Source organism: Fibrisoma montanum, assembly GCF_003583365.1.
Lineage (GTDB): Bacteria > Bacteroidota > Bacteroidia > Cytophagales > Spirosomataceae > Fibrisoma > Fibrisoma montanum.
In genome coordinates, this window is the sequence record NZ_QXED01000011.1 from 57,672 (window position 1) to 115,342 (window position 57,671).

The window sequence follows — 57,671 nt, forward strand, 5'->3', positions numbered from 1 at the left end:
CCTCACCGAGTTTGAGTACGCGACCCTGCCCTGGATCGATAAGAAAGATGCTGATATCGATTCATTCGTGAAGCGGTATCAGCGTGGTCAGAACTTTCCCTACGATCTGGCCGACAAGCTGCGCTTCTGGCAGCAGAACGGCTACGTTATTCTGGAAAAAGCTATCCAGGAGGAGTGGGTCGATCAATTATGGAATGAGGTCGAGGAATTGATTGCCCACCATGAGCGGTATCGGACCAACGTCCGGATCGACCGGCCCGAGTACGCGGCTCAGCCAGTTAAGGAAGCTAAAGACGTACCGACGGAGGTGCTCGACGGCCCCTACATCAAGATCATGGACTTCCATGATAACTCGGTAATGGGCAAGAAGATCATGCTGCACAACAGCATCGTGACGTTCCTGGAAGCGGTGTTCAGCGACCGGGTCGTGGCCATGCAGAGCCTGCTGTTCAAATACGGTAGCCAGCAGGCAACCCATCAGGATTTTGCCTACGTAGTATCGGAGAACCCCAGCCACCTGGCAGCCGCCTGGATTGCGCTGGAAGACGTACACATCGACTCGGGTCCGCTATTTTATTTCCCCGGTTCGCATAAGCTCCGGAAGTTTGACTTCGGCAACACCGGTATGTTCTACAGTGGCGAATCAAAACACAATCCGACTGATTTTGCCCGGTATCTGGAAAAGGTTTGCCAGGAGGCCGGGCTGAAACGCGAAACGCTGCTGATCAAAAAAGGGGACGTGCTGCTCTGGCATGCATCGCTGGCCCACGGGGGCGACGCCATCCGCAATCCGGCCCTGACGCGGAAGTCATACGTGTGTCATTACTCGTCGCTGAAGGCGTATCAGCATCATCGGCAGGCCCCGACGAGCGAACCGATACGTCGGTCGATGAACGGCGCTGATGTATTTGCCAATCCGCAGATGCCCGATCAGGAGGATATTTTCAAATAAGCTGTTTGGTCTGAAAAAGGGATCAACCGTCGCTGGTTGATCCCTTTTTTTATTCCCGTACCCAGACGATGAAGTCCGTAACGGGAGCATCGGGGAGCATCTGCCGAACAAGCTGCACGACCTGTCCGCGGTGGTAGGCGGAGTGGTGCGACATGTGCGTCAGGATATCCAGCACGGTATTCTGGAACGGCTGGTCTTTTGAGGTTACGTAATCGATGGGGGCCAGCAGTTCTGTTTCGGCCAGATTGGTGATGTGGTTCACCAGCTTACGGTGCTGACGATCGGCCATTTCGGCCATCCAGGCAATCGGAATATCCTCCCAGATGGCTACAAAGGTCGGTTCTTTCGTTACGCGGCCAATCCAGATTTGCTGCGCGGACAGGATGTGTCCCATAACCTGCACCGCCCGGGCCGGTGGCGCGTCCAGCGTTTCGAGCGCCTGGATGACGCGTTTGTTGGCCCAGGCTTCATAGTTTAGCAAGTGAATGAGATAGTTTTTCATAACTGCGGACGGACAAGCGCTTCAAGGGGCTGTAGGCATACCACGCTGAATTGCCTGATAAAGGGCCTCTGCGACGTTTGTTCGGGTATTCAACTCGCTAATCTTATTATTGTTCCGGGTCGGATACACCCGATTCGACAGAAATACGTACGACAGGTTGAACGCCGGATCAACCCACGTAAAGGTTCCCGTGAAACCGGAGTGCCCGAAACTGGCCGGACTTGCGGAGCGGGGCGCGTTGCCGGTGAATTTAAACGAAGGCTTTTCGAAACCCAGCCCCCGCCGGTTACCGAACCTGGGGAACTGGTAGCTCGTGAATAGTCTCAGGGTTTGCGGTGTAATAAACATCTGACCGCCGTAGCTCCCGTTCTGCCGGTACATTTCTACCAGTTTCATCAGGTCGTTGGCCGTACCGAACAGTCCCGCGTGGCCCGACAAACCGCCCAGCATAGCCGCGCCCTCGTCATGAACACGGCCCCAGATGAGGGTTTCGCGGAACAGAGAATCATATTCGGTCGGTACGATCCGGTCGAGCGCATAGAACCGGCGCGGATTGTACGTAAGCGTGGTGGCACCCAGCGGCCGGTAGAATGTCTTTTTCAGATACTCCTCAAATTCGACTCCGGTCAGCCGCTTCACAATCTGCGGGTAGAGGTAAAACGAGAGGTCGCTGTAGACATACTCGGGTACACCCGGGGTTTTGGTCTGGTTCAGGGGCGACTCCCGGATTTGATCGAAGATTTGTTTAGGATAGCCACGGTATTCAAACAGGCTGTCAGTCACTTCAATCGGGAAACGTCGGGACCGCTCTTTCTCGAACGTGCGGGGTTTGTACGTACCGTCGGGGTTTTTGGTGTCGCGCCAGAACGGAATCCAGGCTTTGAGCCCGGCCTGGTGAGTCAGTACGTTGCGCCACGTCAGATTCGCTTTGTTCGAGTTTTTGTAGTCGGGCAGGTAGTCGACCATCTTCCCATCCACGTTGAATTTCTTTTCATCTACCAACCGCATCAGGGCGGGTGTCGATGTGCTGATCTTCGTGACGGATGCCATGTCGTACAGATCGTCGACCCGGGTAGGACGGGGCGCAACGCCCAGCGACGCGTCGTACACCTGCGAGCCGTAGGCCTTCCGGAAAATTACCTTGCCGTCTTTGGCCATCTCCACGACGCAACCCGGAATGGCTTTCTGCCCGATAGCCACCGAAACCAGCGAATCGACCTGACTGGTCAGGAACCGGCTGTCGATCCCGACTTCTTCCGGGATGGTGTACTTCAAACGACCCAGCGGCCGGACGGCGACGCCATCGCCCGAGCGGTACGTCGAATCGACGGTAACGGGGAGCTTGCCGTCGGCGCCAATGGCCCCAAAAATCAACTGGGCCGATAGCTCTTCGGTATATTTGGTGAGCTGGTACGGCATCACAATAGCCCGCGCTTTATCCAGGCCCGGCAGTTTACCCAGGGCGTACACGTTGCCGAATACCGTCACCACGGCCTTGCCGGTGGCGCTCAGGTCGTTGACAAAACCGGCCGTTTTGGGCTGCATACCGTAGCGGGCACCCGGCCGGATGTTATTCAGATGTACATCAACCAGAATCAGATTATAGGTTTGCAGCGTATCCCGAACCCGGGCGATGGATGCCGCATCCATTTTCGAGGTAAGGAAAAAGTGGTCGACCTGGGTGTAGTTACCCAGCATCTGCTGAAAGTCCGTCGGTACGTCCGATTCAACGGCTACCGACGCAATCCGGAGGGTGTCCAGTTGCTGCAGCGGCAGGAGGTTCATGTCGTTTCTGACCACGGTCAGGCTGGCTTCGGTAAGCTGCCGGTTGAGCAGGTCGTCCTGCACCCGGTTCAGGTCGCGCACCAGATTATCGAGCACGATCGGCTTGTACCTGTTCAACCCGGCCCAGGCTTTAGCCCGCAGGACCTTCAGGCACCGGGCATCCAGTGACGCCTGGGAGAGCCGGCCTTCGCCAACCGCCTGTTTGATCTGCGCAATGGCTTTCGGTACGTCCTCCGTAAACTCCAGTACGTCCATACCGGCTTCGAGCCCCAGCCTGTCGGCCTGACCCGACGGGAAATACTTGGTCACGCCCTTCATGTTCATCGCGTCCGAAAAGATCAGGCCCTGAAAGCCAAGCTGGTCGCGGAGCAGATCGGATACGATGGCGGGCGAAAGCGTCGATGGGCGGTTGCGCGTTGTGTCGAGGGCCGGAATGCTGAGGTGAGCAACCATCACCCCCGACGCGCCCGAATTGATGAGCTGCCGAAAAGGGTAGAGTTCCAGGCTGTCGAGTTCTTTCCGGCTTTTTGTGATAACGGGCAGGTCGTAGTGCGAGTCGGTGCCGGTATCGCCATGCCCCGGGAAGTGCTTGATGCTGGTCAGCAGGCCGTTGTCTTCCATACCGCGGAGGTAGGCCAGGGCCTTCCGTGTGACAGCAAATTTATCTTCGCCGAACGACCGGAAGTTGATGACGGGGTTGTTCGGGTTGTTGTTGACATCGACCGACGGGGCAAAATTGACGTGAACGCCCAGCCGGTGGCACTGCCGGGCCAGGTTAGCGCCCATTTTATAAAGCAAGTCGTCGTGGCCCTGCATGGCGCCGAGCGTCATCTGATAAGGATAGCGCACGGTGCTGTCCAGCCGCATGGCCAGGCCCCATTCTGCGTCCATGGCTACCAGCAGGGGTACCTGCGAGAGGGCCTGCAGCCGGTTCGTTAGCTTGGCCTGCCGAATCGGTCCGCCCTGAAAGAAAACGACCCCGCCCAGTTTATAGGTCCGAACCAGCGTCACCAGTGAGTCCTCGTAGGCCTGGTTACGGTTCGAATAAGCCGCGACCATGATCAGCTGCGCAATGCGCTCATCGGGCGTCAAGTCGGCAAATACCGAATCGGCCCAGCGGCTGGCCTGATCGGATAGTCGCAGAAACGTAGGAGGAGTGGGAGAAAGCTCACCGGAATCCGGGTCGCCGGCTGGAGAAGAAACAGTCTGCGAATAACTTACGATGGAGAAAAGTAGGCCGAAAAAAGCAAATAATATCGATCGGCACCAGGCCATATTCAGAGCAATTTGTAGTGAACGACAAAAGTACAAAAGTCCAGCCTGCTGACGACGACCGTTTATACAGAAAAACAGCAGGTCATATGTGGCCTGCTGTTTTGCTAATGGGTATCAGAACGTTATGGAAGGAGCTGCGGTTGCCGGATCAGCTTCTGCGAATGAACCGGCCGAACGCCATCCAGAATCTGAAGAATGTAAAACGCTTCGGCCGACTGCCCAATTTTAACGTGCAGCTGGCCGGCTTCCAGGCGCAGATCGCTGCCGGTGATTTCAGTACGTAGTCCGTTCAGCTGGGTCAGTACAACGCGCAGCCGGCTGGTGGTTAGATTGGCCGGTACGCTGACGGTCACCTCATCGACGAATGGATTGGGCCATACCCGCCAGTTGCCTTCGGTTGCCACGGGTTGTCTGGCCAGTTCGACGGCGGCTGTACGGGCCGAGGGCGAGTAAACCGGAAAGACGCCGTTCTGCAGAGTTACCTCTGATATGATGCCCTCGCCTGAATCGCCCTGCCTGCGCACCGACAGCCGGTAGCGGCCGGGTTCCACACCGCCTACGCCGAGGCCGCTGGGATAAACGGCCAGTGGCGCGTAGTACCGGTACTGATTGTAGCCGCTGTAGTCATTGCCGTTGGTGGCAGACCCCCAGTTCGTTTCGCTGAATGGCCCATCGAGCCGTTCGAGCCGCATCTCAACCGGAACAGTCGCATCGGCCAGCAGTTGAAAGCCGTGGGTGGGCATATCGTATTTGTAGCCGACCGAGCGGATGGTCCAATCCGGTGCCGGATTGGACGTGACCGGCGGCTGAACGGGTGGGGCTGGCGGTGCCGGCTGCTGGGTTGGTGGCTGTACGGGCGATGTCGGCTGCTGCGTACCACTGATCACGGCGGCTTCGTGCACACCATCCTGGAGCGTAACTTCGGCCGATACACCAGTGCCGCTGTCGCCCTGCGACCGTACGGACAACCGGTAGCGACCTGCCTCAACCCCGCCAAATCCAATCACAGGTGGCATGTAAAAGCGGTAATAGGTGTAGCCGCTATACTCCGTACTGGCCGTAGCGGGACCCCAGTTCGTTTCGTTGAATTGGCCATCCAGTCGTTCCAGCCGCATTTCAACCGCGCCGGATGCGTCGGCCAGCAGTTGGAAGCCGTGCGAGATAGCGTCGTATTTGTAGCCGATCCGCCGAATCCGGCCGTCGGTGGGCGCAGGGTTGGTAACTACGGGCGGGGTTGGGGGTTGCGGGGTTGTAGGCTGCGGGGGCGTTGGCTGTACCGGAGCGGGTGCAGGCGCGGGTGGCGTAGGAGCCGGGGCGGGACCTGGCTGGACGTTATCACCGGCTGTGTAGGTAGTGAACTTACCATTCAGCAGCGTTACGTCGCTCCAGACGCCCTCGCCGGCATCGCCCTGCCGACGTACCGACAGCCGATAGCGACCGGGTTCGACACCGCCTACACCTGCCGCGATGGGTGGGTAGAAACGGTAGTGGGTAAATCCGGCAAAATCAGCACTGGCCATTGGAGCACCCCAGTTGGTTTCTCCGCCGAACGAACCACCATCGATCCGTTGCAGACGAACCTCGACTGGGCCGGTTGCGTTGACCAGCAACTGAAACCCGTGCGAAACAGCGTCGTACTTGTAGCCAATCATGCGAATCGCTTCGGTAGGTGTACCGCCGTTCTCGCTTGGCTGTGTGGGCTGCGTCGGGTTGGAGGGTGTCTGTACCGGACCGTTGCCGACGTGAAAGAGATCGCTGGGCGTGCCCGTGAAAGCCGGCTGGGTCGAGGTGACGCGAACGCGGTAGTTGCCGGGAGCGAGCGAACCCGGCAGCGTTACCTGGAGTGGATTGCCCGTTCCGGTGCCGAGTTCGCTGACAACCCCGCCGTCGCTGTTCAGGACCTGCACCCTGAACTGGTTACCGCCTTCAAACGGCCCATTCTTCACGTAAGGTACGTAAATCACCTGGCCGGCATTGACGCTGGCGGGCAGCACATAACCGGTCGTGATAGCGGGTCGGTCGCCCGATGGACTGAGCGGCTGCGAACGGCTGAAAAAATCACCGTTGAGGCTCTGGTCCCACAAATCGGTCAGGCGGGGCAGACCGGCACCCATGAAGTGTACGTCGTCGGGACGGTTGTCGGCACCCGTCAGTTGGTCCGTGCTGGGACCGGCAAATACGTTAGGCACTTCATTGGACAGGCGATTCTGGGCGTTGATGATGTTGCCGTCCGTGCGTCCCTGCACGTAGGTGGCCCGGGATACGACCCAGGCCAGTGAACCGTAGTTGGTTTGCTGGCGGCTTTTATTGATGAGGAACAGAATGTTGTCGAAGTACCGCTGCGGGTCGTTGCCTACGTCGCCTTCGCCCTGGTGCCACAGAACCGACCGCAGACCGGTCCGGCTGGCGTAGTGCAGCAGAGCCGCGCCCAATCGGCGATAGGGAAACAGGTTCTGCGCGTATTCGGGTGCGTTTTCGGCCGACCGGCGCCACTGCTCGCTGGACGTACCGGGCTGGGCAGCGCCGAGAAAGAGGATGGGTACGTTCAGCCGGCCGGCGAGCTTATCGCCCAGCATACCCCAGATATGCATAGGATTCGACGGGCCAATGCTGCGGCCACCGTCGGCATGGCTGAAGGCCACCGGTAGGAGTTGTTCGTTAAGATTATCGTCTTTGAAATCGAGGCAGGAAACGCGGTCGTCGAAGGCCCCGGTCGTGTTGTCGTTGCCAAACGCGTTCGATTGCCCCGACACAATGAAAACCTCGCCAATGCCAACCCGACTGACGCCGGCGCTGGCCAGTACGTTGTTGTCGGCTAAGGCCCGTACTTCGAGCTGGTACCACCCGCCCCGGCCGGGGATGGTGCCGCTGAACGCTTTGTTGGGAGAGATTAGGTTGATGGCGGTCCAGTCGGTGGGACTGCCCTGGCCGGCGGTGATGGGAACGAGCCGGGCTTCGATGCGGGAGGTACCGGCGGGGGCCTGACCGGCAACCCAGACGGTGCCCTGGTTGGCCTGGTTTCGCTGGTAAACGATGCGTGATTGAGGAGAGGAGAGAGTAAGCTGAGCCAACGCAAAGCCAGTGCTGATTCCCCATAAAAGGAAAGTCCAGATGAGAAGTTTTCTCATAAATCAGGTAGTATAGTTGAAAAAAGCACGGTAAACCCACCCGAACTGTTTGCACAATTCGCTACAACCAGGCGGTATGTTAGCATGGTAGATTCAGCCTGCGTGGGCTGAACCAAGTGTGGGAGTTACTACGAATTGCTGAACATAATAAACACAAAACCCAGCCCGCGGAACCAACTTTATGAACACCAGAAAGCAATTCGTTGACAAATATAGGCGCAAAACCAGAAAGGCAAATTTTATTTTGATTAAATTGATATTATTAAAAAATATTTTGCCGAATGAAGTTTAGTCAATATTTAATTTTAAATCCTATAATGTTTATATGGATAAAAGACAACTAATTGAGGCATGATTTGTACATAATCCGTTGATTAAGCGGTAAAAAATAGCCGGCTCTGCCAGAGCCGGCTAAGGGGCTTTCATGAGAAAAGTACAATTAATTTTATGTGGACAAGCGTATGGTTAGTCCACTGGATTACGTGGCGAATTGAACTATCCATACACAGGTGTAAGCCTGAAACTGTTATAATGGAACGCCATCGAGGGCTTGGTTCAGATCCGCCAGCAGCACGTCCGGATCCTCCAGGCCGATGTAGAGCCGAACCAGATTGAAGTCAGAGCGGGTTGGCGGATTGGGCTCCTGCGAGGCTTCGTCGGATAAGGCGAACCCGACACTGGCCGGAAACACCAGTGATTCGTGACCACCCCACGAAACCCCCAGAATAAAACGCCTGAGTGAGTCGGCAAACGTATCTACCGCTTTGATCTGGTCGGTGTTGAGCGAGAAGGTCAGTAAGCCCCCGCAGCCGCTCATCTGCCGACGCGCCAGTGCATGCTGTGGATGCGTCTCGGAGAAAGGGTAGTACACCCGCCGGACCGCCGGATGGCTTTCCAATAAGGCAACGATCTGCCGGGCGCTCTGGCTGCTTCGTTCGAGACGCAGCGGCAGGGTACGTAACCCACGGATCATCAGCCAGGCGTTCTGCGGAGAGATGATACCGCCGAGCGTCATGTATTCACCGTAAAAAATCTTGTTGATCATCGCCTTCGACCCGCAGAGGACCCCGGCTACTAGGTCGGAATGCCCCCCGATGTACTTCGACGCCGAGTGGAGGGAAATGTCGATGCCCAGCTCAATGGGGCGCTGGTACAAAGGGGTACTGTAACTGTTGTCGATCATCGTCACGATGCCCCGCAACCGGGCGATCTGCGCCACGGCCGCGATATCCTGCAGTTCGAACGTAAAGGAATTGGGCGATTCGAGGTAGATGACTTTGGTGTTGGTCTGGATGGCCCGCTCAAAGTTGGCGGGGTCGGTGCCGTCAACGAACGTAGTGGTGACGCCGAAGCGGGGCAGGTAATCACGCATGAGCCGTTCAGTCCAACTGTACGGTTTGGCAACGGAAACGATGTGATCGCCCTGCGCTACGTTGGCCAGCACCGCCGACCCGATCGCGGCACTACCGCTGGCCAGCACCAGCGCGTCTTCGGCTCCTTCAAGAGCGGCCAGTTTCTGGCGTAAAATCTTGACGGTTGGGTTGTTGCCACGCGTGTAAAAATGCCGGTCGTGTTCATACTGAAGGTCGGCTCGCATGGCCGCTACGTTCGGAAACGTGAAATTACTCGTCTGGATGATGGGCGGGGCAACGGCGTTGAAATACTGGTCGCGGTCTTCGCCCAGCTCGTTCAGAATGTAGGATACGTCCATTGTTACGTGTTAGGGTTCACCGGGGCATTCCGGTTAAACCAAGCGTTTTAAAAGGTAATACAGTGGCCAGCCGCTCAGAAACAATCCCCAGCCAATGGCCGCCGGACCGGGGTCATTCAGAACGACGTTGATGGAAACAATGATCAGGAAGCCGATGAAGAGCAGGGGCAGCCACGGATACGCCCAGACCCGGTAACCCGTGAACGGATCATTGCCTTTTACCCGACGGCGAAAGACAAACAACGTAGCGGCTGCACTGGCCAGCGCAATCGTGTCGATCGACATGACGTAGCTGACAATCTTTTCGAACGTGCCGAGGAAGAACAACGACAGCAGCATGATAACCACCAGGAAGGTCAGCGCAAACTCCTGCGTCTGGGTACGGGTGTTGACCCGCTTGAAGATGGGTGGCAGCACACCGTCGTCGGCCATGGCGTAATAAACCCGGGGTAGGGAAAGCAGGCTCGCATTCAGGTAGCCCAGCACGGAAATGAAAATGGCGATCGAGAACAGCACAAAACCCCAGTCGCCGAACAGCGCCCGGGCCAGATCAGCCGCGATCAGCGTCGATCCCGCCAGCCCGTCGAACCCCAGCTGCCGGAAGTACGCATAATTCAGGCTCAGGTACAGGGCCATGATCAGCACCATGCCGCCGATAACACCCCGGGGGGCGTTGCGGGTTGGCTGTTTGATGTCGGCCCCAAAATTCAGCACCTGCTGATAACCGCCGTAGGTGTAAAAGACGGCGATGAGGCTTACAAAAAAGGCCGTGCCAACGCTCGAAGGCGTAGTGAGGGTTGAAGACGTAGGGCCGGAAAGCAGCGTCGGCGTTATGAACACGCCCGCGCAGAGAATCAGCATCAGCACCACCTTCAGGCCGCTCAGCAGGTTCTGAGTACGTGCCCCCGACCGAATCCCGAGCAGGTTAATGACGTAGAAAAGCAGGACGGTGGCAATGGCGGTGCCGCGAATACCAACGGGACCATGGAGCGTATCGGGCAGGAGCGGGTTGATGTATTCGGCGCCGATCAGAGCCACGCCAATGTTGCCGGCCCCGTAGGTCAGCACGATGACCCAGTTCAGCATGAACGCAAAAACCGGATGGAAGGCCTCGGAAATGAGTTTGTAGAACCCACCCGCTACGGGGTACCGCGAACCGATCTCGGCATACGTGAGCGCTCCGCAGAGGCTGACCAGTCCGCCCGCGATCCAGGCCGCGAAAAAAACGCCGGGGCTCTGAGCCGACTGCGCGACCAGGGTGGGGGTGCGAAAAATACCAATACCGATGACCAGGCTAACGACAATCATCGTCAGGTCGAAGGCCGAAAGTTTCGGTTGGATGGTAACCCCGGCTTCCTTACTTTTCTCCCCGGTTGATTGCCCACGTTCATGACTGCTTACATTCATCGGATAAGTCGTTTAGATGCTCACCATCGGTTGCTGATTGCGCTGGGCGTTATGCTGCTGGTACTGGCGTTTCTGCCCGACACGTTGAACTGGCCCGACCGCATTACCATCCTGTGGGTGTCGTATGCCAGCACGGTACTCAGCCTGATGTGGACATCCATCCTGAATGCGCATCCCCGCGAATTACCGAAATTATCCCGGATTCAGGATTCGAGTCGCACCTTCATTTTTCTTTTTATTGTTTTTGCCGCCGTAGCGAGCTTATCAGCGGTGGTTGCGTTACTGAACGCGATGAACGATCGGCACCGGGGAGAGCATAGTCTGCTGGCGTTACTGGCCGTGGTTTGTTCCTGGAGTCTGGTGCATACTGTGTTCACCCTCCGGTATGCCCACCTGTACTATGGCGACAGTCCTCATCTGGCCAAACCCGTCGGTGGGCTGGATTTTCCGCGGGAGCCGGAACCCGACTATCTGGACTTCGCGTATTTCGCCTTTGTCATCGGCATGACCAGCCAGGTATCCGACGTACAGATTACCTCCCGCCCGATGCGTCGTACGGCCCTGCTGCACGGGGTACTGTCGTTTGGTTTCAATACCGTGATTATAGCTTTGAGTATCAACGCTCTGGCCGGGGTTCTTTGACCAGAAAGGTACTAGCGCCGGCCCGACCGGCCTTTTTCGGTATTGGCTTTGGCCTGCTGTTCCTTCTCATACTCGTCGCGCTGGCGCTTGTCGGCCAGCAGATTCCGGTACAGTCCGTTAAGTACGTAAAGGTCGTCCACTTCGTCGATCAGGCGGTGGAGTTGTTCGCGAACCTGGTTAATATTCATGGCTGGGGTGCGTCTTTAGTTGTCTGGATACAATTTGTCGTCCAACCGGATTGTTTGGAAAACGACCGGCTGAGTTAGTGAAAGAACAGGTAACCCAGGGCAATGCCCGCCACTACGCCGATCAGGTCGGCGAACAGGCCATACGGGATGGCGTAGCGGGTGTTTTTGATGCCGACCGAGCCGAAATACAGCGCCACGATGTAGAACGTTGTGTCGGCCGACCCCTGAAAAATGCAGACGAGCCGCCCTACAAACGAGTCGGGACCAAACTGTTTCATGGCGTCGATCATGAGCGCCCGGGCACCCGAACCGCTGAGGGGTTTCATCAGCGCAACGGGCAGAGCATCCGTAAAATCGGTGTTAACGCCCGTCAGGCCGATCACGTACTTCATGCCGTCGACAAGGTAATCCATCGCGCCGGCGTTCCGGAAGGCGCTGATGGCGACCAGCATCCCCACCAGGTACGGTATGATTCGGACAGACGTGTCGAACCCGCCCTTCGCGCCTTCGATGAACGTACTGAAGATGTCTACTTTTCGGAGCAGCGCCCCGGCCAGAAACGAAACAATGATCGAAAACAGCAGTACGTTACCGACCACTTTCGAAACGGCTTCGACCTCTTCCTTAGGTCGGCCGCTCAGGGCCCAGAGCGCCAGGACAATCAGGGCGGTAATGCCCCCCAGCCAGCCGATTACAGTTCCGTTCAGCAGGTTGATGCGTTGCCGAATGGCCACCGTGATCATCGACACTACGGTTGTCACGTACGTACCGATGACGCAGGGAATAAAGATGTCAGCGGGGTTCTGCGCCCCCAGAATCGCCCGCTGCGCCATGATGCTGAGTGGGATGATCGTCAGGCCGGAGGTGTGCAGAACCAGAAACATGATCTGCGCGTTTGAGGCCGAGTCTTTGTTGGGGTTCAGGCTTTGCAGACTTTCCATTGCCCGCAGGCCAAAGGGCGTAGCGGCATTGTCGAGGCCGAGCATATTGGCCGAGAAGTTCATGATCATCTGGCCGTTGGCAGGGTGGTCCTTAGGAACCTCGGGAAACAGCTTGTTGAAAAAAGGACCGATGATCCGGGCAATGAAGTTGATGGCTCCGGCTTTCTCGCCAATGTTGAGCAGGCCCAGAAAGAACGTCATCACGCCCGCCAGCGGCAGCGCAATGTCGATGACGGCCACTTTTGCCGAATCGAACAGACCCTCAACAATGGTTTTGAAGATTTCGGTGTCGCCGAAGACGATGAGTTTAATGAGCGCAACAACGAAGGCAACAAGGAAGAAAGCAACCCAGATGTAGTTTAAGGCCATTAAAAGGAGGGAGAGTGAATGAGCGAAAGAGCTCTTCTCTTCGCTTGTTCATCCTGTATGTTTAGTTATAAATGCCGTAAGTTTACACCATTGTTCAGCATAAATCAACATACACTATTACCCTCTGGTCCATGAAGCGCTGCGTTTCTGTCTTAGTCGCTCGTTCAATATTTGTTGCGTCGCTTATTCTCTTTTCCGCTTATGCCCTCCATGCCCAGTCGCTCGAACAGGCGATGATTAGCCAGAAGCTCGTTGACGTTCAGCAGGTAGACCCGAGTATTCTGGTGGAACTGAAATATTCAACGACCGATAATTTTGTAGGGAAGGACGTCTACGGCGAACTAACGCGGGCCTACATGCAGCCAATGGCGGCCCAGAAGCTGGCGAAGGCGAGTCGGTCTCTTCAGGCGAAGCATCCCGATCTGCGGCTGCTGGTATACGACGCGGCCCGGCCCCGTGCGGCCCAGTGGAAACTCTGGAACGCCCTGCCCGACCTGCCCGAGCGGGAGCGGCAGAAATACGTAGCCGATCCGCGCAAAGGCTCAATCCACAACTACGGCTGCGCAGTTGACCTGACCGTGGCTACCAAAGACGGGAAGGCGCTGGACATGGGTACGAAATACGATTTCTTCGGCGAACTGGCTTACCCGTCCAGAGAAGAAGAATTACTGAAAGCCGGTAAACTAACGAAGCAGCAGGTCGAGAATCGCCGAATCCTGCGCGACGCCATGCGGGCCGGTGGCTTCAGTCCCATCGAGTTTGAATGGTGGCATTTCAACGCGCTCTCGCGGGAAAAAGCTAAAATGGTGTTCCGGATTGTGGAGTAAGTATCGATTCAGCATCATACGCAATAGCCTTTCGTTAAAAGGCGTTGCCATCATATGAGACTACTTCTTTTCTGCTTATTGCCTGCTTTGGCGTTTGCTCAACCTGCCGCCGACACGCTACGTTTACCCAAATTGACTCCCGTCGCAATAGCGGAGCGGCAGTTCCAGGCCGAGTTTGGTGTTACGTATGTTACACTGGCAAATGGCCTTCAGGTAGCCCTTCGCCCGGTAACGGGTAACACAACCAATCCGGCTGATTCCAGTGTGTACATCAAACTGGAACGGCTGTATCAGCCAACTGCTTATTCCGGCAGGGATCTAACAACTCTACGTATTGCGAGCTACCTGGTTCGTAAGTCGGGCGTCGCTAACCTGAACGCGAGGCAACTGGAGAGCTACCTGAAAAGTCGCCGGATGTACATGACACCAACGGGAAACCGGTTATCTACGGGAGTCGATTTGCAAACCGGCAAAAGCCAGTTAGAAGCAGCATTCCAGGTTTTACACGCATTTGTTACCCAGCCTTCAGCCGATACATCAGCGTATCGGGCGGCTCTGACAGGCTTAATTGCGGGATATCGTCGCCCGGCGACGAATGTGACGATTCGCCGGGCCAGAGAGCCAAGTCTGGAAGAAATCGTATCGGATACGTTACGTCATGTGCTGAATTGCCCGGCGGACCAATTAACCGCCGATAATCTTGCCGACATAAGCCCGGGCCGGGCTTATGCGCTGTTCAGGGAGGCCTACGGAAACGCTAACCAGATCAGATGCACCATTGCCGGCAATTTTGAGCTGGAGGCCGTCATTCGGCTGCTACAGCAATACCCGGGTAATTGGCCTTCATCGACTAAAAAGACTCGTCTGAAACTACGGGATGATTGTAGTTTTCCGGTTTCGCGCCTACAAAAAGTTAGCTATCTACCCAAGGCTGGCTCGGCGGTTGTCAGCGAGGTGCTTCTGACTACGTACAGGACAGTGGTGCCGGGTGAAACCAATCTGGTGGATGTATTCGCCCGCGTTTTCCAGAAACGCCTGAGTGAGCGTCTGAAGCAAGGTGGCCTGAGCAATCAGGTGCTGGTTGCCAGACAGCCCGGCGGTATTGTGAATGGTGTCAGCCGGCAGAATCGCCGGGTTGGTGTATTAGTGAAGGTGACCTGTCAGCCGGAACAGGTAAATGGCGTTAAAGCCGTGCTTGGTACGGAGCTGAAGCGATTGCTTCAGGAGCCGATTACGGATGCAGAAGCCGAACCCTATAAGGCGAGGGCTGCGCAGAATGAAGCATATGCCAACCAAAGCGGCTATTTCTGGAATCTGCTTTTGTGGACTTCGATTTACGCCGGTGACTGGCCGATGCAGTCCAACACAGGCGCGAAAGTCGCTACGGCCAAACACCTGCAGGATACGGCCCGTCGGTTCGCCACAACCAGGGACGTAATTTCGTTGACCTTTCTGCCAGAGTCGCGCCGGTAAGTAGTCATGATCAATACGTTCCGAGTCATTCTATTCCTGATGTACGTAGGGGCAATCACCCGGAGCGTTGCCCAGACCGATGTGTCGCCGGTTACTGTTTCGGGTGGCCTGCTCAGAAAACACGTTTATTTTTTAGCCTCCGATAGTTTACGGGGCCGCGAAACGGGTACCGATGGGCAGGTAAAGGCGGCTAATTACTGTATTCGAACATTCAGGCAGAGTCACCTGATCGCTCCGTTCAGAATCGATTCGGTCAGTGCCACGTATCGACAATTCTACGCGTTCACAACTACCGAAGTGGCTCCCTTTGGGCGGACCGGTGTTTACGACACAAAGGAGCGGTACAAACTGCGTGAGTTGGCCCCACTGCCCAGTACGGCCGAGGACAGCAGCCGCGTTCAGACGGCCATTAACGTAGGAGGGCTGCTGATTGGCACCGATCTCAAAAAGGAAATACTCGTTCTGTCCGCGCATTACGATCACCTCGGCTGCCAGGGAACGCGTATCTTCCACGGTGCCGACGACAATGCGTCTGGAACAGCCGTGGTGATGGGCGTAGCGGCTGCTTTTGATAGTCTGGCCCAGCTCGGCATAAGACCCCGCCGGAGCGTGCTATTCCTGCTTTTTTCGGGCGAGGAAGACGGCTTGCTGGGGTCCCGTTTTTTTGTGTACAACAGCCCGGTTCAGTTGCAGCAGATTAAAGGCGTACTGAACGTAGATATGGTTGGCCGGATCGATTTCCAGCATAAACGAATACCCGACTATTGCTATCTGATCGGTAATGAGCAGGCCAATTCGTTTAAAAAGCTGGCTGACCGGGCCAATCGACAATCCGTTGGGTTATCGCTGAACCGGGAAGGCTATGATACCAAAAACGATCCTGAATTTCACTTTAAACGTTCTGACCAGTATAGCTTTGCCGCGTTCGGGATACCGGCTGTGCTCTTCACGAGCGGGTCGCACATCGACTACCACCGCCCAACCGACACCGCCGACCGAATTGAATACAATGTGCTGCAAAAGCGGGCTACGTTAATTTTCCAGACAGTTTGGGCGATCGCCAACGAGGGACGTGAATAAACTTTATCAGACGTTAAAACACCACATTGTCAATCAACCGTACGTTTCCTAAATGGGCCGCGATGCAGACCGCCGTTTGTCCGGGGGCCAGCACTTCGGCTACCGGTTGCAGCGTATCGGCATTGGCTACCTCGATGTACTCCAGTTGAAAACCGGGACGTGTAGCGAAATACCCCGTAACGGCCGCTTTGGCCTGGGCAGGGCTCTGGCCTTCGGCAAGCAGGTCGTGGGCGAGCGTCAGGGCCTGATACAGGGCCGGAGCCAGTTCGCGTTCTTCGGGGGTAAGGTTGCGGTTGCGCGACGACATGGCCAGACCGTCGGCTTCGCGGATCGTTGGGCAACGGATCAGTTCGACGGGAAAACTCAGGTCGCGGATCAGCCGCCGAACAACGGCCACCTGCTGTAAATCCTTCTGTCCGAAAAAGGCGCGGTCGGGCTGCACGATGTTGAACAGCTTGGCCACCACAATACCAACGCCGTTGAAGTGTCCCGGCCGGAAGGCCCCCTCCATGACCGTTTCCAGTTCGCCGAAGTGCAGCCGCAGGAGAGGTGGTTCAGCATACATTTCGTCGACTGACGGCGCAAACACGACGTCGCAGCCGGCTGCTTCAAGGGCCTCAAGATCGGCTTCGAGCGTGCGGGGATAGCGGGCGAGGTCGTCGGGGTTATTGAACTGGACCGGATTGACAAAGATGCTGGTCACTACCAGGTCCGACTGGTGTCGGGCCGCTTCAACCAAGGTCAGGTGCCCGTCGTGCAGGGCACCCATGGTAGGCACAAGACCAAGTTGGTGCGTAGTGCGGCTGGTGTGAAAGAAACTTCGGAGGGCAGCGATGGTATCGAAATAATGCATGAGGGCAGAACGGGCGGAAACAGGAATGCAGGGCTAAAAACGAAGCGGGAATCTTCCGGATTACGCCCGGAATAGTTTACCCGAATGGCCTACTTTATGTTCCTGTTCCTTCGCTTTTTTTGCGCAAAGCTTATTGAAATACGGGAAAAAATTGTATAATTTTGCAAGTTTTTTAGGTAAACTCGATCATCATATCCCGTCCGTACTATATGAGCAAATTACGTATCCTCTACGTTGCCAGCGAAATCAACCCTTTCCTGAAAACATCTGATGTTGCTGATTTTGTCCGCAAATTGCCACAGGCCATGCAGGAGCGGGGCATGGAAATTCGTATTCTCGTGCCGCGTTTTGGGTTGATCAATGAGCGCAAGAACCGGCTGCATGAGGTGGTACGGCTGTCGGGTATCAATATCGCGGTAGGCGATGAGGAAAAGCCGTTGATAATCAAGGTCGCTTCCATTCCAACGGCTAAATTACAGGTTTATTTTATTGATAATGAAGACTATTTCCAGCGGAAGTACGTTTTTCATGACAAAGAGAACCGCTTCTACGCTGACAACGACGAACGGGCGATTTTCTTCTGCAAGGGGGTACTGGAAACGGTGAAGAAGCTGGGCTGGGCACCGGACATCGTGCACTGCAACGACTGGATGACGGCTCTGATTCCGCTTTACCTCAAAACGACCTACAAGAATGACCCCATGTTCAAGGACACCAAGTCGGTCTTTACGGTTTATAACAATGCGTTTGAGCACCGCTTCAATGGCGATATCATCGAGAAGGCCCGCATGATGGATATCGACGATTCCATGCTGGAAGCGTTGAAGTCGGCGGATTTCCAGGGCTTTATCCGGATTGGTTCTACCTACGCGGATGCGGTGGTGCGGGCCGACGAAGAGTCGAGCGAGAGCCTGAACGCCATTTTGAATGAACTACCAGAACATAAATTTGAATTCACCGAAGATGAAGATGTCGCGGACCGCTATTACAACCTGTACACGCAACTGGCTGGCTAAATTTGGTCGTACGAGACCAATCCTCGTACGATTGATGCTGCTGACCGGTGCGATAGCGGGGGTAATTGCCTGCGAAGAACCGAAAGAAATTGGTCTTCCGCCCACCACGCCGGTGGACGTCTTGTATACAGATACGATCAGCGTACAGCGGTCGACCATCCTGCTGGATTCGACCCGGTCGTACCTGAGTCGGAGTTTTCTGGTAGGGCGCTATTCGGACCCGACCTTTGGTAAAGTACAGGCAACCGCTTTTACGCAACTGACACTTGGGGGAACTACGTTTGAGCCGAAAGACGGAAGCACGGTTGTCCCGGCGGAGCAGTTGGTTTACGACTCAACGCGGTTGTATGTGACAACATCATACGTATACGGCGATACGCTTCAGTCACAGGAACTTCGGATACATCGCCTGACGCAGCCACTCAGCGCAACAGTCAATTACGACATCAACAGCAGCATACCGTACGAAAGCGAGCCGATTGCCCGGCGCACCATTACGCCCCGGCCCAATACGACTCGTCAGGTAAGCTTTACGGTGTCGGATGCGTTTGGACGGGATCTGCTGTCGATCGCGAACAAGGATGCCGCTAAAACGAATGCCGCCTTCCAGGAGCAGTTCAGGGGATTGGCCATTACGTCGCAGTCGGCTACGAACGCGGCCCTGCTGGGATTTGACGCAATTGATGCGAACAGTGTAGCGTTTGTCCGGCTATTTTATCACAGAGCGGGTGCCACGACCAGTTCTACTCAGGATTTTCTGCTGAGTGGAGCGCGGTTCAACCAGATTAAAGCCGACCGGTCTGGAACACCACTGGCCAATCTGGGGCCGCAGCAGGCCCTCCGGGCGTCGGCCGTGGGTGGGCGGACGTTCATTCAGGCAGCAACCGGTGTAACGACCAAGTTGCAGTTTCCGGGCCTGGACAACCTGAAGCAGCAGGGCCGGATTGCGATTAACCGCGCCGATCTGATCATTACGCCCAAGGCTCCGCCGAGTGGGTTGTATTATCAGCCGCCTTTCCTGGCGTTGGGTGAAGTTAATGCACAGAACCGCCTGTTACGTACGTCGCCCAACCAGTTTCTGCAGCTGGTTCAGGCACCGCAGGTCCTGTTCGATCGAATCGAAAGCTCATGGACTGCTCCGCAGGTGGCGCGGTACGATAGTCGGACGAATTCATATACACTTCAGCTAAGTGGTTACTTTCAGTCAATCATTGCGGGGCTGACACCGAACGATGGATTGGCGATTATAACGCCGGGCCTCAATTCGTTGTCGCCTGTAAACAGTCAGGGTGGTTTATCCTTCGCCCAGTTTTATTACGTCAACGATCAGGTAACACAGGCTGTGCTGGATGGCGACGCGAGTGCCAGACTGGTCGTGTTCTATACCGTTTCCCGCTAGGAAACAGTGAACCCATTAGTATCATTTATCTACGGATATACGCGTAGGTGATACTAATGGGCTTTTTTATTTTATAATTCGATTAAATCGGTTACGTGAGTATTCGGTATTGCGGTATTTCGCCGTATCTTGGCGTCTTCTGCACCACCACCCGTAGACCGATCAACCGAAAACAAATAACTGATTATGTGCGGCATTGTAGCATACATTGGACACCGGGAAGCGTGTCCGCTGGTAATCAAAGGGCTAAAGCGGCTTGAGTACCGTGGCTACGACAGCGCGGGTGTAGCGCTGCTGAACGGCGATGGCCTGAAGGTGTATAAAAAAAAGGGAAAGGTGTCGGCGCTGGAGCAGGAGCTCAATGGACGCAACCTGCCCGCAAAAATCGGGATGGGGCACACCCGCTGGGCTACCCACGGTGAACCGAACGACGTAAACGCGCACCCGCACTACTCGTTTCACCGGAAGCTCGCGATCATCCACAATGGTATTATCGAGAACTACGCAACCATCAAGGAGAACCTGATTCGGAAAGGCCATACGTTTGCCAGTGAAACTGATACAGAGGTGCTGGGGCAGTTCATTGAGGATATCTGGGAAAACCAGGGTGGAACCCTTGAAGAGGCCGTTCGGCTGGCGCTGCAGGAGGTGGTCGGGGCGTATGCCATCGTGATCATGACCGAAGACGATCCCAACCAGTTGATCGCGGCCCGCAAAGGTAGCCCGTTGGTGATTGGTATCGGCGAGGGCGAGTTTTTCTGCGCATCCGATGCGACGCCTATCATTGAGTATACAAAAGACGTAGTGTACCTGAATGATTACGAAATCGCGGTGATCAAAGACGGTTCGCTGCGGATCATTACCCTCGACAACACGACCACGACCCCTTACGTCCACAAGGTAGAACTGGAACTGGAAGCCATCGAGAAAGGCGGCTTTGATCACTTCATGCTGAAGGAGATCTTCGAACAGCCGCGCTCCATAGCCGACAGTATGCGGGGGCGGGTGAACGCCGATACCGGTCTGCTCCTGCTTGGTGGCCTGCGCGACTATCTGGATAAACTGGCAGCTTCCAAGCGAATCGTTATCGTTGGCTGCGGTACGTCCTGGCACGCCGGGCTGGTGGCCGAATACATCTTCGAGGAACTGGCCCGGATTCCGGTTGAGGTCGAATACGCATCGGAGTTTCGCTATCGCAACCCGATTATCAGCGAAGGGGATATTGTCATTGCCATCTCGCAGTCGGGCGAAACCGCCGATACCCTGGCGGCTATCGAACTGGCCAAGTCGAAAGGGGCTACCATTTTCGGGGTCTGCAACGTAGTGGGCTCGTCGATTGCGCGGGCAACCCACGCGGGGGCGTATACCCACGCCGGACCGGAAATCGGGGTGGCCAGTACGAAGGCGTTCACGGCGCAGGTAACCGTACTGACGCTGATGGCCCTGGCCGCGGCTCAACGAAAAGGAGTTATTGCCGATAGCCTGTTCCGGCAGTTGCTGGTCGAACTGGAAAGTATTCCGGCGAAAGTGGAAAAGGTGCTGCAGGCTGCCGAGAAGATCAAGGAGATTGCCTATATTTTCACCTACGCCCGTAACTTCATCTACCTCGGTCGCGGTCTGAACTTCCCCGTAGCGCTGGAAGGAGCGCTCAAACTGAAAGAAATCAGCTACATCCACGCCGAGGGTTACCCGGCTGCCGAGATGAAGCACGGCCCCATTGCGCTGATCGACGAAGACATGCCGGTGGTGGTCATTGCGACTAAAGATAGCTCTTACGAGAAAGTTGTATCCAACATTCAGGAGGTAAAAGCCCGCAAGGGCCGCGTCATTGCCATCACGACCGAGGGCGATACGCAGCTACCGGGCATGGTTGACTTCACCATCGAGATTCCGAAGGTTCACGAGGTGCTGATGCCGCTGGTGTCGGTAGTGCCTCTGCAATTGCTGGCCTACGACGTAGCCGTGATGCGCGGCCGGAACGTAGACCAGCCCCGAAACCTGGCCAAGTCGGTAACTGTGGAATAAGGCCAGACACAACCGGTACTGAAGCGCAACGGGTAGAGACTCGCTGCGCTTTTTTTGTGTCAGCCGATGCGCGGGGCCAGCCGAAAGTGGTGTTATAACGAGCTGCCGACGGAATGCCATGGGGTAAATCTTGGGCTGATACGGTCTGTTCGGCCGTAAACTGTTTATCCCGGAATTCGTCGTTTTCAGTACGCATATTCGCCGGTTCAGTGAGGGTGGTTTGTCAGAAGGGGTAGGGGTATAAGACCTTTGAGGTGTCACACAACAAATACTTTAATTCGTATGAAACGACAACCTCTTTTTTTCCACCTGGCCGTACTGGCCCTGTTCGCCCTGTTTTTTGTATCCTGCGAGGATTCGGGTCCGTATGAAGAAACTACTCAAACTTATTCGGTGTCTGGTTTCGACCGGCTCGATATGGGCAGTGCCTTCCGCATCACCGTACGGCCGGGCACTACCTTTGCCGTTGAAGCGCGGGGTAACCGAAGCGACGTCAATGACCTCGTTGTAGCCGTCCGCAACGGAACCCTGACAGCGCAGTACGACAACTACCGGCGCAACCGACGTCATGATATGTTCATCACGATAACGATGCCGACGCTGCGGGCGGTTAGCTTCTCGGGGGCGTCGCGGTCAACGATCAGCGGTTTTCCCAACGTGAACAGTCTTGATATCAACTTGACCGGCGCATCAAAAGCCGACGTAGCCGTTACGGCCACCCGCCTGACCACATCGTTATCCGGTGCATCGGCGCTCACGGTCAATGGCAGCAGCGGTGTTCTGATCGGCGACGTATCGGGAGCCAGCAAGCTCAATGCGTACGACCTGCTGACCGACGCGGCTGAGCTGGAGGTCTCGGGAGCCAGCAACGCCCAGATCCGGGTGAAGGAAGCCCTGACCGTTACGGCCTCCGGAGCCAGCAAAGTTCGTTACCGTGGTACCCCCCGCGTGAACTCGAAGGTTTCGGGAGCCAGCTCAGTTGAGCAGGAATAAGGAGTAACCAGTCTTCGTTTGCAGGTGCCGGTGGTTTGTCAACAAGCCACCGGCACTTTTTTTATACATTCAGGCAACGCATTCTGCGAAACCCGCATTTATGCAGATGTCAACTCGCACCGGCCAAGAAATGGATCAGCAACTTATTGAACAATGCAAACGAGGCAATGCCTTTGCGCAGAAGCGGTTGTTTGATCAGTATGCGAATCGGCTCTTTCGGGTGAGCCTGCGTTACGTTCGCAATGAGTCAGATGCTGAAGAGGTGCTGATGAATGGCTTTATGAAGGTGTTTCGGAGCATTAGCAATTTTGCTTACCGTGATGATAACGGACTGGAAGCCTGGCTGCGACGTATCATTGTCAACGAGGCTTTGCAGTACCTGCGGGCGAACCGGAGCCTGCCACTGTTTCAGTCGGAGGAAACGGCCGGCATCCAGCCCGATTCGAATCCATTACCCGATATGGGATTGGATGCAGAACGAATTTATGCGCTCATTCGGGAGCTTCCGACTGGCTACCGCACGGTTTTCAATCTGTACGCCATCGAAGGCTACACGCATCGCGAAATTGCTGAACAATTAAGCATCAGCGAAAACACATCAAAATCACAGCTAAGCAAGGCGCGGGCCTTATTACAGCAATGGTTAACGAACTACGGTTATGAAGCAACCCGACGAACCTCTTGACCAGTGGGTGCGGCAGGCGCTCAACGATCTGCCTGATACACCACCACCCGGCTCTGCATTCAACGCTGATCAGGTATGGAGACAGATGCATCCCAGCTTGCCGGGGGCAGCTCCGCAACGCCGTGTTGGTACCGTCTGGTGGCTGGCCGCAGCCTGCGCAGCAGTCCTGCTGATAAGCTGGCTTTATTTGGAGCTGGAGCCTGCTGAAAAGGTTGCGTCGGTTACAAATCGGCCGCCGGCTGCATCGACACCAACCAACAGACCGGTCGGACCGTTGGCTCTTCGGCAACAAACCGCGGTTCGTGATCCGTCGGCAAAAGCAGTTCGGGAGCGGACTGTCCGACGGGTGAACGTACCTGAAAGCAACCTGGTCGAACAGACAGAGCTGACTGAGGCCATTACAGCGATGCCCGCTGAAACCCTGCGCATTGCCGCTAAAACAATACCTTCAACGCCGGAAGTCCCAAAAGCGTTGGCTACGGTTCCTAAACGCCAATTCCGGGTAGTACACGCGAACGAACTACAGGCTGAGGATGAAAAACGCCCGAAGCTCTACCAGACCGAAAACTTCGTGCGTCTGGGTGATGAGGGGGAGTTGCGGCCTGACGAAGGTGAAATAGCAAAGCCACTTATTCTCCGCTTAACTAATAAACCAAACCAGTAAGTATGCGAATTCTTGTCTTGTTTACCGCGCTCATGCTGAGCCTGGTTGGGACTGTTATGGCCCAACCAGTTCAGGGACGATTAACGGCGTCCGGCTCCAACCGTACAAACGATTGGATGAGTCATATTGAGATTGATCTGGGTCAACGGAATACGCTCCTCCTTGGGTTTACCCGCTACGCCGGGATTCAGGCTCGCCGGAACGTAGACTCGGTACTGCGCCTGTTCGTTGCCGATTACCGGGTCGTTCGGGATAGTGCCCAGCCTCCAACCGTGGCAACGCATGCCTTATTCCGACTGTCGCCAACTGATCGGGCGCTTGACTTGCGAACAACCCCGCAGCGGACCACATCATTTCGGTTCCGCGACGATGACGAGCCGGTTCAGGTAAAGACCGCACAGGATACGTTGATGATCGTCTGGGGACAGACCGGTAGTCAGCTGCCGTATTACGACGTTTCTATTCAGCTGTTTGTGAATAATCTGGAGGGTATTGAACCGCTCTTGAAAAATGGTGGATTGAACGCCAGACTGAATCAGGCATTTGAATCGGTAGAACAGTATAAAGGCCATGATCTGACAAGTTCCAAAATGTCGTTTGATCTCATTCAGGAAGCGGGTAAAGCGCCCCGGTTTGTCAATCCCGGCCTGGCACGAAGTCCATTTATCCGATTTTCGCCCGGAATAAGCGTAGGCCTGATTCGTAGTCAGTGGGTGCCTTCGTTTAACCTGGACGCGCAGTTTGTCCCAGGTCGCCACTACAACGTTGGTTACACAATTGGCTATACGTCTTCTTTTTTCTTTCGGGAGACAGGTGATGGACGCTTCCGGACCTTCAGGAATGACTTTCTGAACGTTGGTTTTACCTTTTATCGCTTCAACAAGAACGGGCTTACGTCGGCTTCCAGTCGTACACTGCTTGGACTGTACGTCGGTGTGCCGGTTCATCGCAGGGGAAATTACTTTGACCCGAACACGTTTCGCGTGAGCAGCACGGTGTATCATTATGGGCTGTTTAAAGTCCAGCCGGAATTCTATTTTACCGGCTTAGTCAAAAACGTATACCCTGGCCTGCGTTTAACCGTAGGGTTGTGATCGATTCATTACCCAATCCGGCGACCCGGAGCCACCGGATAAAGAGGAAAACAGCAGCCTAACTTTCTTTTGCTGAACACTTTGCCATCTGCGCCCAATTGCGTATATTTACCGTCCTGTCTCAATCGGACAACCGTACTAATGGACGCCGGGACAACGCCTGGCGGAACGCGCAATGGCACGAACTAAAAACAATCCAAACCAGCTTCAAATAGATTTTCTGGCGGCTTTTCGCCGGATGCTCATCAGCCTCGGTGGCCCCGAAAACCTGGCCGTCAACGAAAGCCTTTTTCTGCGGATGACCGACCAGTGGGAAAGCACCCAGGTTATACCTGCCAACTTATTGTTTCAGAAAAGTCCGGTCGAAGCCGTTGTTTACCGGCTCCAGAAAGCCGACCGCGACAGTGGCGCCGACCAGCTCCGGTTCCCGGCCGAAATGATTGCCGGTGATATTCGGGGTGAGCAGGGCCTTACCGGCTTCTCCGGGATTTTCCGAAACCAGGGCTGGGTCATTCTGCCCGCCGAACTGTCGGGGATGTACAAAAACCTGTTTCTGAACGTCCTGACGGCGTCAATCGGTCTCGATCACCAATATCCGTCGCGGACCGACCTGCTGGTCGAAGCCGAACGCGTGGCCCTGGCGGCTCTGCTGCCCGAGGCCGAGGTTCGTAAGTTTTTCGGCCTGCGGCTGTCGAAATTCCCCGACAGCTTCCGCAGTGAAGTCTCGAACTACTTCAACTTACCGTTCGATTACGTACTGAAGCGGGCCAACCACATCGGGGCCGTGTCGGAGCAAACCGTTGAGGAAGCCCGCACACCGCTGCGTAACGTGAACCTGCGTCGGCCGCAGAGCAACCGGGCCGCCTAGTCTGCCATACGTTTTACGAAAAAGCCGCCTGATTATCTCAGGCGGCTTTTTCGTATTTATGGCGCTGGCTGTTGCGGCCTGAAATCAAGGGTATGAAACAGGAACAGCCGCAGCGTATGATTATTGGCAAAAGCATTGCCGGCAGGTAACTGCTGGAAGAGATTCATATACCCCGCCTGAAGCAGCAGTTGCTTGTTGAACGGATATGATAACCCCACGAAGAAGCGGTTCTGATCGAAATAGTTGTAGGTGATCTGTTTCCCGGCGTTAATGAAGACTTCGTCCTGAAGAACGAAGTTAGGCACGCCCGGCTGAATGGTCTGGCCTTTGAAAGGCACTTGAAGCAGGAAGTTATACCGGAATCGCCAGTTGAACCCAAACCCGTCGGCTAACTGATCGCCCTGGATACGGCGGTTGAAGCGCTGTTCCGTCCGAATCCATTGCACCACATTGAGCGGACCGGTGCGCCCGGACCACCAGACCTGCTGCCAGGGGCGGTGTTCGGGCCGAACCACACCACTCGGCGACAGATACGATCCAACAAAGGCATAGCCCGCCATAAACCGGACATTGTCCGTCAGGTAATACGTTAACGCTCCTCGGAAAAGATTCTGGTTAGGCCGGTCCAGAAAATCGATACGTCGATGATGAAGGTCGAGCCAAAAACCCAGATGCCTGGTTAGCCGGGTCTGATTGAAATAACCAAACCAGACTTGTTCCTGCGGCAGTACCAGTTTACGATTCTGACTTGCCGTCTGACCGTAGGAAGTTAAGTGAATGAAACAGATGAAAAGAAGTAGTGTAAATCTTCGCATAAACAGGCAGGTAGTGAATAATTACATATTTCCACGAAAGGCTGTTTCAAAAGTAAGAATCAATCGAAAGAGATCTGATTTTTGACGCCTTCATTTGGAAGTGGGCGCAATATATCTTTTTCTTTGCAAACTCTATAATTCCAATAGATTATAAGTACTAATAGTCTATCTATAACCGGGAGTATAGGGATAATTAGTCAACAACCACAGACGTGCCCAGCCGGAAACAGCGGACGGCACCGGACTACACACAACATACAACCAAGGATGAAACAGGTTTTAACGTCGATTTTCTTACTGGGTGTGATTTTTTCGCCTTTTTTCGCATCGGCCCAGAACACTCCGGTTATCAATGCGACGGTATCAGGTAAAGTCATTGATGCCCGCACCAAAGAATCGCTGATTGGCGCCACCGTCACCATTAAAGGAACAACCAACGGCAGCACAACCGACCCGAACGGGCAGTTCAATTTGCTCACAGGCCAGAAACTGCCCTTCACGGTCACCGTTTCGTTCGTTGGCTACCAGACCAAAGAAATCGTTATCAGCGACAACAACGTAGAAATCCAGCTGCAGGAAGGGGCCAGTCTGCTTTCTGATGTAACGATTACGTCGCGTCGTCGTCAGGAGTCGGCGCAGGATGTTCCCATTCCAATCTCAATCGTAAGCGGTAATCGCGCCGAAGATGCCGGTGCGTTCAACGTAAACCGGTTGAAAGAGTTGGTGCCAACCGTTCAGCTCTATGCCTCCAATGCCAGAAATACAACCCTCAACATCCGTGGTCTGGGCTCTACGTACGGCTTGACAAACGATGGTATCGACCCAGGCGTGGGCTTTTATGTGGACGGCGTTTACTACGCCCGCCCGGCGGCTACGGCGCTTGATTTTATTGACATTGAACAGGTTGAAGTGTTACGGGGGCCTCAGGGTACGTTGTTCGGTAAAAACACTACGGCGGGGGCCTTCAACATCTCGACGCGTCCCGCCGGTTTTACGCCGGGAGGTACGTTTGAACTGAGCTACGGTAACTACGGCTACCTCCAGGCTAAAGGGTCACTCACGGGGCCATTGAGCAGGAAGCTGGCTGCGCGGGTGTCATTTACCGGTACGCAGCGAAACGGCCTATTTTATAATGTACGTACCCAGCAGTCCATCAACGACATTAATAACATTGGCGCAAGGGTTCAACTTTTATACACGCCAACCGACAACGTAAAGCTTACCCTGATCGGGGACGTATCTGATCAGAAGCCAAATGGCTATGGATGGCCGGTGGCCGGGGTTGTTCCGACCAGACGGGCTGCCTACCGGCAATTCAATGCCATCATTGCCGATTTGAACTACAAACTACCTTACTCAAGCGCTTTTGAGCGAATCGTTGACCTGGACACGCCCTCAAAAGCGGATAATCAGCTCGGTGGCGTATCGCTGAATGCCGATGTGAAATTAGGCGGTGGTACGCTGACATCGACAACGGCCTGGCGGTACTGGAAATGGACCCCGCTGAATGACCGTGATTACATCGGCTTGCCCGTGTTCACTGTTTCGGCCGGAAACTCCGTGCACGACCAATGGTCGCAGGAGATACGGTACTCCGGTAAAATTTCTTCGCGCCTGAGTGGTGTCGTGGGGGTATTCGGTCTTTGGCAGGATTTACAGTCTGACCCGGTACAGACCGAAGAAGCCGGTTCGGCGCAATGGCGGTTTGCGCAAAGCTCGACCAGTGCCCTCTGGAAAACCCCGGGGCTGTTCGATAACTTCGGGATTCGCACCACCAACCGAATCCGCAGCACAAGCTTGGCGGCTTTCGGCCAGCTCGACTGGGCCGTTACAGACCAGATTCACGTGCTGCCCGGTATCCGGTATAATTACGACAAGAAAGTAGCCAACTACAAACGGGAAACCTACGGAGGTCTGCAAACGACGGATCCGGCGTTACTGGCGTTGAAAAATGGCGTTTACACGAATCAGGCGTTTGATACGGACGTAACAGAAGACAATTTTTCGGGTCAGCTTACCCTGCAATACAGAGCGAGTAAGGCTTTTAATGCCTTCGGTACGTATTCGATTAGCTATAAACCCGTTGGGGTTAACATCGGCGGATTGCCAACGGCAAACGGGCGGGTGTTGCTTGATCTGGCCCGCGTGAAACCGGAGTTCGTAACCCACTACGAATTTGGGGTAAAAACGAAACCGTCTCCCAATTCGGTCCTGAACGTTGTGTTCCATAACACGGAGATCAAAGATTTTCAAACCCAGGTACAAACCCCTGAGCCGGGCGTGAACCGGGGCTATCTGGCCAATGCCGAGAAGGTTCGGGTCATGGGGGTTGAAGTAGATGGAAACATTCGGGTGGCCAGTTTCCTGACCCTGAACGGCGCCATTGCCTACACGGACGGCAAGTACGTAACGTTTAAGAATGCGCCGGTGCCCCTCGAAGAAACGGGTGGCGAACAGGCTTTCAAAGACATTTCGGGGGGTGTGTTGCCGGGAATTTCAAAATGGTCGGGGTCCGTTGGGGGCGAAGCAACCGCCCGGGGAAAGTTCATCAGCCTGAAAGGCAACTATTTTCTTGGAATTGATGGGTTCAATCGCTCCTCGTTTTCGTCGAGTCCATCGCCTTCTCAGTACCTGAACATCGACGGGTATTCGTTGATAAACGGCCGGGTTGGGTTTAGGGCATCGACCGGCATTACCGTTTTCGTCTGGGGGAGAAACCTGTTCAATACCAATTACTACGAGCAGTTGCTGGCGGCTCCGGGCAGTGCGGGGCATTATGCCGGAATCCTGGGCGACCCGCGTACGTATGGGGTTACCCTGCGCTATGCATTCTAACCGGATGGCCGTTTTGGGCGGTACGTCAGGAGATGAGCAAACTTGCATTTTTCGACGAAAAGGCGTAGGCGCAGGGTCATCCGGCTCTGCGCCTGATCTATTATCAGAGGTTAGAATTTTTCTCTGATAGTAAAGTTCGTAATCTTTGCACTCATCGCTTACTAACTATTAATTTTTTGATAATCTGTCTATGAGACAAGTCTCTATAATTCTGTTAGTTATCCTGTGTGGTGTTGGCTTTGCCAGTGCCCAGACCAACATAGTCGGTACGGTCACCGACGCGAAGAAACAACCGCTGACGGGCGTGACCGTAACGGTGCGGGGTACGACCACCGGCACCATCACAAACGAAAATGGTCGCTTTGAACTAAAGACCGACCGCGAACTTCCGCTGACGCTGCAAATATCGTTTGTCGGCTATGCCACTCAGACCGTGTCCGTACGCGGCAATAATTTCCGTAACGTAACGGTGGAACTGGCCGAACAGGCCATCATTGCCGATGAGGTGATCGTGTCGGCCAGCCGCGTAGAAGAGAGCATTGCAAAGGCCGCCGTGACGGTTGAGAAGCTGGGGCCTAGGCAGTTTGCCAACTCGCCGGCCGCTACCCCGTTTGATGCGCTTCAGAACGTGAAGGGCGTGGACCTGCTGACGCAGAGCCTGACGTTCCGGTCGGTGAATGTGCGGGGGTTCGGGGCCAATAACAACAACCGCTTCGTGCAGCTCACCGACTACATGGACAATCGGTCGCCGGGACTGGGTTTCGGTTTCGGCACCGTGGCCGGTATCTCGGACCTCGACGTTGAAAGCATCGAACTGATTCCGGGAGCGTCGTCGGCCCTGTACGGACCGGACGCACTGCAGGGCCTGATGCTCACGACCAGCAAGAACCCATTTACGTACCAGGGCCTGAGCGCTCAGGTAAAACTGGGAGCCAATAACTTCGGGAAAGCGGATTTTGGTCCCAAGCCGTATCTGGACGTAGCCGTTCGGTACGCCAGACAAATCGGTACGCGGTTTGCTTTCAAGGTCAATTTTCAACGGCTGACTGGTACGGACTTCATCGCCGACGACTACAGCGATCGGTCGACCAGTGCCCGTCCCGGATTCTTTACGACCGATGCCGGGCGGGGCGGAGTTGCTACGGGTATCGGCTACGTTCCGAACGACGACCCGAACACCAACTTCCAGTACGACGGAGTAAACATTTACGGCGACGATATCAACGTAGCGGGGGGCTCGTTCCGGTTTCCGGCCGACTACCCGCGTCAGGAGCTGCGCAACGTACTCGTTACGCGGACCGGCTACAGAGAGATCGATGTAATTGGCAACGAAGGCAAGGTGTTCAGCAACCGGGCAAACGTAGCGCTGCACTACAAACTGACCAACAATATCGAAGCCTCGCTGGGCTGGTACTACGGAAACGGCAATTTTATCCGGACCGCCGGTTTCCGCGAATATTTTCCTGATTACAACCGCCACCAGTTCAAGGCCGAAGTGCGGGGAGATAACTTCTTTGTGCGGGCCTACACCACGCAACAGAAAGCAGTGGGTTGGAACATTGGCCAGACGGCCGTGGCCATCAATAATTCCTGGAAGTCGATCAATCAATGGGCTTCGGAGTTTGGTCAATCGTACATCGATACCAAAACGACCGTGGGCGATGCCCGCCGGACAGCCGACCGGGGGCGATATTTGCCGGGTTCCGACGAGTTCAACCGCATACGGGATGCCGTCAGTAGTACGTACAATACGGATTTTGTGCCGGGCCTGAACAACGTACGGGGCACCCGGTTTCGGGATAATTCGCAGCTGTGGCATTACGAAGGCATGTACAATTTCTCTAAGCTGCTGCGGGTAGCCGATCTGCTGGTTGGTGGCAATTACCGGCACTATACGCTGGAGTCAGGAGGGACCGCGTTCCCCCGCAGACCGGATGGCTCGGAATACACCATCGACGAGTACGGGGCTTATGCGCAACTCTCCAAAGAGTTTTCGATCCTCACCGGGCTGACGTTTAAACCGACGGTGGCGATTCGCTACGACAAAAACCAGTACCTCAAAGGTGGCTTTACGCCCCGGGCTTCCGGCGTAATCAGCTACGGTGTGCATAACCTGCGCGGTTCGTGGCAGTCGGCGTTCCGCAACCCGTCGCCGGGGCAGTTGTTTGCCATCCCGGCCGCCCGGCAGAATGGAGAAGTTGGTGGGCTGGAGTTGGCGTACAACGGGGCCGGGCTGAACACAAACCCGGGCTACCTGCAGGTGGAAACGACACCGTATCAGGCTAACCCGAATGCGACGGCAGCCCCTCAGCCGTTTATCATTGATCCTACGCAATACACGACCGAGAAGATCCGGACGTGGGAGGTGGGGTACAAAACCGTTGTGGGCAGCAAGCTCTACCTGGATGCCTACTATTTCGGCAGCCGGTACTCGGATTTTATTGCCGCCCAGAGCGTGTTTCAATTGCTGACGCCGGGCGGGGGAGCCGGTGCCCTGCTGACACCGTCGAACTACCGGACGTTACAGGTCAACTTCAACAACACCAACGAGATCTTTGTGCGGGGAGCCGGCATTGGCCTTGAGTATGGCCTGGGCAGTGGCTATACCCTGAGCGGGAATTATGCGTATCAGATTGGCCAGATTACACTGCGCGACGCCCGGGGCAACATCCGCAACGACCGGGCGGGTAATCCCGTTGTGAAGCGGAAAATGAGCAATCCGGAGGTAGCTCAGCTTGGCCGCAACTTCTTTATCTCGCCCGAAAATCGCTACAACATCAGCCTGAGCAATCCGCGGCTGACTGACCGGATCGGGGCCACCCTTACGTACCGCTGGACCGACCGGACCTGGGTGGAGCAGGGCACGACACAGGGCGATGTGTGGCTGCCGTCGTGGGATAGTTTCGATGCGCAGGTGTCGTACCGGGTGCCCAGCTTCAAGTCAGTTGTCAAGCTGGGTGGTACCAACCTCCTGAATCAGTATTATTCGCAGAGCTATGGCTTAGCCCGGATCGGCGCGTTGTATTACGTATCGATCACGTTCGATGAGTTGATGCGGTAGACAGACTACAAAACGCAGAGGGGCAGAGTTAGCGCAGAGTACGCCGGAAATAATTATCTCCGTTAACTCTGCGGTACCCTCTGCTCCTCTGCGTTTAAAGCCTGGAGCCAGTGCAATTTAGTTAGTACAAAGACCAGGTCGATGTAATCTGGTAACCGTATGCCTGATTTCAAACAAGCCATTATCTACCAGATCTACCCCCGGAGCTTCAATGACGCAGACGGCGACGGTGTGGGTGATCTGACGGGGATTAATCAGAAGCTCGATTACCTCCACGAGCTGGGTGTCGACATCCTTTGGCTGAGTCCCATCTTCAAGTCCCCTAACGCCGACAACGGCTACGACATTTCCGACTACCAGGCCATCCAGCCCGCGTTTGGTACGATGGATGATTTTGACGAACTGCTGGCAGGTGTTCACCAGCGGGGCATGAAGCTGATTCTGGATTTGGTGGTCAACCACAGTTCCGACGAACACCCGTGGTTTCAGGAATCGCGGAAGAGCAAGGATAATCCGTACCGGGATTATTACATCTGGCGAGCGCCCAAAGATGGCAGGGAGCCCAACAACTGGCTGTCTTTCTTCTCGGGTCCGGCCTGGAAATTCGACGAGCAGACGGGTGAATACTACCTGCACCTCTTTGCTGAAAAACAACCCGACCTCAACTGGGAGAACCCCAAACTCCGGCATGAGATTTACCGGATGATGCGTTTCTGGCTCGACAAGGGTGTCGACGGCTTTCGGATGGATGTTATTCCGTTCTTATCCAAAGACACGACGTTTCCCGACTATCCCGAAGGCCGCTACGGTGATCTGACGATCTACGCCAATGGTCCGCGTATTCATGAGTTTCTGCAGGAAATGAACCGCGAGGTATTGAGCCAGTATGACTGTGTTACGGTCGGGGAGGGCTTTGGTGTGTCGGCGGAGCAGGCAAATCTGTACGTAGGCAACGACCGGCGGGAGCTGAATATGATCTATCATTTCGACCATGCGGTACCGCGCGAAGAACACCGGTTTATCGATCCGGCACCGGAGTTTACGCTGCCCGAGCTGAAGACGATCTTCAATAGATGGGACGAAACGATGGGCGATATCGGCTGGCAAAACATCTACTTCGGTAACCACGACAACCCGCGCGTCCTGTCCCGTTTCGGGAGTCCTGACCGGTTCCACTACGAATCGGCGACGATGCTGGCAACGGTGCTGTTGACCCAGCGGGGGACGCCGAGCATATACCAGGGCGACGAAATCGGCATGACCAACTGCCCATTTGCCAGCATCGACGAGTACGACGATATTCAGGTAAAAAACGCCTGGCAAGCCCTGGTCGTAGAGGGTGGGGCGTCCGCCGACGTATTTCTGCGTACCGCGAACCGCATTGCCCGCGACCACGCCCGAACGCCGATGCAGTGGTCATCTGAGCCAAACGCCGGATTCATGCTAACCGGTCAGGCCAGGGAGGCACCAGTAGGTCTGACGGAACGTCTGACCGGCCGGCACGAAGAACCCAACTCACATCAGACGCAAAAGTCATCGCTCAAGCAATCATCGGGTCAGACGTTCCGTCAGACCAGGGAGGCACCGGTAGGTCTGACGGAACGTCTGACCGGCGGAGAGGCATCAGCCCTGAACGCTGAACCCTGGCTGAAAATCAACCCTGACTACACCAAAATCAACGTAGCGGATCAGCAGGTACGAACGGACTCCGTGCTGAATTACGTTAAAAAGCTGATTCGCTGGCGGAAGCAGACCCCAGCCATCTGGGAAGGCACGTACCGGGACCTGCTGCCCGACCATCCGACCGTCTGGGCGTACGAACGGATACGTAATGACGAACGTTTGGTAATTTTGGCGAACTTTTCAGACCAGGACGTGTACGTGCCAGGAGTTGAATCAGGGGAAGTGATTACATCAAACTATCCCGGATCATCTTCGGTACTGCGGCCTTTTGAAGCGCGTATTCTTGCCTTGTATGCTTGACACAATAACACCAATTCCTGTCCGCACAACCGATCGTGTGGCTGAGATCGCCTGGTTCGATGACCTGTGCGGAGGGGATACCGAATTTTTAGGACAGCTCGACCCCGAACGGCGGAGCAGCTTTGAGCACTGCCGCGATATACTGCTGACGGCCGAAAAGTACGGCTTCAAAAATATTCTGCTGCCGACGTCGTACATTGTTGGCCAGGACCCGGTTGCGTTTGCGTCGGCCGTGGCGAAACTGACCAGCGACATTAGTCTGCTGGTTGCCATCCGTACCGGCGAAGTGCATCCGCCGATGCTGGCGCGGGCCATCAGCACCCTCGATCACCTGCTGGAAGGGCGCCTGACCATCAATATCATCAACTCTGATCTGCCCGGATTAAAGGAAGACGGGGCCATACGGTACCAGCGCTGCTCAGAAACCATCGAAATCCTGAAACAGGGCTGGACGCAGGATCGGGTCGAGCACGATGGCCCTTTCTACGGGAAGCTGAGTTTAGCCAGCGATCCGGTTAAGCCTTACCAGCAGAACGGTGGCCCGCTTCTGTATTTCGGAGGGATTGCGGATGGCGCTAAAGAGGTCTGCGCTAACCACTGCGACGTTTTCCTGATGTGGCCGGAGAACGAAGAAAGTCTGTACGCCACCATGCAGGACGTATCGGCCCGCGCCGAAAAATACGGCCGGACGATTGACTTTGGCCTGCGGGTTCACGTAGTCGTGCGGGAGACGGAGGAAGAAGCCCGGGCCTACACCCGGCACCTGATGTCGAAGTTTGACGCCCAGCAAGCCGAAGCCCTGAAACACCGGGCGCAGGATTCGAAGTCGCTGGGGGTGTTGCGGCAGGACGCACTACGTCAACAGGCCGATGAAGACGGATTTGTGGAGCCGATGTTGTGGACCGGTATCGGTCGGGCGCGGTCAGGAGCCGGGGCTGCACTGGTCGGAACACCCGGGCAGATCATAGCGAAACTAAACCGCTACATGGATATGGGCATCCGGTCGTTCATTCTGTCGGGGTATCCGCTGATCGAGGAATGTGCGTACTTCGGGCGGCTGGTATTGCCTCATCTGCCGAACGTGCGGCTGGGCGATGTGCAGGGGAGGAGGCCCGTAACAACCCCCGCCACGCCGTTGACATTCGGGGCGTTGGCGTATCAATAAGTAATCAAACGCAGAGCTAACAGAGAAAGCGCGGAGGACGCGAAGAATGACTCTGTGCTCTCTGCGAAACCTCTGCTAGCTCTGCGTTTAGATAATGCTATCTCAACTCCAAACCATCGACATTATCGTCCTGATTCTGATGCTGGCCATCATGCCAACGGCCGGGATTATCATTGCCCTCCGGAAAAAAACCGCCGAGGACTACTTTCTGGCCGGGCGCAACATCAGGTGGTGGGCAGTGGCGGGGTCGGTGTTTGGAACCAACATCAGTTCATTTCACCTGATTGGGATGCTGGGCATCGGCTACTCGATCGGATTCGTACAGGCGCATTACGAGATTGTTTTTCCGGCTATTCTGCTGTTGTGCTTTGTGTTCCTGACGTCTTACCGGCGGCTGGACGTATTCACGCTCTCGCAGTACCTCGAAGTACGCTACAACGATAAGGCGAGGCTATTGTATACTATCCTACTGATCCTAATCATCCTGGTGCAGTTGGTCGGCTCGTTCTACGTCGGCAGCCTCACCTTGCAGTGGTTGTTTGGCGGTACCAGTTTTGAGATGTCGTATGCAACGGGCTTGCTGCTGATTGGCCTGATTACGTGCTCATATACCATCTGGGGCGGTATGGAATCCATCGTCGTGACCGATACCATCCAAACGCTGATGATGCTGGCGGCTGGTACGGCCGTGGCTTACTTTACGCTGAGTCAGCCCGAGATCGGCGGTTTTACGGGGCTGCTCAACCTCGATGCGGCCCAGCCCCGCGAGGTGCAGAAGATGCACCTGTATTTGCCCAGCGATCATCCGAATCTGCCGTGGACGGGCATTTTTACGGGGCTGCTGCTCCAGCACTGCTTTAACTTCTCGACCAACCAGTTTCTGGTGCAGCGGGTTCTGGCCGCCAACTCCGACAGCGATGCTCGCAAAGGCGTTATTGCCAGCGGATTCCTGAAACTGACCATACCGTTTTTCAGCATCTCGGCCGGTGTCGCTGCGTACTATCTGTTCCGCGCCCGCTTCGCAGCATCCGCTGGGGGCGCAATGGATTTCAACTCCGACAACGCCTTTTTGAGGCTGGTCGAAACGGTTATTCCGCACGGTACGGGGCTGGTCGGAATGATTCTGGCGGGGCTGACGGCCGCTACGTTCTCGTCCGTGGATTCAATGATGAACGCGGCCACTACGTTGCTGACGGTCGACGTGTACCAGAAGTATGTGAACCCAAAAGCCACTGACAGGCAAATCGTGCGCTTCGGCCGATTGATGATTGTGGTGATGGTCGTGGCCAGCATTGGTCTGGCACTATGGACGTATACGCCCGACCGCACCAATAATTTCATGCTTAAAGTATCGGCGCAGTTGTCGTACTTCACGCCGGGGATCATGGTTGCGTTCTTTGTGGGGATCCTCTGGCGGGGTGCATCGGCGCGGGCCGCCGTCGTGGCCATGGCTGTGGCCCCTTTCTACGGCCTGCTGGCCGAATTTCTGTACAACAACTTCCTCAGCACGAACCCATCAGTTGCAGCTGTTTTTGGCGAAAAGCTGAACTTCATGCACCGCGTCTTTCTGACCTTCCTGCTGACGTTAACGACACTCATCGTCCTGAGCCGAACCGCCTTTCCTAACCTCCGCCCCGAAGGCTTCGAGCGGTTGCGGGTCGACATCGACGCCGGCCAGTTAGCCCGGGCTGTAGGCTTGTTTCTGCTGGTGCAGGCCGTGTTCATCGGTTTAGTCTTCGTGGGTGGCTTCTCACCCAAGAGCGTCGCCGTCTGGGCGGCTCTGGCTACGTTTGGGCTGTTCTTAAAGAGCGAAAGAGCGAGAGAGCGAAAGAGAGAGTCGGTTGTCCAGGCTGGTTTTAGCTTTAATAACGACCTGCTGTGGGCTGGTCTGCTAACATCCATCAGCGTGGGCGTGTTGTACTATTTTGCGTAAATTGCTTTGAGTACCAAGCCAACGTACCGTTATGATCGCCACGCCAACCACTCCATTTTCGCCTACACGTCCCCTGATGAATCCAAAGCGTACAAAGGGCAGGAGGTTATCTCAGCCGCGCCTGTCGTGCCCGAGTTACAGTTTGCAGTGGTTGATATGTTTGCGTGATAATGAAATTAAGCAATAATTTATCCCCTCCAAGTGGCCCAAACATCATATTCCTCTCTAGGAGAATTAATATCTGTGTTAATGTGTACAGCTTGGCGATTACCTTGCGAAGCAAAACCAGCAGATTTAGTTTCGTCAATTTTCCAGCCCGTATCATCAAGCGAGTGATATAAAATTTCTAATGGATCTGCTTTTCTGTCGTTAAGCCCGCCGAAACGAATAACCATTTGAGCTCTTTTCTTCGCTACTGCCCCTGAATTAATCCAAACTTTTTTCAATTGAGCGGCAAACATTTCTGGACTCGCATGTTCCACCTGCCCATTCATTGAATAGTCTACAGTAGATTGCCCTCCTAAAAACCATAGACGTAGCCACTGGTCGGGTATGTACGTTCGCATTCCATAGTAAGGAGGTGAGGTGATTATCCAACTTACTCTTTTTGATATAGTCTTAAAAGTATTGCTGTCACGACTGTCACCAGTTATTATTTGACCCTTACTGCGTACCACCTCTTCATTAAAATACTTGTTAGCTCTTTCTTCAATAATTGATAGTATATTGACATAATCTGGTTCAAGCCGGTTTTTATTCCAGAAGTTAACAGCATACACTGGCTTAGGAGCGTATGTCCTTTGACACTGATTAGAAAAATACGACTGTTTAGTCTTTTGCTTTGGACCATGCAATGCTCCTAAAACAATAGCACGAAGTGCTATTCTCTCGTCTGACTCGCAGTCATTCAATAATTCTTCTCTGATTTTACAAAGAGCGCTTAGCACATCAGGATGATATGCCTTTTCCCAGAAAATGCCTTCAGGAACATGAGTGTTTGTCGAATCATTATTAAGAATTCTCTTCACTTCTCTAATAATAGCACGTGGGTTGGTGTTAGCTAATTTGGCTTGAGATATAGCTACTGCTACTGGGCTGCTATCAATGCCAATAGTACGTAACCCCAACATTCGACCAGCATAAACTGTGGTGCCACGACCACAAAAGGGGTCCAAGGCCCATTGCCCTTTTTTTCCTGCTTCCTTAAAGATTTCATACGGAAAATCTAAAGGAAACATGGTGAAGTAAGGGCATATACCATTGAGTAATGCCCTCTTTTCTAATGATATAGTTTTTTGAGCCAATTATTTTTGCTGTTTTAATCGAAGGTGTGATTTACCATTCTCATTCTTGACCCGCTCCCATACAGAATTCTGAGCACCGAAAATTTCATTCATTACAAGTGGTACAAATTTGTATGCCAAGTCGTTTCGTTCTGTCTCATCAATAACAGCTGGCAGATTTTCCTTGATTACTGCTTGCAGTGCTCCCCAAGCAATGCCGCCGTTATTAAGCTTTTCCATAATTTCAGCATCAGACCGTATTGCATCAACAGCTCTTGTTTTATAAGCGCTCAAGGGATCTATGCCATTTACGGCTAAACCAGTATCTGGATCTAATAACTGTTGTTCAAACTTTTGTTTGAGCTCTTGAGCATAAATACTAATTGGAGCTTGGTCATACTTAGGATCTCTCAATTTATGTAGTGCTTCAAACGATAGCACTCTCAATGCTACTGGATAGGGCTTGCCACCAGAGGAACTCCAAAATACGCCTTGCCCTGGTATCGGCTCATTTAGAAGAGAACTCAGTATATCTTGACTAAAGTGTGCATTTGACTGCTTAATATTATTTAAGTCAGATGCAGACAATAGATGGAAAATAAACCAGTTGTCTCCTTGGCTAAGAAGCTCGTTTGGGATACTACCTGGCTGTTGAGTAATTAAAACTGCTCCTAAGTCGTATTTTCTACCTTCTTTTACCCAAGCTATATATGGCTCTGAACCAGCTTCATGGCCACTAAGCACAGACTGAGCTTCTTCAACCACAGCTAAAGTTGGTATAGTTTGTGGTTGAGCTTCGGTATACTGTTCTTGGTTATGGCTAAATATTTTTCGAAGAATAAGACTTGAAAGAATCAAGGATTGTCCACCACGCATTTGAGAAACATCAATAACACAAAGTTTTCCGTCTTTTAATGCGCTTAATAACAAATCCATCAATTGACTGCTACTGTCATGTAACATACGTACTATTGATGTCATGTTAGATTTTGCGGCCAAAGCTTCAGCTTCCTGATTTGGCAATGTAAGGCCAAGGATTCGTGCGATATCAGATGTTTGAGTTTGATTGCCATCTCTATCAATAATATTGACTAGTTCCTCCCACTGATCATCTCTTAAAGATCTTAGCTTGCGTACATTTTGCTGGTCCTGTCGGTCAGGACTTAATGAGATAGATATTACATCGCTTGGTTTCAAGCGCCGAATGTCGAGCTTAATTCCTCCTGCTACGAAGGACTGGTAGAAAGGGCTTGGCCCTCTACGATTGGTAAATATGACTAAGTTATTTTCAATAGCTTCAACGTCGCATAAACCTGGCCTACCTTTATCATCCGGCCAGAAATATTCACCATCTGGATCAAAAAGTAGAGTACCTACTGGTACCTTTCTCCCCCCACGTTTTTCTGTAGTAGGAGTGGTTTTATATAGTTCACTAAAAAGCAACTTGTTCAAGTTTGATTTGCCGAAACCAGCACGAGCAAATATAAATGACCTGCGCGAAATCAAGTTGCTGACCGGAAACTTTACTAAGATCTCTGGGTCTTTAATTTGCATCCATTTCTCAGAGGATAACTTGTTACTAGTCCCTGAATATATATATTCTCCAAGGGCATAAAAGCCTAATTCAGCCCCTTCAATATTATGACCTGCGATCTCCTGAATAACTTCTTTCGACGGAAAAGCCACCGCACTACCAACGTGAGGTAAACGTCTATGGGAAGCCACAAAAGTAAGTGAGTTGCTAGTGTCATTTCGCAACACTCCTAAAACTCTGATGTCAATCTCATACTTGAGATAATCCTCTCTTAGGTCTTCCGGCACTGGGCGACCTTCGCGCATAGCTCGTATATTAAACTCTTCTCCTACTCCCGAGGATAATTTACCTGCTGATGATAGGGAGGTTATTCTTCCTAGCACTGCCTCTTCTGGTGTTTCCAATTGGACTAGAAGAAACTGACCGTGCATTGGAATACTTTGAAAATCATTTCTATATGGAAGGACTAAGTCTGCGTGAAACTCAAGACCGCCATGGCTAAAGCCTCTGAATACACCAATGATTTGTTGGGGTGGGAATAGTTCAAACTTGCTCATTTATCTTTTTATAGTTCTGAATCAATAACGAAGTCGGGCAGGGTCAGCATCTTGCATCCTTGTTATGTCAATCACTGAGCCCTCATTGCCAAGTACATTCCTTAAGCCATTAAAGATGTGGTCTTGCAGGATGTCATAATCAAAATCAACAAGAGCAGCATTCTCGTGAGCTTTTTGAAGGCAGAGAGGATAGAAAGGAACCGGAAAGCCGCTTACAGCATCTGCTAATAGATAACCGATGATTGCTGGGGCTTCTCCTATTTGCGGCAAAAAGATATCAATTGGCCAAATGGGATCACGTGACCTGTTACCAAACTTGACGAAGAACATTTTGCCACCGACAAATTTGTTTATTTCTCCGGTACCTATATCCGCATCATCGCCACGGGCATACTCTGACCATATGTAAGCTTTTGTTTCAATATCACGAGGAATCTCTACAAAAGCTGGATAATCAGTTGTCAATATATGTTCAAGGTGCATCGCCAAGCGGTACCGTGTGAGGACTTTGCTATGTTTTGCGAAGCCAACTATAAAAATTTTTCGACGATCTTTTTTGTGTTTATCAATTCCTTCTTCGATACCAGTGAGGTATTTTTTGAAATTGTCTTTCGCAAAAACTTTGCTTCTAAGTAGTCCGTCAAACACAATCAATGTATCGGTACCGAACTTAGTTTCTCTAACAATATTGAATAAGATTGCCCATTCTACTATTTCTCTATAAACTTGAACCCAACTAGGACTTATTGGTTTATTGCTATCTTCATTATCACTTATCATGTGGCTTAGCTGATCCAAGCGATCAACTCCTAAATAAGCCATCATTTTACCAAGTGCAGTAGCTGGCGTACCATCATCTAAGAATTGCTTGGCACTCAACTGTGAGATTTTAGTGGAAGGGGTTATTGCCTCTAAGCAATATTCATTATTGCTTGAATCTACCACTCTGACCAACTGTATTAAGAAAGGGTCATACTGTATCTTATTATTCCCACCGTCTGTTCCAACAAGTGAAATAGCAGTCGTATTTCTTGGTTGAATACGACGAACAGAACCTTGTAAAGGACGGATTTCGTCTCGTAGCTGGTCTAAAAGGTTGCGATCTTCTTTTAATCTCTCCGATATTTCGGAACGAAGCTGGTTATAGCTTTCAGGGTCAATCATGGTGTAGGATCATACAACTGCGTGATGCGTAAAAGTAACCTAAACCGACAACTTTGCCAACCTAAAATTCTCGTTTTTGTATGCGTTCAAGAAATTTGTGTCAGGAATGGATATAATAGTTTCTATAATCTACTCCGCAATCAACGACTCTTTAAACCCCGGCTGCTCCCGCTTCTTCGACGCCTGCTCATAGGCGTAACCTACAGCAAGCAATGGCCCTTCCTGATAGGTGCTGGCGATAAGGGAGAAGCCAACCGGTAGGCCGGAAACGCATTTGTCATGTAAGTTAGTCATCGTTGGGTATATTTGAGAAAGAAACGAACTGTGCTATGCTCACATCACTTTCGGGAACCTATAAAAATGGAACGATCATTTTAGATGAGGTTCCGTCCATCGATCACGATGTACCTGTGATTGTCACCTTTCTGGAAGATAATAAACTTTCCAAAGCGAAGGGTAAAGGGGTAAGGTTAGGTAGCTGGAGCGGTAAATACAGCTTACCCGATAACTTTAACGAGCCGCTTGACGATCTTGCCGATTATATGTAATGGATTATCTGATTGACACGCAAATTCTTATTTGGTCGCTGGTTAGCCCTGATAAGCTTTCTGCTACGGGTCGTCGCGCATTACAAGAGGGGACTATTTATGTGAGCGTCGTCAGTTTACTGGAGATTGCGATCAAGCAGAAGGTCAATAAGCTACCTGATTTGCCTGTTACGACCGACGAGTTGGTTGAGCAGTTAAAACGAGATGGCTTTGACTTGTTGCCGCTTTCAATCCGACACATTGCCCGATACAATGATATCCGGTTGTTGCTGGCAACCGCATTGGCCGAACGTGTACCTTTAATCAGTGCTGATGAACATTTCAGCTATTATACTGACCAGGTAACAATTGTCTGGTAGACTTTATCTGCTCTTAAACGTAAAGTTAGCCATCTCATCACCCCGGCACCAACGACTCCTTAAACCCCGGCCGCTCCCGTTTCTTCGACGCTTGTTCATACGCATAGCCCATAGCGAGTAAGGGGCCTTCCTGATAGGCACTGGCAATGAGTGAGAAGCCGACCGGTAGGCCGTGTACGTTACCCATCGGGATGGTCAGGTGGGGGTAACCGGCCATGGCGGCTGGCGGGCAGAAGTAAAAACCCGTGTCGTAGTCGCCGTTGATCAGATCGATGCAGCCCGCAAAGCCGATGCTGGTTCCGCCGATGGCATCCAGCTTGTTGGTTGCCATGAGCCGGTCGATGCGTTGGCGCCAGGCTCGGGTTTTTGCCAGGGCTTCGGTGTATTCTTTGCTGGTCAAGTCGCCTTTGGCTTCGCTGATTTCGAGGGTTTCCTGTTTAAAGAACGGCATGGCCCTGGCTTCATTCTGCTTGTTGAAGGCAATGACGTCGGCTAAGGACTTCACCGGCGCGTTGGCCGTCGACAGGTAGCGGTTCACGCCGTCTTTAAATTCGTAAAGCAATACGGTGAACTCGGCTCCGCCCATGTCCTTTAGCTCCTTCATCATCTCGATTTCAACGACCGTAGCGCCCTGCTTTTTCAGTACTTCAATGGCTTCTTTGTACAGGCTCACTACGCCTTCGTGCCCTTGCAGAAACGATTTTTCGACGCCAATGCGCTTACCCCGTAAGGCATCGGCTTTCAGAAAGGGCGTGTAATCGGTCGCGCTTTTGCGCTGGCTTTCGAGTGTAACGGCATCGGCCGGGTCAACGCCTGCCATAGCGCTGAGTAAAATGGCTGCATCAGTTACGGTGCGCGTCATCGGTCCGGCGGTGTCCTGTGTCTGCGAAATGGGGATAATGCCGCTACGGCTAACCAGTCCGACGGTCGGTTTTAAGCCAACCAGACCGCAATGCGACGCGGGCGCTATGACGGAACCATCGGTTTCGGTGCCGACCGCTACGGCGCACAGATTGGCCGATGCCGCCGAGCCGGAACCTGAACTGGAGCCGCTTGGGTTGCGGTCCAGTACGTACGGGTTACGCGTCTGCCCACCCCGGCTGCTCCAGCCGCTGCTCGATCGCGTCGACCGGAAGTTGGCCCACTCGCTGAGGTTCGTTTTGCCCATTATGACAGCTCCGGCTTTTCGCAACTGAGCGACAATAAACGCATCCTTGGCGGCTTTGTGACCTTCCAGGGCGAGCGAACCCGCAGTAGTCATCATCTGGTCGCCGGTGTCGATGTTATCTTTTATCAGCACCGGAATGCCGTGCATAGGGCCGCGTACTTTACCGGCCTTACGTTCGTCGTCCATTGCTTTGGCTATGGCCAGGGCATCCGGATTAGTTTCGATTACCGCGTTCAGACCGGGGCCTTTCTTGTCGATGGCGTCGATCCGGTCGAGGTAGAGTTTGGTAAGGGCTTCGGACGTGTACTCACCCGACTGCATCTTCTGCTGCAGATCGGGGAGGGTCAGTTCATTGAGGGCAAACTCATCCACAAAGGGTTTGGATGCATCGGTTGCCCCGGCCGCTTTGGGCGATGAGCAGGCGGTTGTTGCCAGGGAAGCGGCTGATACGGAAACGACTGAGCTGTGCTTGATGAAGCGCCGTCTGTTCATAAAAAGGTGAGTAATTAATTCGCTGGTTCTGTTAACGGGGCATGAAGTTAAGCAGGCTTTTACACAATGCCGTTCGGCGCAACGACAAAAACTTGTCTGGCTCACGAAACAGGAGATGACAACCTGGACCGCTACGTTACTCCACAAAATGCCAGCAGACACCGGCCAGATCAATAACGTTTACCTCGCGGCCGTAGGGTTGATCGATTGGCTTGCTGATTCGGATGCCAAACGTTTCGGGAAGTTGCCTGTCTGTTACGTCCCGCCAGAATTCATCGGCGTTGGTGATGCGGACGCTGAGCATGAAGTTTTCGGCAAACTCAACCTTGTCGTATTTCTGTAAAATGAATTTGCAGCCATCGCGCTCGAAACCAACGTAGTCGCCGGCGTCCCAATTCAGGTGGAAGCCCAACGCCTGGAAGAATTGTTTCGAGCCCTCAAAATTGCTGCCGGAGGGAACAAATGGTTCAATGGACAGGATGGTCATGGGAAAAGGAAGGTAAGATAGCAGACGCGTTGACGTTAAGAGCTGATGAGTAAGGCGAAAATTCTTTATATTTGAAAAGAAGGGTTATCAATAATTGAGGGCTTGTATAAGAGGATAACAATGCTAACAACCATAACAGGCACATACGAAAACGGCCAGATTATATGGCATGAAACGCCCCCAGTTAAAGAGCGGACGGAGGTGATCGTTACGTTTCTGGAATCTAAAGAAGATAAAATTTCCAGCGATAAGCACAAACGACGGGGCGGGACTATGAAAGGCGAAGTCTGGATATCAGATGATTTTAACGCGCCTTTGGACGATTTAAACGATTACATGTGATGCGACTGCTGCTTGACACGCAGTTACTGATTTGGTTTCTTGAAGATAACAAGTCGTTACCTGGTCATATCCGTGATCTTATTAGTGAAGCAGACAATGAAGTACTAGTTTGTAAAATCAGCTTCTTTGAAGTCGCTATCAAACTTAAAATTGGCGGGCGTCTTAATCTTAAACGTGGCCTGCTTGGTTTGATTAATGACTGTCTGCTGGAAAATATCAGTGTGCTGCCCCTCTTGGATGATCACTTGCTGGCTTATGACCGAATTCCTTTTTATGACGACCACCGCGACCCGTTTGATCGATTGATTCTAGCCACGGCTTTAGCTGAGTCAATTCCCATCATTTCTGCTGATAAAAAGTTTCAGCAATACACAGGAGTCGTTCAATTAATTTATGTCTGAAACTGGACATGATTCTCCTTTTCAAACAGAAACTATAGGGATACAGAAGGTGATTTTACCTTCTTGAATAATACCAATAACCGGCCGAATTGTTGATTGAAGTTATTCGTCGTCCAGACCAAATTCAATAAAGTTGTCATCACACGAGCGCACCCCGGAACAAGGCCAGCCGCTCGCGCAGGACGTACCCGCCTGCTTCGGGGTTCCAGCCACCCAGCCGGGTGAACAGCCGGACGCTGCCCGGCAGCGTGGCGTATTTATCCAGCGCCTTGTACCAAACCTCGCGGTCGCGGTAGGGGGCCAGTAGTATCCGCGCCTGGCTCAGCGCCCGGTGCTGGCGGGGTGTCCAGGGCGGGCGCTGGCGATAGGCCGCCCCCTGGCCGTTGAGCAGGTCCGGGAGGGTATACTGCGGAGCCGTCGGCAGCAGTTCGCTTAACAGATACAGCCCCAGCTCAACGTTGAGCATCCGGTTGGCTACGCGGCCCGGCAGCGCGTGGCGGTTGCGCAGGCGAGTCGCCAGCGGCTCCTGCCAGCGCAGAAGGCTGGACAGGGCCGGGCGAACGGCGGGATAGGCGGATGTTAATGCAGTGTTCATTAGTGTTGTTCGTTGTTCAAGTCAGAGTTGGTACCCACAGGACGCAGCGTATACGTTGTTCTCCTGCTTTGAGAGTAATGGTTCCTCGCTACTGCAGTTGTGGCTTCAGGCGCGGAAAATGAAAGATGCGGAACAGGCCGTTGTCATTGATTGACCAACCCTCCTGTTTCGCAACGGCGTACAACCAGTCAGCAATGTGCTCCCGCTGGGCCAGGTAGTTGCGCTTACGTAGAAAGTCCTTCACGCAGAGTGTCGTTGTGAAGCCTTCGGCCAGAATCAGGGTAGTAGCAGCCAGGCGAACTTCGTTAAGACCAGCTTTTTTGAGTTGCGTTTTCATGACACAGTGTACGTTTAGTGTTTTCTGAAATTCGTTGTCTCATTTCACTACCGAATCGGGGTCCTGCGGGGTGTTCATTAGTCGTTGCTGAAGGCCCTTGTTGCGTTCGATTGTGAGTCAAAGATGGCACCTGCTGAACGTAAATTTTTTACGTTGTTCTCCCGGGTCAAAAATATTTTTTTACACGTACTAGTTGTCGGATCGGCGCTCACTGCGGCTGGGGCCTCAGACTCGGGAAGTAGTAGACCCGAAAGAGGCCATTATCGTTGACGGCCCAGCCTTCCCGTTTGGCTACGGCATACAGCCACTTCGATACGTCGGCCTGGTAAGCCAGGTAGTTTTTGTTGCGAAGGAAGTTTTTAACGCACAACGTCGTGGTGCAGCCTTCGGCCAGGATCAGCGTCGTGGCGGCCATGCGTACGGCTCGTAGTCCCGCTTTTTTGGGTTTTGTGTTCATCTTACACCTTAATTCGGACCATGTACCGGATCGTACACTGCGCCTGGTTATACACAATGAATTCGTTTTTCAGCAGACTCACACCCCGTTGCGCATACACCGAATCGTAGCTGGGGTCAATCTGTTTCAGCCGGTCGGCATCCAGCTGCATATGCCAGTGTTCGTGTTGGTTTACCACCAGCTGTTTACCCACATGAACCTCATAAATAGCCAGATAGCCTTCCTGATGCGTTCCCTTCGCCCACACAGAGCCGTGGAGGGAGGTGTAGTTCAGAGATTTGCTGAACTGATCGGCGAAGTAGATACCGTAGCCGAACATCTTGCCCGTAATGACGGCGTTGGCCGGACGTAGTACTAAGCCTGTTTTTAGGATTGAGAGCCAGTTTTCGCTGCGGCTCCCGTGCCAGAGCAGTTGCGTTTTGCGGTTTTTCTGCCCGTTCACATACTCGTCGAAAGCCGCCTGGGTATTGGCCTGACACACGCTGAAGGCGGCATCGAATTTGTCGACGTCTGGTCCCATCATGCGTTTGATGAGCGTCAGTAAGCGTTTGTCGGTCACGGGCTCCATAGTCAGGTTCATCGTTTCCAGGAGCGAAACCGGCGGCTGGTCGGACTGGGAAGTCGGCTGGTTTAACTCAACCTGCCCACGCATGACATCCAGCGTATCCTGCTCACTGGCCAGCCCATCGCGGAGTGTCTGCAGTTCGGCGGCCGACTGGGGCGGTTGGGTAAGCAGATGTTCGCCGACCTTGCCCATCTTGCGCGGAATGGTCTTGAACAGATCCAGCAGCCTGCGGTTGAACGTGTCGGTGTCCAGACCAGGCCCCATCATATCCGCCAGGTCGTCGAGCAGGCGCTGGGCCGCATCAACCTGTTTGCGGGTTACTTCCTGGGCCGTAACGACGTAGTTCTGAAAAATGGAGCGGTTGGCCAGTTCCAGCAGTCGGCTCATCAGACCGCGTACGGCCGGGTTTTCAATCGAGCCGGCATCCGTTGCTATGCTGGTTTCGGCAAACAAATGGGTCTGGTCTACATACCCCTTCGCCACTTTCTCGCGAAACTTCTTGTCCCATTGTGCCAGCGGATAAGTAGCCGTACTATGCGTGCCGCCCACCCGACCGTACTGCACAGTGAACGTACCAGTATCATTCTCGCGCATTTCATAATACTTGTTGTTGTTCTCGGCCGTGACCATAATGAGTTTGGCCATCCGAAAGGCTTTAGCGGGCTGGGTTTTAAGCGGAGGGTCTGATTGGTAGCTTGTTGTATGGTTGTTGAGAGTAGGTGCTGGTTGTGTTTGTTGTACGATAACCGCCGGGTTCGTCCTGGTTGTGATGCGCTGCAGCAGACCGGAAAGCATGGAATAAAGTGTGGTTAATCAGATGAAAAAGAATGGATAGAGAAAAGTGGATTGGGTTACCCTACGGTTTGCTTGAGCATCAGAATGCGGTTGCGAAAGAAACCGACGGTTTTTTCTTTGAAGCGGCTGCGGTCGGTGCTGATGTCGTAGGCCTGCAGGCGATCGGGGGTGTTGGCGTAGGCGTCGAGCAGGGCCTGCCAGACGTTTGGCTGCTGAATGTGAGCCAGCAGGGCCCGGCCGCGGTTAAGCAGCTTATGTTGCCGGGGTGTCCACGTACGGCGCTCCAGAAACGAGCCGTTGCTTTCGGTCAGCAGGGTGGGCAGCGCATCTGGCGAAGCCGTCGGCAGCAGTTGCGATACCAGAAACAGACCCAGTTCCACGTCCAGCAGTTGCTGGGCCGACAGCGCCGGACGGCGGGCCGGACGTGGGCGTTGTGCTGTTTCTCCAGCCCACTGGGGTTGCGGAGTCATTGCCGGGAAAAGAACGGCCGGCTGAGCCTGGCTCTGGGCGTAGGCGGTCCGGCGTACAGGGCGAAAGAGCGTGTTCATTTGTATCGTTGTTTAAAAGTGACAGAACAAAGTTCTACCCGCCAGAACGTAATCTTTTTCCGTTCATCTTTTTTATTGGAAATTTTTTTTGTTGCTTTGAAGAGCTTCGCGCAGGAGTAGCAGGGAGTGCAGGGATTGCATGGACCGCACGGGTGAGCATCACATCCCTTCCATCCCCGCGCGAAGCCCCCGCAACCCCTGCCAGCCTATACTCATGCCCATCACCCGCTCTGCCTTCCAGCGGTACCGCCTGATCGACGAAATCATCAGCCGTTACCCCCGTCAGTTTTCCAAGCAGCGTTTGTTCGAACTGCTTCAGGACAAGTGCGGCATCCGGTCTGTTTCGTCGCTGGAGAAAGACATTCAGCGGCTACGGGAGGACCACGAAGCCCCCATTGCGTACTGTAAAAAACGGAATGGGTATTACTACACGAATCCGCAGTTCCGGCTCCTGAAACTGATGCTCACGCCCGACGACATGGAAGCGATGGAGCAAGCCCGCGAGGTGTTGGCCGCAACGCAGGGCGCTTCGGTGGCAAATGACCTGGATCATGCCCTGCAACGCGTCCGGCAGAGCCTCGACATTATTCGGGAGGTGAAGCGAGACAGCAACGCGTTGGGGCAGATGCGTCGGGTGGTGTACGTAGAGGAGCGCATTCTGGGGGGCAATCGGCATTACGTACCGGTGCTAATCCGGGCAGTGAACCAGAGCCGGCAGGTGGCGTTCCGGTATCGCAAGCATGAAACGTCCATGCCCGGCGAGGAGCGACCGAAACTCCGGATCCTGCACCCGATTTTGTTGCGCGAGGTGTCGGATAGCTGGTACGTGATCGGCTACGACGCGCCCAGTGGTCGGGAGAAAACCTTCGCCCTTGACCGCATGAGCGACCTCGAAATTCTGGATGACCCCTGCGACGTACCACCGAATGTACTGACCAACGTCAGCGAACTGTTCGAGCACATCTACGGCATCACCGATAGCAGCGGGCCGGTAGAGGAGATTATCCTACAGTTTACGCCCCTGTTCGGGCGGTACGTCAAGGCCAAGCCCATTCACCAGACGCAGGAGATCATCTGCGATAACGAGACGGAGTGTGTTGTCCGGCTCCGGCTGGCACCCAACCGCGACCTGCTCATGCACCTGCGCAGCTACGGCGAACACTTAACCGTATTGCAGCCGACGAGTCTGGTCGAGGAGTTGAAAGCGTCTTTGCAGGCCACGCTGGCGCGGTACGATGAGCAGAATTAACGAATTGGTAAAAAGCAAGTTGAACAAAAGGCGTCAACGAGGCATTACTTTTCTGCTGATCAACCGCCCGAAGGATGCCAAACCGTTTACTTGTCTATCTGATTTTGTCTTTTATCTCCGTTCATCTGGTGTACGGCCAGGCTGAAATGTCCGGGTTAGTGGTAGAGAAGACATCGGGGCGGCCGGTTGAATATGTGAGTGTCGCCGTCTACCGGCCGGCCGATTCGGTGGCAGTAGCCGGGGCCATCACCGATTCCGTAGGGGCGTTTCGGATTACCAATCTGAAGCCTGGTCAATACATGCTCAAAACGTTTTTCATTGGCTACAAACCGCAAACGGTTGGCCCCATCCGGCTCCGGCATAATGAGGTTGTCACGGTCAATACCCTCCTGTTGGAAGCGGTTAAGAATCAACTCAATGAAGTAGTCGTAACGGGCCAGCGGTCTGACCTGACCGTAAAAGCAGACCGGCAAACCTACCGGGCGGGACAGTTTCAATCAGCCGTGGGCGGCACCGCCACCGATCTGCTGCGGAACCTGCCGGGTATCACCATCAACGCCGAAGGCGAAGTGACGCAGCGTGGCGCCAACGGGTTTCTGGTACTGCTCAACGGCAAACCCGTGCAGGCCAATTTGGGTACATTGCTCAATCAACTACCCGCCAATACCATCGAATCCATCGACGTCATCACGACGCCCTCGGCCCGCTACGACCCCGACGGCAAAGCGGGTATTATTGCCATTACCACTAAAGCGGGTGCCGATGTTGGGCTGTCGGTGCTGATGAATGTCCAGACGGGGCTGCCCAGCCTGAATGCATTTGACAATGCCCGCAAGCCGGTACGTTACGGTACGGACTTGACGCTCAGCTACCGATCGGCCCGCTGGGACTGGACGTTCAGCACGGCCTATCTCCGCAATGACATAGCCGGTCGGCGGGAGGGGGATGTCAATACGGCGATTGGTAATCGGTTCACCACCTTTCCGAGCGTGGGTGAGCGGAGTTATGACCGCTACACGTTCACCAACCGGCTGGCGGTTAGCTATACCCCCGGTAAGAATGATGTCTGGTCGGGTGGGTTGTACTACGGCTACCGCACCGAGGACCGGATTGCAGATTTGGTGTACAACAACCGGACCATCGACCGCACGACGGGGCAGCTATTGAGTCAACTGACGTACTTCAACGCGAACCTGGTACGCCGACGTGGGCAGTTCTTCACGGCCAATCTCGACTATACGCACACGTTCCCGAACAAGGCTACCCTGAGCGCCGGCGTTCTCTACGAATACGACTTCCTGGATGGGTTCACCCGAAATCTGAACGTTCACCGCACCGACAGCCGCGATACGCTGCAATACACGCTGACCACAACCGACCGCCCAATAGGTAACGCCCGGGCCAACCTCGACGCTACCTGGCCACTGGCGGGTGGTAAGCTCGAAGCGGGGTATCAGTATCGCTACCAGCAGGATGATGGCGACTACCGGTTTCTGGAACAGGATGGCAACGGCGCTCCGCTGCGGGTTATCGATGCGTTTACAGGGCGGGTGCGGGTATCGAACCAGATACACAGCCTGTATGGTCAGTACGGCCGCAAGACCAAACGCTGGGAGTATACGGCTGGTCTGCGGGTTGAGTCGGCGGAGCGGCAGGTGGTGATTCGGCCGCAGGGGCAAACTTTTCCGCTGTCGCTGCGAAATCTGTTTCCATCGGCCAATGTGGTGTTCCGGCCCACCGATGCCTGGCAGTTTCGGCTGGGGTATAGCCGCCGGGTGCAGCGTACGAGCAATCTGGCGCTGAACCCGCTGCCCGAGCGCGAACACTCCGAAACGCTCGAACAGGGCGATCCGGCGTTGCTTCCCGAATTCGTCGACCTCAGCGAACTGGGTTTTACCCGCACCATTGGCCGGAGTACGCTGCAGGCTACCGTCTATCACCAGAACGTGCAGAACATTGTCAACCGGGTCAACAACGTCTTTGCTGATACCATCCTGAACCGGATTTATACGAATGCCGGTCGGGCGCAGCGGTACGGTCTGGAACTGGCCACCGATCTGACGATCACTAAACGCTGGAAGCTGTATGTCGGTGGCACAGTCTACCGGTCGGTCATCAGCGGGCAGCTGAACGCAGCCCGATTATTCCAGAACGCGGTGGTGTTCAGCAACCAGGCGTGGGTGTATTCGGTCAATGTAAATACCAGCATTCAGCCGTCACCGTCGTGGATAATCCAGGGTAATCTGAATTATTTATCGCAGCGCATCACGGCCCAGGGCGAAGACTCCCGGTTTTTCCAGCCCAATCTGTCGGTCCGAAAAAGCTTCCGCAACAATCGGCTTGCCGTTACGATGCAGTGGCAGAACATTGGGCTTGGCTGGTTGCCGACGAATGAACAGCGCATCACCACGCAGGGCATCTCCATGCCGGGCACCTCCATGCCGGGCCGCGATTTCTTCACAACTACCAATTACATTCAGGAGAAAGATATCCTGCTGGTGAATGTCAGCTATTCGTTGCGGCAACGGAGCAAACCCGCTAAATTGCCGACCAACGAATTTGGTGAGAAAGAGTTCTGATGCACACGTTTACGGCCCTGCTGAAGCGCTTTGACAACAACGGCGAGAAAACCCGCTGGACTTACATTGACATTCCCGACGAAGTGACCGAAGCGCTGAAACCTGGTCAGAAAACGTCATTTCGGGTTAAGGGAACGCTCGATGAGTACGTTATTGAGCGGGTGGCGCTGATCCCAATGGGACCGGTAGAGAACCGGACGGATGGTTCAGAGACCCGGTTCATTATGGGCATCAACGCCGTCATGCGGAAGGCGCTTCGGAAGGAGAAAGGAGCAACGGTGCAGGTGCGTATCGAACTGGATGACTCACCCATTGTCTTGTCGGCCAACCTGATGGGCTGCCTGGAAGATGACCCGGCCGCGCTGGCGTTTTTCAATAGCTTAACGAAGGGGCACCAGCATTACTTCAGCAAGTGGATTGAAGAGGCCAAAACCATCGAGACCAAAACCAAACGGATAACCCAGGCCGTGACGGGTCTGTCGATGGGCATGGGCTACCCGGAAATGATTCGGTATTTTAAGAGCCGAACTATTGATTAGTAAATCGGCGGTTTTATTTCACGACTACCCTGACCCGATCCAGGTTTTGAATACGGGTGTACGGTGTGCTGGCGTTGCCCTGCCGTTGAGCCGCTACTCGTATGGTCGGAAAATACGTCCCCGGCTTAGAGAATGTGTGCGTACTCTTCACCAGAACGTGGGAGCCGGTTTTGTCCAAAGGGATAAGCTTTCCGGGTACGGGAAAGGCACCGGATGTCAGAAAATCCCAGCCCTGGCGCTTACCAATATCTTCCGGCACACCTTCGAAATTCCAGGCCGCGCCAACGACTTTACCCCCGTTTTGGGGCACGTCAATTTCAGCGGTGAAGGTAACTGCTTCGCCCACTTTTACATCGGCGCGTTTGCCGCCGTTGGCCTTCGCCACGACGACCTGCTGAATGCCTCTGCGTTCACTGGCCGTTGGAGGGACAACAACCTGCCCGTCAACTAGTTTGTAGTTAGTCGTAGCGGCCGGCTCGATGCCCTTTTCTACCCAGGTGCTGAGGTCAAGCAGGGCCTGCTGCAAGACGCCGAGGTAACTAACCGTATGGGTAGGATCATCCTCAATCGCTACGTCACCATGCAGCGCGTGGTCAGTGTACCAGAGCCGGAAATGCCGATCCGTGCTGTCCCCCAGGTTGTCCGTCACGCGGGAGCGGTACCAGTCGGCCTGCCAGGGAAAAGCTTCCCGGTCCCAAAGCGATTCCAGTACAATCATTTTTCCCTTAAACTTACCCGTTGGCAACACCCCGGCCGCTCCTCGGGTAAACAAGGGACCTAAGAGCATCGGGCGCTGGGGGTAAATTGGTTTGCCCCCGGCATCCCGAAACTGGTCGTACACGACATACTCTTTTCCGGGTATCTGGTGGCGGTGGTAGGTCTGTACCGCCAGGAAATTAGAATTGTCCACCAGCACGTCGTCTCCCGGTTTTAGCTGTAGCAGTACGGTTGGGTCTACGGGACCCAGCACGACTTTGTTGCCAGCGATCTTCGTTAGCTGCAGCGTCTTACCGGCAGCGGCACCGCTTTTGATGATGAGGTCGCCACCCAGAAACTGGATGTCGGGTAGCTTTTCTTCCAGTTCAAAAGCAACGGGCAGGGTTCCTTCAACCCCGCCGATAGCCTTCCAGGCGGCATCGGCGGTGCCCCGTTCCTGCGGTGACATAGGCTCGGTCAGGCCCAGGCGCACGGCCTGATCAACGGAAAGGCCCGCTTTCAGTTTGCCGGGTTGCTGAATTCGGGCTTTCAGCAGGGAGGCCGGTGGATTAGCACCCAGGTAGCCGGGAACCTTCCAGAAATCCTCCGTAAAGTATTTATTATCGGCCCTGACTACGCCCTGGTACAAAACCAGAAAGCCATGAATACCCATTCGCTCATAACCAAACCAGGCTTTGGGCGGAAACCCCATCCGGGTTACTTCCTGCAGGGCTTGCTTTTCTTCCTCGTTCAGCCCGGCGTACATATCACCGCTGCCGCCCGGCTCCAGTGCATCAATAATCTGCGGAAACTTGTTGTTCAACAACCGCATGGCGTGCATCCGAGCGGTAAAGACGTTGGGAATGGCCATGGGCGAACCTAATACGTACGGAACCGCCCCGTCCCACACGCCTTCGGTATTTTCCATGCCGCCAACGGTTCGGTATGCGCCACCGCTTCCGCCAAAACAGTAGCCGTATGGACGCTTCCCGCCCATGAGCTGGGTGGCTACAACCCGCGAAAATTGCGCTGAAGCGGCATTCACCCGGTAGGCACCGATGGATGGGTCGCTGGCTTCAGGTTTGGTAAAGTCGATTCGTCCTCCCTGGTTGGTTTCGACAAAATAAGCCCCGTGGGTAATGGCAAAGCCAATCTTGTCTTCTTCGCCGGATGCCCCCTGCGATAGGTTTTCATTGTCCGGAAAAGGGGTGATGTATTGAAAGAAGCGACCCTGATAGTGTTCTTTGGGCGGAAAATAAAAAGAGAAACGGGCGTTGGTTCCTGCAAATCCTCCGTGTACGTACCGATGGCGGACGGGTGTATTCCGCCACTCATCCACGTCGACATACGGCTTTTTGAACAGCGTGTCTTTACTGGTAAACTGCCCGGCCAGTTGCTGACTGAGCTGGGATAGCTTGTCCTGCGCCTGACCGGGAATTAGCCAAATGACCGACAGGCAAAATAATACGATATAAAATCGGGGAGAGCGCATACAGGATACAGTCTTGGTAGGATTCGGTGATTCAATCTCAGGCGTTTACCTCTCCGTTGGCCGACTGGAGGGTTCGGATATGCTCCTCTAAAGCGATCAGACCGCCCTCTGTGCAAAGACCCCGTATGTAATTAGCGGTAGTATTCAACAGTAAGTCAGTAGGCGACAAGCGAAATTGTTTAAAGGGTTCGGCCCGAACAGCGGCCCGGTGCAGCGTCAGAATACTTCGTAAAGCAACTTCTGGAAGAATATCGGGCCGGAAGGCACCTTGTTCTACACCCCGGTGGATAATGGATAGAAAGTGCCGTTCGAATCGCTGGGCGATAGCACCCTCTACTTTTTTTTCTAGTTCAGGGTAATAATGATGAAGGTCGAGATAGAAAGCCTTGTTCACCTCGTACTCCATCTCCACGGCAATTTGCCAGACGTCAAAGAATAGACAGGCCGCGTGTTGCTCGTTCGGCAGATTTTGGAGCATGTCGTACTGCCGATTGTGGTAGAAATGCAGTACTTCTTCCAGTAACTCCTCTTTATTTTTGAAGTATTTATAAATGGTTTTGGTGGAAATGCCCAGCGAGTCTACGAGCTTCTGATTGGACATTTTCCGAATTCCATGCTTCAAAAACAGCTTCAGCGATTTTTGTACGATTTCTTCTTTCATACGGCCATCCTCGTTCGTCCGCTTTATGCATTTGCCAGAAAAAACGCTTACGAATTACTTAATCCGTTTGGCGGTCGCGTCAAAACTGTACACCGAACCTTTTAGTGTGTTGTCATCTACTTTTGTCAGGTCCATGGACATTTCTCCGCCCTGCGACGATTCAAAGTAGATGATCAGCTTCGTTGCGCTTTCCTCCACGCGCAGGATTTTAAGACTACCGTTGGCAGGGTCAGCTTTGTCGACCAGTTTCCCGGTTAGTTTTCCGTCGGTGCGTACCAGGTCAGTCTGAAAAACAACATCTCCACGGGGTGAGCCCAGAATGGTAATCTCCCATTTGCCGGCGTAGAAGTCAGTCGGGGAGGTTGCCTGTGAAAAACTGGTGAAGGCAACGCCTAAACTAAAAAGCAGGAGAATGATACGTATTTTCTGCATAGCCACAAAGAGTAAGGTGAAATGAGGTGATTGGCCTTTCCAGGGAAGGCGTCGGAAATTATTTTACTGTAAAAAGTTTCCTGCAAAGGAAACGGAAATTATTTCAATAAAAAAAATTTCCTAAGTAAAATTTCATTTCACCCTTATCCGGGCTTTGCTAACCGGTCGGACTGGCCAGGCGTACCTCAACCGGTCCCGGTTGAGGTTTCAGGCGTTCTGATAATGAGTTGCCTTTGCGGCTCTTTTTGTGCCCTTCGCGGTTTTACTTTTCTTCCGCCGACCCCGCCAGATAAGAAAGCCGGTGATGGGCAGACTGGCGGCAATGAGTGACGCAAAAAACGCCAGTATCTTGCCCGGTAAACCCAGAATAGCACCCGTGTGAATGTCGTAGTTCATCCGAATCAGCTTATCCGCGCCATTGGCTTCCCCGAATCGGCCGTAAACGTGCTTGACGGAGAGCTCATTCAGCGTGTACTGGTCAAAGAACCGGTAATCGGTTTTCCAGTACGTGCGACCATCGGGGTTTGCGCTGGCCGCAATGGCGGATGAATCGGTTTCGGGAATATGAACCTCCATTACCTCGGCGGTGGGGTATTCGGCGGTCATCTTATGCCAAACCCGGTCAATAGCCGGTGCCTGAGCCGGAAGGGCCGCAGGACGCTGCGCTTTCGCCGAAACCGGGTCCTGGAAAATCAGCGACTTCTCGCCACCGGCCAGCGTGT

50 protein-coding genes (2 of these 50 cut by a window edge) are annotated in these 57,671 nt (G+C 53.9%); 26 read left to right on the forward strand and 24 right to left on the reverse strand.

Annotated elements, in window-relative coordinates; translation table 11 throughout:
* On the forward strand, positions 1–952 hold the 3' portion of the coding sequence (locus tag DYU11_RS28190) for a phytanoyl-CoA dioxygenase family protein (RefSeq protein ID WP_119671086.1). Its footprint begins 62 nt before the window's first position; 952 of the gene's 1,014 nt are visible here — the last part of the coding sequence; the start codon falls outside the window, past its left edge; it ends in the stop codon at positions 950–952.
* 49 nt (positions 953–1,001) lie between these two features.
* Here DYU11_RS28190 and DYU11_RS28195 read toward each other — a convergent pair whose 3' ends face one another.
* From DYU11_RS28195 to DYU11_RS28215, 5 genes are all read right to left on the reverse strand, one after another.
* Positions 1,002–1,454, reverse strand: a complete 453-nt coding sequence (locus DYU11_RS28195) for a DinB family protein (protein WP_119671087.1) — start codon at positions 1,452–1,454, stop codon at positions 1,002–1,004.
* Positions 1,455–1,475: 21 nt separating this feature from the next.
* Positions 1,476–4,514 (reverse strand): serine hydrolase domain-containing protein, encoded by a 3,039-nt coding sequence (locus DYU11_RS28200; RefSeq protein WP_119671088.1) that lies wholly within the window; start codon positions 4,512–4,514, stop codon positions 1,476–1,478.
* A gap of 122 nt (positions 4,515–4,636) precedes the next feature.
* Positions 4,637–7,642 carry a sialate O-acetylesterase gene (locus DYU11_RS28205; protein WP_119671089.1) on the reverse strand — a complete coding sequence of 1,002 codons (3,006 nt, stop codon included), beginning with the start codon at positions 7,640–7,642 and terminating at the stop codon, positions 4,637–4,639.
* Positions 7,643–8,168: 526 nt separating this feature from the next.
* A complete protein-coding gene (locus DYU11_RS28210; protein WP_119671090.1) occupies positions 8,169–9,353 on the reverse strand; it encodes a trans-sulfuration enzyme family protein in 1,185 nt (394 codons plus the stop codon).
* A 33-nt stretch (positions 9,354–9,386) separates the two neighbouring features.
* Positions 9,387–10,760: an APC family permease gene (locus tag DYU11_RS28215; RefSeq protein WP_119671091.1), complete on the reverse strand. Its 1,374-nt coding sequence runs from the start codon at positions 10,758–10,760 to the stop codon at positions 9,387–9,389.
* Here DYU11_RS28215 and DYU11_RS28220 point away from each other — a divergent pair.
* Positions 10,743–11,402, forward strand: coding sequence for a DUF1345 domain-containing protein (locus DYU11_RS28220; protein ID WP_119671092.1), 660 nt, complete (start codon positions 10,743–10,745; stop codon positions 11,400–11,402). The genes DYU11_RS28215 and DYU11_RS28220 overlap by 18 nt on opposite strands.
* An 11-nt stretch (positions 11,403–11,413) precedes the next feature.
* On the opposite strand, the gene DYU11_RS33535 is transcribed toward DYU11_RS28220, so the two are convergent.
* Both DYU11_RS33535 and DYU11_RS28225 read right to left on the reverse strand, forming a co-directional pair.
* Entirely contained in the window at positions 11,414–11,590 is a 177-nt protein-coding gene (locus tag DYU11_RS33535; RefSeq protein WP_199736815.1) for a hypothetical protein, read from the reverse strand.
* A gap of 74 nt (positions 11,591–11,664) precedes the next feature.
* On the reverse strand, positions 11,665–12,900 hold the full coding sequence (locus tag DYU11_RS28225) for a spore maturation protein (protein ID WP_119671093.1): 1,236 nt from the start codon (positions 12,898–12,900) through the stop codon (positions 11,665–11,667).
* 233 nt (positions 12,901–13,133) lie between these two features.
* Between DYU11_RS28225 and DYU11_RS28230 the strand changes: the two genes are divergently transcribed.
* From DYU11_RS28230 to DYU11_RS28240, 3 genes are read left to right on the forward strand one after another with little or no spacing between them, the layout of a single operon-like run.
* Complete coding sequence (locus tag DYU11_RS28230) at positions 13,134–13,727, forward strand: M15 family metallopeptidase (RefSeq protein ID WP_374756012.1); 594 nt, start codon at positions 13,134–13,136, stop codon at positions 13,725–13,727.
* 54 nt (positions 13,728–13,781) lie between these two features.
* Positions 13,782–15,200, forward strand: coding sequence for an insulinase family protein (locus DYU11_RS28235; protein ID WP_119671095.1), 1,419 nt, complete (start codon positions 13,782–13,784; stop codon positions 15,198–15,200).
* Positions 15,201–15,206: 6 nt separating this feature from the next.
* Positions 15,207–16,280: a M28 family metallopeptidase gene (locus tag DYU11_RS28240; RefSeq protein WP_119671096.1), complete on the forward strand. Its 1,074-nt coding sequence runs from the start codon at positions 15,207–15,209 to the stop codon at positions 16,278–16,280.
* Positions 16,281–16,293: 13 nt separating this feature from the next.
* On the opposite strand, the gene panC is transcribed toward DYU11_RS28240, so the two are convergent.
* Positions 16,294–17,133 carry a pantoate--beta-alanine ligase gene (panC, locus tag DYU11_RS28245; RefSeq protein WP_119671097.1) on the reverse strand — a complete coding sequence of 280 codons (840 nt, stop codon included), beginning with the start codon at positions 17,131–17,133 and terminating at the stop codon, positions 16,294–16,296.
* Between the two features lie 209 nt (positions 17,134–17,342).
* Here panC and DYU11_RS28250 point away from each other — a divergent pair, with 209 nt between their 5' ends.
* The 8 genes from DYU11_RS28250 to DYU11_RS28285 all read left to right on the forward strand — a co-directional run bounded on the left by DYU11_RS28250 (position 17,343) and on the right by DYU11_RS28285 (position 25,877).
* On the forward strand, positions 17,343–18,149 hold the full coding sequence (locus tag DYU11_RS28250; protein WP_119671098.1) for a glycogen/starch synthase: 807 nt from the start codon (positions 17,343–17,345) through the stop codon (positions 18,147–18,149).
* A 34-nt stretch (positions 18,150–18,183) separates the two neighbouring features.
* Positions 18,184–19,548: a DUF4270 family protein gene (locus DYU11_RS28255; protein ID WP_158600382.1), complete on the forward strand. Its 1,365-nt coding sequence runs from the start codon at positions 18,184–18,186 to the stop codon at positions 19,546–19,548.
* A gap of 186 nt (positions 19,549–19,734) precedes the next feature.
* Positions 19,735–21,573, forward strand: a complete 1,839-nt coding sequence (gene glmS / locus DYU11_RS28260; protein WP_119671100.1) for a glutamine--fructose-6-phosphate transaminase (isomerizing) — start codon at positions 19,735–19,737, stop codon at positions 21,571–21,573.
* 282 nt (positions 21,574–21,855) lie between these two features.
* The gene (locus DYU11_RS28265) at positions 21,856–22,566 is read left to right on the forward strand and encodes a head GIN domain-containing protein (protein ID WP_119671101.1); all 711 of its coding nucleotides are present in this window, start codon (positions 21,856–21,858) and stop codon (positions 22,564–22,566) included.
* A 100-nt stretch (positions 22,567–22,666) separates the two neighbouring features.
* Positions 22,667–23,251 (forward strand): RNA polymerase sigma factor, encoded by a 585-nt coding sequence (locus DYU11_RS28270; protein ID WP_229366096.1) that lies wholly within the window; start codon positions 22,667–22,669, stop codon positions 23,249–23,251.
* A complete protein-coding gene (locus DYU11_RS28275; RefSeq protein ID WP_119671103.1) occupies positions 23,226–23,915 on the forward strand; it encodes a hypothetical protein in 690 nt (229 codons plus the stop codon). Before DYU11_RS28270 ends, DYU11_RS28275 begins: the two co-directional genes overlap by 26 nt.
* 2 nt (positions 23,916–23,917) lie before the next feature.
* The gene (locus DYU11_RS28280) at positions 23,918–25,009 is read left to right on the forward strand and encodes a hypothetical protein (RefSeq protein ID WP_119671104.1); all 1,092 of its coding nucleotides are present in this window, start codon (positions 23,918–23,920) and stop codon (positions 25,007–25,009) included.
* 175 nt (positions 25,010–25,184) lie between these two features.
* A complete protein-coding gene (locus DYU11_RS28285) occupies positions 25,185–25,877 on the forward strand; it encodes a hypothetical protein (RefSeq protein WP_119671105.1) in 693 nt (230 codons plus the stop codon).
* 56 nt (positions 25,878–25,933) lie between these two features.
* Here DYU11_RS28285 and DYU11_RS28290 read toward each other — a convergent pair whose 3' ends face one another.
* A complete protein-coding gene (locus DYU11_RS28290) occupies positions 25,934–26,692 on the reverse strand; it encodes a DUF2490 domain-containing protein (protein ID WP_119671106.1) in 759 nt (252 codons plus the stop codon).
* Positions 26,693–26,959: 267 nt separating this feature from the next.
* Here DYU11_RS28290 and DYU11_RS28295 point away from each other — a divergent pair, with 267 nt between their 5' ends.
* From DYU11_RS28295 to DYU11_RS28320, 6 genes are all read left to right on the forward strand, one after another.
* On the forward strand, positions 26,960–29,527 hold the full coding sequence (locus DYU11_RS28295) for a TonB-dependent receptor (RefSeq protein ID WP_119671107.1): 2,568 nt from the start codon (positions 26,960–26,962) through the stop codon (positions 29,525–29,527).
* A 190-nt stretch (positions 29,528–29,717) separates the two neighbouring features.
* A complete protein-coding gene (locus tag DYU11_RS28300; RefSeq protein ID WP_119671108.1) occupies positions 29,718–32,588 on the forward strand; it encodes a TonB-dependent receptor domain-containing protein in 2,871 nt (956 codons plus the stop codon).
* A 159-nt stretch (positions 32,589–32,747) separates the two neighbouring features.
* On the forward strand, positions 32,748–34,571 hold the full coding sequence (locus DYU11_RS28305) for a glycoside hydrolase family 13 protein (RefSeq protein ID WP_119671109.1): 1,824 nt from the start codon (positions 32,748–32,750) through the stop codon (positions 34,569–34,571).
* Complete coding sequence (locus DYU11_RS28310) at positions 34,564–35,736, forward strand: LLM class flavin-dependent oxidoreductase (protein WP_119671110.1); 1,173 nt, start codon at positions 34,564–34,566, stop codon at positions 35,734–35,736. The genes DYU11_RS28305 and DYU11_RS28310 overlap by 8 nt, the downstream gene beginning before the upstream one ends.
* Positions 35,737–35,830: 94 nt before the next feature.
* Entirely contained in the window at positions 35,831–37,669 is a 1,839-nt protein-coding gene (locus tag DYU11_RS28315; protein ID WP_119671111.1) for an SLC5 family protein, read from the forward strand.
* A 6-nt stretch (positions 37,670–37,675) separates the two neighbouring features.
* Positions 37,676–37,837, forward strand: coding sequence for a hypothetical protein (locus DYU11_RS28320; RefSeq protein WP_229366097.1), 162 nt, complete (start codon positions 37,676–37,678; stop codon positions 37,835–37,837).
* 20 nt (positions 37,838–37,857) lie between these two features.
* On the opposite strand, the gene DYU11_RS28325 is transcribed toward DYU11_RS28320, so the two are convergent.
* From DYU11_RS28325 to DYU11_RS28340, 4 genes are all read right to left on the reverse strand, one after another.
* A complete protein-coding gene (locus DYU11_RS28325; protein ID WP_119671183.1) occupies positions 37,858–38,907 on the reverse strand; it encodes a DNA methyltransferase in 1,050 nt (349 codons plus the stop codon).
* 66 nt (positions 38,908–38,973) lie between these two features.
* On the reverse strand, positions 38,974–41,043 hold the full coding sequence (locus DYU11_RS28330; RefSeq protein WP_119671112.1) for an ATP-binding protein: 2,070 nt from the start codon (positions 41,041–41,043) through the stop codon (positions 38,974–38,976).
* Between the two features lie 21 nt (positions 41,044–41,064).
* A complete protein-coding gene (locus tag DYU11_RS28335) occupies positions 41,065–42,207 on the reverse strand; it encodes a hypothetical protein (RefSeq protein WP_119671113.1) in 1,143 nt (380 codons plus the stop codon).
* 129 nt (positions 42,208–42,336) lie between these two features.
* Positions 42,337–42,501: a hypothetical protein gene (locus tag DYU11_RS28340; RefSeq protein WP_199736817.1), complete on the reverse strand. Its 165-nt coding sequence runs from the start codon at positions 42,499–42,501 to the stop codon at positions 42,337–42,339.
* Positions 42,502–42,536: 35 nt separating this feature from the next.
* On the opposite strand from DYU11_RS28340, the gene DYU11_RS28345 reads away from it, so the two are divergent.
* Positions 42,537–42,755: a hypothetical protein gene (locus DYU11_RS28345; protein WP_119671114.1), complete on the forward strand. Its 219-nt coding sequence runs from the start codon at positions 42,537–42,539 to the stop codon at positions 42,753–42,755.
* A complete protein-coding gene (locus DYU11_RS28350) occupies positions 42,755–43,114 on the forward strand; it encodes a type II toxin-antitoxin system VapC family toxin (protein WP_119671115.1) in 360 nt (119 codons plus the stop codon). The genes DYU11_RS28345 and DYU11_RS28350 overlap by 1 nt, the downstream gene beginning before the upstream one ends.
* 37 nt (positions 43,115–43,151) lie before the next feature.
* Here the strand turns inward: DYU11_RS28350 and DYU11_RS28355 are convergent, their stop codons facing one another.
* Positions 43,152–44,774, reverse strand: a complete 1,623-nt coding sequence (locus tag DYU11_RS28355; protein ID WP_119671116.1) for an amidase — start codon at positions 44,772–44,774, stop codon at positions 43,152–43,154.
* 136 nt (positions 44,775–44,910) lie between these two features.
* Positions 44,911–45,261 carry a VOC family protein gene (locus DYU11_RS28360; protein WP_119671117.1) on the reverse strand — a complete coding sequence of 117 codons (351 nt, stop codon included), beginning with the start codon at positions 45,259–45,261 and terminating at the stop codon, positions 44,911–44,913.
* Between the two features lie 120 nt (positions 45,262–45,381).
* On the opposite strand from DYU11_RS28360, the gene DYU11_RS28365 reads away from it, so the two are divergent.
* Together DYU11_RS28365 and DYU11_RS28370 are read left to right on the forward strand one after the other, a co-directional pair.
* Positions 45,382–45,603, forward strand: a complete 222-nt coding sequence (locus DYU11_RS28365; RefSeq protein ID WP_119671118.1) for a DUF2281 domain-containing protein — start codon at positions 45,382–45,384, stop codon at positions 45,601–45,603.
* Entirely contained in the window at positions 45,603–46,004 is a 402-nt protein-coding gene (locus DYU11_RS28370; protein WP_119671119.1) for a type II toxin-antitoxin system VapC family toxin, read from the forward strand. Before DYU11_RS28365 ends, DYU11_RS28370 begins: the two co-directional genes overlap by 1 nt.
* Positions 46,005–46,143: 139 nt before the next feature.
* On the opposite strand, the gene DYU11_RS28375 is transcribed toward DYU11_RS28370, so the two are convergent.
* The 5 genes from DYU11_RS28375 to DYU11_RS28395 all read right to left on the reverse strand — a co-directional run bounded on the left by DYU11_RS28375 (position 46,144) and on the right by DYU11_RS28395 (position 49,301).
* Positions 46,144–46,599: a pPIWI_RE_Z domain-containing protein gene (locus DYU11_RS28375; RefSeq protein WP_119671120.1), complete on the reverse strand. Its 456-nt coding sequence runs from the start codon at positions 46,597–46,599 to the stop codon at positions 46,144–46,146.
* Between the two features lie 88 nt (positions 46,600–46,687).
* Entirely contained in the window at positions 46,688–46,936 is a 249-nt protein-coding gene (locus DYU11_RS28380) for a hypothetical protein (RefSeq protein ID WP_119671121.1), read from the reverse strand.
* Positions 46,937–47,144: 208 nt separating this feature from the next.
* Positions 47,145–47,393, reverse strand: coding sequence for a hypothetical protein (locus DYU11_RS28385; RefSeq protein WP_119671122.1), 249 nt, complete (start codon positions 47,391–47,393; stop codon positions 47,145–47,147).
* A 1-nt stretch (position 47,394) separates the two neighbouring features.
* Complete coding sequence (locus DYU11_RS28390; RefSeq protein WP_119671123.1) at positions 47,395–48,753, reverse strand: ADP-ribose polymerase; 1,359 nt, start codon at positions 48,751–48,753, stop codon at positions 47,395–47,397.
* A gap of 56 nt (positions 48,754–48,809) precedes the next feature.
* Positions 48,810–49,301 carry a pPIWI_RE_Z domain-containing protein gene (locus DYU11_RS28395; RefSeq protein WP_119671124.1) on the reverse strand — a complete coding sequence of 164 codons (492 nt, stop codon included), beginning with the start codon at positions 49,299–49,301 and terminating at the stop codon, positions 48,810–48,812.
* A gap of 214 nt (positions 49,302–49,515) precedes the next feature.
* Between DYU11_RS28395 and DYU11_RS28400 the strand changes: the two genes are divergently transcribed.
* From DYU11_RS28400 to DYU11_RS28410, 3 genes are all read left to right on the forward strand, one after another.
* Positions 49,516–50,550 carry a helix-turn-helix transcriptional regulator gene (locus DYU11_RS28400; protein WP_119671125.1) on the forward strand — a complete coding sequence of 345 codons (1,035 nt, stop codon included), beginning with the start codon at positions 49,516–49,518 and terminating at the stop codon, positions 50,548–50,550.
* Positions 50,551–50,624: 74 nt separating this feature from the next.
* Entirely contained in the window at positions 50,625–53,129 is a 2,505-nt protein-coding gene (locus DYU11_RS28405; protein WP_119671126.1) for a TonB-dependent receptor, read from the forward strand.
* Positions 53,129–53,668 (forward strand): YdeI/OmpD-associated family protein, encoded by a 540-nt coding sequence (locus tag DYU11_RS28410; protein ID WP_119671127.1) that lies wholly within the window; start codon positions 53,129–53,131, stop codon positions 53,666–53,668. Before DYU11_RS28405 ends, DYU11_RS28410 begins: the two co-directional genes overlap by 1 nt.
* 13 nt (positions 53,669–53,681) lie before the next feature.
* On the opposite strand, the gene DYU11_RS28415 is transcribed toward DYU11_RS28410, so the two are convergent.
* The 4 genes from DYU11_RS28415 to DYU11_RS28430 all read right to left on the reverse strand — a co-directional run.
* Positions 53,682–55,856, reverse strand: a complete 2,175-nt coding sequence (locus DYU11_RS28415) for a hypothetical protein (RefSeq protein ID WP_119671128.1) — start codon at positions 55,854–55,856, stop codon at positions 53,682–53,684.
* 37 nt (positions 55,857–55,893) lie between these two features.
* Positions 55,894–56,517, reverse strand: coding sequence for a TetR/AcrR family transcriptional regulator (locus DYU11_RS28420; protein ID WP_119671129.1), 624 nt, complete (start codon positions 56,515–56,517; stop codon positions 55,894–55,896).
* Positions 56,518–56,571: 54 nt separating this feature from the next.
* Positions 56,572–56,949, reverse strand: a complete 378-nt coding sequence (locus DYU11_RS28425; RefSeq protein WP_119671130.1) for a hypothetical protein — start codon at positions 56,947–56,949, stop codon at positions 56,572–56,574.
* 207 nt (positions 56,950–57,156) lie between these two features.
* On the reverse strand, positions 57,157–57,671 hold the 3' portion of the coding sequence (locus DYU11_RS28430) for a PepSY-associated TM helix domain-containing protein (protein WP_119671131.1). The gene runs 655 nt beyond the window's last position; 515 of the gene's 1,170 nt are visible here — the last part of the coding sequence; its start codon lies off the right edge, out of view — the gene reads right to left on this strand; the stop codon is at positions 57,157–57,159.

Excerpts from the sequence above, each read along its gene's own strand:
- DYU11_RS28425 (WP_119671130.1), bottom strand. The coding sequence starts at position 56,949 with ATGCAGAAAATACGTATCATTCTCCTGCTTTTTAGTTTAGGCGTTGCC.
- DYU11_RS28300 (WP_119671108.1), top strand. The coding sequence starts at position 29,718 with ATGAGACAAGTCTCTATAATTCTGTTAGTTATCCTGTGTGGTGTTGGC.
- panC (WP_119671097.1), bottom strand. The coding sequence starts at position 17,133 with ATGCATTATTTCGATACCATCGCTGCCCTCCGAAGTTTCTTTCACACC.
- DYU11_RS28345 (WP_119671114.1), top strand. The coding sequence starts at position 42,537 with ATGCTCACATCACTTTCGGGAACCTATAAAAATGGAACGATCATTTTA.
- DYU11_RS28275 (WP_119671103.1), top strand. The coding sequence starts at position 23,226 with ATGAAGCAACCCGACGAACCTCTTGACCAGTGGGTGCGGCAGGCGCTC.
- DYU11_RS28215 (WP_119671091.1), bottom strand. The coding sequence starts at position 10,760 with ATGAATGTAAGCAGTCATGAACGTGGGCAATCAACCGGGGAGAAAAGT.
- DYU11_RS28335 (WP_119671113.1), bottom strand. The coding sequence starts at position 42,207 with ATGATTGACCCTGAAAGCTATAACCAGCTTCGTTCCGAAATATCGGAG.
- DYU11_RS28400 (WP_119671125.1), top strand. The coding sequence starts at position 49,516 with ATGCCCATCACCCGCTCTGCCTTCCAGCGGTACCGCCTGATCGACGAA.
- DYU11_RS28280 (WP_119671104.1), top strand. The coding sequence starts at position 23,918 with ATGCGAATTCTTGTCTTGTTTACCGCGCTCATGCTGAGCCTGGTTGGG.
- DYU11_RS28270 (WP_229366096.1), top strand. The coding sequence starts at position 22,667 with ATGCAGATGTCAACTCGCACCGGCCAAGAAATGGATCAGCAACTTATT.
- DYU11_RS28220 (WP_119671092.1), top strand. The coding sequence starts at position 10,743 with ATGACTGCTTACATTCATCGGATAAGTCGTTTAGATGCTCACCATCGG.
- DYU11_RS28255 (WP_158600382.1), top strand. The coding sequence starts at position 18,184 with ATGCTGCTGACCGGTGCGATAGCGGGGGTAATTGCCTGCGAAGAACCG.
- DYU11_RS28390 (WP_119671123.1), bottom strand. The coding sequence starts at position 48,753 with ATGCTTTCCGGTCTGCTGCAGCGCATCACAACCAGGACGAACCCGGCG.
- DYU11_RS28285 (WP_119671105.1), top strand. The coding sequence starts at position 25,185 with ATGGCACGAACTAAAAACAATCCAAACCAGCTTCAAATAGATTTTCTG.
- DYU11_RS28360 (WP_119671117.1), bottom strand. The coding sequence starts at position 45,261 with ATGACCATCCTGTCCATTGAACCATTTGTTCCCTCCGGCAGCAATTTT.
- DYU11_RS28230 (WP_374756012.1), top strand. The coding sequence starts at position 13,134 with ATGATTAGCCAGAAGCTCGTTGACGTTCAGCAGGTAGACCCGAGTATT.
- DYU11_RS28325 (WP_119671183.1), bottom strand. The coding sequence starts at position 38,907 with ATGTTTCCTTTAGATTTTCCGTATGAAATCTTTAAGGAAGCAGGAAAA.
- DYU11_RS28265 (WP_119671101.1), top strand. The coding sequence starts at position 21,856 with ATGAAACGACAACCTCTTTTTTTCCACCTGGCCGTACTGGCCCTGTTC.
- DYU11_RS28240 (WP_119671096.1), top strand. The coding sequence starts at position 15,207 with ATGATCAATACGTTCCGAGTCATTCTATTCCTGATGTACGTAGGGGCA.
- DYU11_RS28395 (WP_119671124.1), bottom strand. The coding sequence starts at position 49,301 with ATGAACACGCTCTTTCGCCCTGTACGCCGGACCGCCTACGCCCAGAGC.
- DYU11_RS28350 (WP_119671115.1), top strand. The coding sequence starts at position 42,755 with ATGGATTATCTGATTGACACGCAAATTCTTATTTGGTCGCTGGTTAGC.
- DYU11_RS28225 (WP_119671093.1), bottom strand. The coding sequence starts at position 12,900 with ATGGCCTTAAACTACATCTGGGTTGCTTTCTTCCTTGTTGCCTTCGTT.
- DYU11_RS28365 (WP_119671118.1), top strand. The coding sequence starts at position 45,382 with ATGCTAACAACCATAACAGGCACATACGAAAACGGCCAGATTATATGG.
- DYU11_RS28205 (WP_119671089.1), bottom strand. The coding sequence starts at position 7,642 with ATGAGAAAACTTCTCATCTGGACTTTCCTTTTATGGGGAATCAGCACT.
- DYU11_RS28420 (WP_119671129.1), bottom strand. The coding sequence starts at position 56,517 with ATGAAAGAAGAAATCGTACAAAAATCGCTGAAGCTGTTTTTGAAGCAT.
- DYU11_RS33535 (WP_199736815.1), bottom strand. The coding sequence starts at position 11,590 with ATGAATATTAACCAGGTTCGCGAACAACTCCACCGCCTGATCGACGAA.
- DYU11_RS28210 (WP_119671090.1), bottom strand. The coding sequence starts at position 9,353 with ATGGACGTATCCTACATTCTGAACGAGCTGGGCGAAGACCGCGACCAG.
- DYU11_RS28290 (WP_119671106.1), bottom strand. The coding sequence starts at position 26,692 with ATGCGAAGATTTACACTACTTCTTTTCATCTGTTTCATTCACTTAACT.
- DYU11_RS28195 (WP_119671087.1), bottom strand. The coding sequence starts at position 1,454 with ATGAAAAACTATCTCATTCACTTGCTAAACTATGAAGCCTGGGCCAAC.
- DYU11_RS28315 (WP_119671111.1), top strand. The coding sequence starts at position 35,831 with ATGCTATCTCAACTCCAAACCATCGACATTATCGTCCTGATTCTGATG.
- DYU11_RS28415 (WP_119671128.1), bottom strand. The coding sequence starts at position 55,856 with ATGCGCTCTCCCCGATTTTATATCGTATTATTTTGCCTGTCGGTCATT.
- DYU11_RS28235 (WP_119671095.1), top strand. The coding sequence starts at position 13,782 with ATGAGACTACTTCTTTTCTGCTTATTGCCTGCTTTGGCGTTTGCTCAA.
- DYU11_RS28375 (WP_119671120.1), bottom strand. The coding sequence starts at position 46,599 with ATGAACACTGCATTAACATCCGCCTATCCCGCCGTTCGCCCGGCCCTG.
- DYU11_RS28355 (WP_119671116.1), bottom strand. The coding sequence starts at position 44,774 with ATGAACAGACGGCGCTTCATCAAGCACAGCTCAGTCGTTTCCGTATCA.
- DYU11_RS28370 (WP_119671119.1), top strand. The coding sequence starts at position 45,603 with ATGCGACTGCTGCTTGACACGCAGTTACTGATTTGGTTTCTTGAAGAT.
- DYU11_RS28250 (WP_119671098.1), top strand. The coding sequence starts at position 17,343 with ATGAGCAAATTACGTATCCTCTACGTTGCCAGCGAAATCAACCCTTTC.
- DYU11_RS28330 (WP_119671112.1), bottom strand. The coding sequence starts at position 41,043 with ATGAGCAAGTTTGAACTATTCCCACCCCAACAAATCATTGGTGTATTC.
- DYU11_RS28410 (WP_119671127.1), top strand. The coding sequence starts at position 53,129 with ATGCACACGTTTACGGCCCTGCTGAAGCGCTTTGACAACAACGGCGAG.
- glmS (WP_119671100.1), top strand. The coding sequence starts at position 19,735 with ATGTGCGGCATTGTAGCATACATTGGACACCGGGAAGCGTGTCCGCTG.
- DYU11_RS28340 (WP_199736817.1), bottom strand. The coding sequence starts at position 42,501 with ATGACTAACTTACATGACAAATGCGTTTCCGGCCTACCGGTTGGCTTC.
- DYU11_RS28380 (WP_119671121.1), bottom strand. The coding sequence starts at position 46,936 with ATGAAAACGCAACTCAAAAAAGCTGGTCTTAACGAAGTTCGCCTGGCT.
- DYU11_RS28295 (WP_119671107.1), top strand. The coding sequence starts at position 26,960 with ATGAAACAGGTTTTAACGTCGATTTTCTTACTGGGTGTGATTTTTTCG.
- DYU11_RS28200 (WP_119671088.1), bottom strand. The coding sequence starts at position 4,514 with ATGGCCTGGTGCCGATCGATATTATTTGCTTTTTTCGGCCTACTTTTC.
- DYU11_RS28405 (WP_119671126.1), top strand. The coding sequence starts at position 50,625 with ATGCCAAACCGTTTACTTGTCTATCTGATTTTGTCTTTTATCTCCGTT.
- DYU11_RS28385 (WP_119671122.1), bottom strand. The coding sequence starts at position 47,393 with ATGAACACAAAACCCAAAAAAGCGGGACTACGAGCCGTACGCATGGCC.
- DYU11_RS28305 (WP_119671109.1), top strand. The coding sequence starts at position 32,748 with ATGCCTGATTTCAAACAAGCCATTATCTACCAGATCTACCCCCGGAGC.
- DYU11_RS28310 (WP_119671110.1), top strand. The coding sequence starts at position 34,564 with ATGCTTGACACAATAACACCAATTCCTGTCCGCACAACCGATCGTGTG.